This is a genomic window from Bradyrhizobium sp. Ken01, from assembly GCF_055807355.1.
Genome location: NZ_JBVVPC010000002.1, coordinates 1 through 56972 on the forward strand (window position 1 = coordinate 1; position 56972 = coordinate 56972).

Genomic DNA, 56972 nt, shown 5'->3' on the forward strand with positions numbered 1-56972 from the left:
AGCCGCCGGAGGCGGTGGCGCGCAAGCGCCAGCCTTGAGGCCGGCCGATCGCCGGGCTACTTCAACACAGTTGCTCCTCGGGGAGCGATGCACTATTGCCCCCGTCGCCCCGCCGATCGCTGATGCGCGCGCCCGGTTGGGCCGCCACATCACCGCGAGGCTTGACGCACAGACCCCGGGCGTCAGGACCACACGACTTCTCCGTCCGCGGACGGTCCCGCCAAAATCGTCGAGGGCTTGCGTGTGCTCACCCCCGATGATCGACGAGCCCGCTCTCCAGCGCCGTGTCGTACGCGTCGCGTGAGGACTCACGGTTGCCCGCCCTGTCATCACGCCGCCCGCGCCGTCGCTGCCGCGTCCATCGCCACCCGGCCCGCATGTCGTGACGGTCGCGAACGCCCCTTTGGCAGGGCCAGGATGGCGCGTGTATGCCACAAATCCGAAATTCGGAAAAGTGAAATGTTTTTCTGCGGCGGGCTTGACGAGGTGTTTTGCCCGACGCCTCGCGGGTGCAGGCCTCTTGCGGCGAGAGGACTTGGGGCAAGCCCGGGGCCTCCTCGTGATTGCGAGCGCAGCGAAGCAATCAGAATCTTTCTGCGGCGGCAGTCTGGATTGCTTCGCTGCGCTCGCAATGACTCCGTGGACACAGCGTGCGCTATCCTTCCATCTCGTGTCCCGGACGCAGGCTGCTCGTTGGAGCGCCGGCGCGTCCCCCGAGTTGCCCGCTCCGCTTACGTCAGATAATCCGGCGTGAAATCCGCGAGCGCGCGGAGCTCGTCGGGTTGCAATAGCTCGATCTCGCTTCCCTCCCAAGCAATCAATCGGCGCCCTCTCAGCTCCTGGATGGTGCGATTGACGTGGACGATCGACAGTCCGCACGCATCGGCGACATGCCGCTGCGTCATCGGCATCTGGAAACGACCGCTCTTGACGAGGCCCACGACCTCCAGCCTTGCGGCGAGCTCGCAGATCAGATGCGCCACCTTTGGCAGCGCCGCCTGTGCGCCGAGGCGCGCAATCCATTGTCGCGAGATCGCCGCATCGATCAGCGTCTCGCGCCAGAACGCACGGGTCAGGTGAATGGAGCCGTCGAGCAGCTGCTTGAGTTGGCTGTGTGCGACGTAGCCGACGATGGTGGGGCCAAGACCGACGAGGTCCGCATCCATCGGCGAGACCAGCAGCGTGTGCAGGCACGGCATGTCGCCGGGAACGTGGAAGGCGAGGATCTGGCTGCGATCGCCGACGATGCGGGCCTGGTAGAGGAAGCCGCTGACGACGAAAACGCAACGAGAGGCATCTTCACCCTGGCGCAGCAGGATCTCGCCGTCGGAGACCTGGCGCAACGTGGACGGCAGACCCGCGATCTGGCGGCGTTCGTCTTCGGAGAGGCCTTCAATCGCCTGGAGATGTGCGATGAACTTCGGGTGCGGCATGGAGAGGAGGAGGTGTTTCAGTCGTCACGCGGCATCGCCGGCTCGAGCAGGCGTTGGGAGAGTTTTGCGATGGTCCAATCGGACACGGGAACCGCCTGGAACTCGCGGATGGCGCGCGCAAGCTCCTGATCCGACATCGGCCGCGCCGGCTCCTTCAACCTTCCATGCAGGAAGGCAGCGCGGATACTGTCCAGGTGCTCGCCCGAATCCGATGCGAACAGGTGGCGAATGCGTTTCAGGATCGTCGTGGGGCTCATGCGAAGGGCGGGCGCAGTCAGCGATCGAGGGATGGTGGGCCCGCGACCCTGTACCGTCGCAAACCGGTAGCAACCTGTGCTTCCGTCTCGCGTTCTAGTCCGCTGTATGCGGGCCCGATGTATCATTTGATCGAACCGGCAGCATTTTTGGCGGGGCGCATGGAGCGTACACATGGAAAAAGCCCATGACGTGCTGATCCGGAACCTGGGCGAGCACACCGCGCTCGCCCAGGAGGATGTCGCCGAAATTCGCGGGCTGACCTTTGTGCAGCGCGAGTTCGCGCCGAATGAGGATTTCATCCGTCAGGGTGACGAACCCGAGCATTCGGCGCTGGTCGTCTCCGGCATGATCGCGCGCTATCATCTGCTCGACAGCGGAAGGCGGCAATATCTCGCGTTCCATCTGTCTGGAGATCTGCCGGACTCCCAGGGACTGTTCATCGACCAGATGGACCATGGCCTCTGCGCCCTCGGGCCCGCCTCGGTGGCGTTCATCCCGCATCGCGAATTGCTCAACGCGTTTCGTCGGCGGCCGACCTTCGCGCTCTCGGTCTGGCGCGAGACCCTGCTCGATGCCGCGATCTTTCGCGAGGCCATCACCAACAACAGCGCCCGGCCGATGCACACGCGCATGGCACACCTGTTCTGCGAGCTGTTCTACCGCGCCCGCGCCGCGCAACTCGTTCGCGGCAATCGCTGCCGCCTGCCGATCAGCCTGGCGCAGCTGGGCGAGACGCTGGGCATGGCGATCGCGACGGTGAACCGGACGCTCGCCGACCTCAGGCGGAGCGGGACCATGGACATGCGCGACGGCGAGCTGATCGTCCTGAAATGGCGCGAACTGCAGCGGCTCGGAGGCTTCAGTCCGACCTATCTGCACTTGAAGCGCCAATCGCCGCCGCATGCGTGAGACCTTAAAGCTAACCGTCCGCGGCCGTGCGTCCCATCACCTCGTCAAAATGCTTCTTCACCCAGTCGTTGCAGGAGCAGGCTCTCGATTCGAGCGCCGGCGCATCCAGGATCAGGATGGCGCCACGGCGTGTCGCGAGGATCCGTCTGGCCTTGAACATCTGGATGACGCGGCTGGCATAGCTGCGGGAGACGCCGAGCATGCCGGCGAGCTGCTCGTGGGTGAGGGGGACCTCGGGGCCGCCGACATGCTCCTGCGCGGAGATGATCCACTTGGCGGCGCGCTGCTCGATCGAATGTGCGGCGTTGCAGGCCGCGGTCTGGAGCAGCTGTGCGAGCCGGCAGTCGGCGTAGCGCGAGAAGACCTGCTGGAGCGTGACCGACCTCTGCTGGGCCTGCTCGAGCCCCCGTAGCGGCAGCCGCATCAGGGTGCCGCCCAGCTTCACGACGATGCGCGAATAGGCCAGCGAGGCGCTGCGGCCGGCGGCAATGCCCACCGCGCCCTCGCGCCCGACGAGCAGGCTTTCGACCTCGCGATCGTCCTCGACCGGCACGGCGAACGACACGAGCGTGGAGCGGCAGGGAAAATGCACCGCCGCGACCTCGTCGCCGGCGTGATACAGGATGTGGCCCGCCTCGAGTTCGAGCGGCTGGAGATGCGGCGCGAGCAGTTCGAAATCGGAGTGGCTGAGCTGCTGGAGAAGATCGTTCTGGGGCCGACCGGTCACATGTCTTGCTCTGGCCGGGAATCGGCACCGGCCAGAACCCTACGTTTCCGTGACGGAGCCGACGGTTCCAAAGTGCACACAAGGCGTTTCTCAGCCGTTGAAAAAGTGGCCTCCGGCTTGCGGAATTCCGGAAAGTTTTGCCGAGGCGCTTGGCCCGCGAGGCAAATGGCGCAGCCGAAACGAGCGGCCTTCAACCTTACGAGCTCTGTGCAGGAGTGCACACAGCAGGGGCGCGGACCGGCGTAGCATCCTCGTCGCGGAGCGCCGCAGCCCGTGCACTCTGCCCGACGGACCGCCGGCCCATATCTCAAATGCCGCCGGGCCGGCGAGCGCGGCCAGGATGTTCATCACCCGAAGTTCATTACCCGAAGCGTGCTTCGCAATCGTGCGCGGGCCGGCTTTTCTCCGCGTGGGCGCGATAGGCATCGATCGCCCTGTTGGCGAGCATCAGTTGCCGGCGTTCACCGGTCCTGAGCTGGGCCTCAATGGCGTCGAGCAGGACGTTCGCCGTCTCGTCCGGAGAGCCGAGCTCTCCGCTCTGCTCCAGGAAGCTCCAGGCGATGAAGAATGCGTTCTCGACGGTGCAGCGAATGGACATGGCTGCCAACGCGGCGCGGCCGTTGCCGTTCCGCGCGACAGACGAATGCCGTGAATTAGCGCGCGTGCCCGCGTTACTTCAGCGAGCTGCTGATCGATGTGAACTTCTTGTTCAGCGTCGCGCCGAGATTGTTGACGACGGCGATGATCGCGAGCGCGATGCCTGCGGCGATCAGGCCGTACTCGATCGCTGTGGCGCCGGACTCGTCGGCGAGGAAGCGGCGAATGGTCTGCATGGTCTTGTCGGGATTCCAAAAAGAGAACCGGCGAGGACCATAATCCGCACAGAGTGGGTTCCCCAATTTGGAACACCGGCTTGCGTCAATTTCGCGTTAATCGCAGCCGGCGGCGATACCGAGCCCGCCGCCTCGTTCTGCTCGCGCATTCTAGTTCTTGAGCACGATGCGGCCGACGACCTTGCCGGCGCGAAGCTCGTCGATCCATGTCTGGACGTCGCCCATCGGCTCCTCGCGCATCGGCGTCGGCTTGATCTTGCCGGCTCGGGCGAGCGCCATCAGCTCGTGAGCCTCGGTGAGCGTGCCGACCATGAAGCCCTCGATGGTCATGCGCTTGTAGACCCATTGCACCATCGGCAACGTGAACTGGCCGCCCATCAGGCCGGAGACCACGATCTTGCCGCCGCGCGCGGCGACAGCGACCGCGAAAGCCATGGACTTCTCGTTGCCCGCGAAATCGACGATCTCGTCGAAGCCGCCATCAGTTTCCTTGAGGATGCGCTTGATCACGTCGGGCTCGGCCGGATCGTAGGCCACCGCCGCGCCGTTCTTGAGCGCGGTCTCGCGCGCCGCACCGCTGAGATCGGCGACCGTGATCGGCTGCTTGAACATGGCCGCCGCGAAGGAGAGGCCCATCATGCCAACGCCGCCGAGACCGATCAGCAGGAGGTTGCGCTGGCGCGGCCGGTCGACCAGGCGCTTGAGCGCGCCATAGGCGGTGACGCCGGAGCACATCAGCGTCGCGGCCTGGTTGACGGGCAGGGGATCGTAGTCGAGCAGATATTTCGCGTCGGGCACCAGCACGTGGGTGGCGAAGCCGCCGTCGATGGAGACGCCGAGAAAGCGCTGCCTGGCGCAGAGGTTCTCATCGCCATTGGCGCAGTCGCGACACTGGCCGCAACCGATCCACGGAAACACCGCCTTCTTGCTGCCGACGAGACCGGCGAACACGTCGGGGCCGACTTCGTCGACCACGCCTGCGATCTCGTGGCCGAGCGTGAAGGGCAGCGTCATGCCGCGCGTAGTATCGAGCTTCTTGCCGCCGCCGAGATCGGCGTAGCCGTCCTGGATGTGCAGATCGGAGTGGCAGAGGCCGCAGCGCTCGATCCGCACCAGCACCTCGCGTCCTTGCGGCTTCGGCGTGTCGACGATGGTCTCGCACAGCGGCGCATCGAACTTGACGAGGGACTGCCGACGCATCAACGCCATATTTCTTCCTCCGAAATTATCTCTCTGTTTCGCTGCGTATATTGGCCAATTCACGGGCCATGGCAACAAAGCCGGAAATCGGAACGGTCTCGGCGCGCCGCGTCGCATCGACGCCCGCAGCTGCGGCGAGCCGCGCGGGATCGGCGCCCAGCGACTTCAGGCTTTGCCGCAGCATCTTGCGGCGCTGGCCGAAGGCGGCGGCGGCGACCTGTTCGAGCAGCTTGCGATCGCAGGCGAGAGGGTTTTCGCGCGGGATCAGTCGCACAACGGAAGACGTAACCTTCGGCGGCGGCACGAAGGCGGACGGCGCGATGTCGAACAGGACCTTGGTCTCGCAGCGCCAGTTGGCGAGCACGCCGAGCCGGCCGAAGGCCTCCTCGTCCTCGCGCGCCACGATGCGCTCGCCGACCTCGCGCTGGAACATCAGGACCATCATGTCGTACCAGGGCGGCCAGGGTTCGGTGGTGAGCCAGCCGACAAGGAGGTGGGTCGCGATATTGTAGGGCAGGTTGGCGACGATTTTTGCTCGTTCGCCCGACAGCAGCGGGCGCGGGTCGAAGGTCATGGCGTCGCCATGCACGATCTCGAGACGGCCGGGATAGCGCGCGGAAATATCCTGCAAGGCGGGGATGGCGCGCTCGTCATGCTCGATGGCGATGACGCGTCTGGCGCCGAGCGCGAGCAAGGCGCGCGTCAACCCGCCCGGACCGGGGCCGATCTCGATGATGGTGGAGTCCTCGAGCGGAGCCGCCGCACGCGCGATGCGCGCCGTGAGATTGAGGTCGAGGAGGAAGTTCTGGCCGAGCGATTTGCGGGCCGACAAAGCGTGCTGGCGAATGACCTCGCGAAGCGGCGGGAGGTCGTCGATCGCACTCATCGGGTTTTCGTAGCCGCCATCCGGCTCGCAAGCTTCAACGCGGCGATCAGGCTCGCCGGATTGGCCTTGCCGGTGCCGGCGATGTCGAAGGCGGTGCCGTGGTCGGGCGAGGTGCGGATGAAGGGCAGCCCGAGCGTGACGTTGACCGCGTCGTCGAAGGCCACCGTCTTGATCGGGATCAGCGCCTGGTCGTGGTACATGCAGACGGCGCAGTCATAGCTGTTTCGCGCGGCTTCGTGGAACATTGTGTCGGCGGGGAGCGGTCCCTTCGCCTCGATGCCGTCGTTGCGCAACGTCTTGATCGCCGGCGCGATCACGGTCTGCTCCTCGTGGCCGAGCGAGCCGTCCTCGCCCGCATGCGGATTGAGGCCGGAAATCGCGATGCGCGGATTGGCGATGCCGAGGCGGGATTTGAGTTCGGTCGCCACGATGCGCACGGTCGAGACGATCAGCTCGCTGGTGAGCTGGGCCAGCGCATCGCGCAAGGAGACATGGATGGTCACGGGCACCACGGCGAGCCGCGGCGACCACAGCATCATCACCGGCTGCGGCACGCGGCCGTCCTCCGCGGCGAGCTCGGCGAGGAATTCGGTATGGCCGGGATGGCGGAAGCCGGCGCGATAGAGCACGCTCTTGGCGATCGGATTGGTGACGACGGCGCCGGCGCGGCCCTCGCGGACATCAGTGATCGCCTGGCGGATCGAGGCGAGGGCGGCCGGCGCGCTCGATGCGTCGGGCTTGCCGGGCTCGGCGCTCGCGGGCTCACCGGTCGCAACCACGGGCAGAGCCTCGGGGAAGGCGGCCTCGGCCTCGCCGGCGCTCACGGAGGCGATCGTGACGTCGGCGCCGAGCGCCTTGACGCGGCGGGCGATCAGCGCCTCATCGCCGAGCAGATAGAAGGCGGGCAGGTCCAGTTCGCGGCGCTTCAGCCAGGCTGCGATGGTGATGTCGGGGCCGATGCCGGCAGGCTCTCCCAGCGTCAGGGCGAGGGGCTTGGCAGGCTGCTGGGCCATCAGCGGTTGCGATACTCGATCATCGCCGCCTTGCGGAGCTCCTCGAGATAGGTCTTCTGGGTCTTCTCGTACTTCTCCTGATACATCTTCTCGCGGACCTCGCGCTTCTTCGGCGTGTCGATCATGGTCGGCTTGCGCGAACACAGCACCACCATCTCGATGCCGGCCTTGGTCATCTCGGGCGCGGTCAGGTGGCCGATCGGCGTGTCGTCGAGGACCTTGCGCAGCGCCTCGGGCAATTCCGCGGTGGTCTTGGTGACGGTGTCGCGTATGGTGGCGTTCGGCGTCGAGCGGAACAACGAATTGGCTTCTTCGCAGCTTCCGACACGCGCGCGATATTGCTCGGCTTCCTTATGCCGCGTCTCCAGGAACGCCTGCGACGAGCCGCGCGGCACGATCAGCACGATCGGCTGCATCTTGTATTCGGTGCCCTCGATCTGCAGCTTGTCGCCGGTCTGGGCCTGCACGGCCTGCGCGACGTCCTTCTCACCGACCAACAGCTTCTCCTTGAAGCGGCCGCGCACAAGGCTGGTCCAGACCATCTCGGCCTTCATGCGGCTCTTCAGGGTTTCGGGGCGGACGCCCTTGACCTCGAGCGACTTGGTGAGCTGGTCCGGCGAGATGCGCATGCGCTGCGCCATGCCCTCGTAGGACTGGTTGATGTCGGAGACGCCGGGGTCGACACCGTATTTCTTGCCTTCCTTCATCTTCACCCGGTCGTCGATCAGCTCGTTGATGACCTCCTGACGGGCCGGTGTCTTCTGCGTCGTCAGCTGGTCGAGCTTGGAGCGCTGCTCGATGTCGAAGTCGGTGATGGGATCGCCGTTGACCATCACGACGATGTTCTGCGCACGCGACGGCGTGCCGACCAGGAGCAGGGCGGTGAGGACGAGGAAGAGGCGGAAGACAGGCAATGGGATCGTCATATTTGTCGCTCGCATGTCAGCCGCGGTGAACCTGCGATCGGGAACACGCGGCCGGCACTTTCAAACCGTTCACTGGAGTCCGCCGCCGGAACTGCTGGTGGTCGCTGTGTTCGCCAGCGTGCGCAGGCCGATCTGGAACATGATCGCATGATTCAGCACGGGCGGCGCCGAGCCTGCGGAATAGCTATACCCAGTTACATAGTTCAAGCCGAGCACAAAACAATCGTCGACGTAGCCGGCACCGAGCACATACTGGTTGATCTTGTTGGCCTCCAGGTCCCAGCGCGCCGAGCCCGTGACCACCCAATTGGCCGCGACCTTGATCGAGCCCGACGTCAGGATGCCCTCGCGGCGGGTCAGATAGCCGAGTTCCGGCTGCGCCGCGTAATTGCCGTACAGCATGCTGACGGACCATCGGTTGAAGTTGGCGCGGCCTTCCGCCTCGAAGCGCTGGATATTCCAGGTCTGCTCGTCCATGCGCGAGCGAACGCTGAACGTATAGGTGCTGTTGGGCGAATAGGCGGCGCTCGCCACATAGTCGGAGCGCGGCCTTTGCAGGCCGGAATCCACGCCGGTGTTGATGGAGTCCTGGACCGCGAAGGAGTTCATGCCGAACAGCTGGTAGGACTGGCCGAACAGCACCTTGACGGCGCCACCCTTGTCGAACTGTGTGGTGGACTGCACGCCGACATTGGCGCGGCCGCCGCCCTCGACGCGGTCGTAGCCGGAGAACTTGTCGACGCTGAACAGGTTCGAGGCGTCGAACACCATGCTCTGGGCGTCCTCGTTCGGGAGCTTGCCGGCATAGGTCTCGTTCGGCCGAATGATGATCTGCGCGATCGGCTCGATGGTGGTCGAACCCCAGGGCTGAACGTTGATGAAGGGGTAGCGGTATTCGAGGCCCACGGTCGGCATCAGGCGGAACGCCTGGGTGTCGCCGACAGGAAGATAGTTCGACACGCCCGGCTGGTTGGAGACCGAGGAGTTGATCGCATCGGCGCGGAGAATGGCGAACGGGGTCCAGATTTCACCGAACGGATCGGTGAAGGACTTGCGCCACTGCGCTTCGGCCGTCAGGCGGGTGTAGGTGCCCGGGAAGCCGCGCAGCAGGCACTGCGACGGCGTGCGCGCGAGCGGATCGGCCGACGCCGTCGTGCACAGGCTATTGGTGTTGGCGAGCGTCGTGATCGGGTCGAACACCGCGGTGTCACGCGACAGGTTCACGAAATTGGTCTTGTAGCTGAACTCGCCGCCGAAGACCGGATAGTTCAGCACGTTCGAATAGTCGATCACGGGGTAGACAACCGGCACCTGGCTCTGGTTGCCCGAGTAACTCAGCCAGTACATCGTGCGCGCGTCGAAGAAGCTGCGATTGCCGACACCGGTCAGGTAAAGTTGCGAGAGTGCATCCGTCGGCAGATACAGGAACGAGCCCAGCGGATCGCGATATTGCGACAACCGATAGTCCGAGAAGAAATAGTAGTCGGACATCAGGACGCCGTCCCAACCCCAGACCCATTTGTCGTTCAGCGCGAACTGACCCTTGGTGTCGACGGCGCCGCGGAACTGCTTGTCGCCAGGCTGGCCGGCGAGCGCGCTCCGATCGAGCTGGTCGATGCCGTAGACGCGGATCTGATAGGCGCCGTCCATCAGGCGCTGGCGGAATTCGGCCTGGAACAGCACGCCCTGCTTGGACGTGATGCGCGGGTTGAAGGTCGCGTCCATGTCGGGCGCGATCGCCCAGTAGAACGGAACCTCGACGCCGTAGCCGAACGGCGTATTCGACGTGAAGCCCGGCATCAGGAAGCCGGTCTTGCGCTTCACCGTCGGGTCGGGCGTCGAGAAATAGGGCATATAGGCGATCGGCACGCCGAAGAACTCGAGCTGCGCCGTCTCGAAATACAGCATCTTCTCCTGCTGGTCGTGGATGATGCGCGCACCCTTGACCTGCCATAGCGGCGGCTTCTTCGGATCGTCCTTGCACGGCGCGCAGGCCGTGTAGACGCCGTTCTCGAACACCGTGTAGTTGCCGCTGGAGCGATCGGAGCGGCTCGCCGCCATGCGGGTCTGGTCGGCCGTGTCGACGCGCAACGAATCGACGAAACCGTCACGGTAGTCGTCGGAAAGGTCCAGGATCTCCGCATAGGTGATCTTGCCGTCGGCATCCGTCATGCGGATGTTGCCTTCGGCATGGAGCCGCTTGGTCTTCTGGTCGTAGATGACCTTGTCGGCTTCGACGCTGGTGCCGTTGTAGAACAGCTGGACGTTACCGACCGCGGAGACGCGCGAATTGTTGTAGTCGTAGTCGACCTCGGTCGCCTGAACCAGCATCTGGTTGTCGTTGACGGCCTTCGGTGGCTTCGCACGCGGCGGCAACGGATTGTAGGTGAAGCTCTGGGCGGAGGCCGGCGCCACGGCGGCGACGTCCATCAGGCCGCCGAGCGATGCCACGGCGGCGACAGCAAGCAGGAACCTGCGAACGGACAAGCCACACCCGTTCGCGCGCACCAATGTGCGCCGCGTCAAACGAGACACGGGCCCTCGGTGGACGGCCGTCACTATCCGTCCTCCTGATACAGCAAGGCCAAAAAGCCGGTGAGGCCGCCCACCACCACGGGCAACCACGCCGCAGCGATCGGATGCATCAACTCAGCCTTGCTCAAATCTTCAGTCACTTTCGACAGAACGTAGAGCAGAAAGCCTGCGCCCACGCCACTCAAAACCATCTTCTGCACGCCGCCCATCCGGAAGAAGCGCAACGACACGGAGGCCGCGAGCATCACCATGGCCGCAAGCAAAAACGGCTGTGCCAGAAGCTTCTGATACTGGAGTCGGTATCCGGCTGTCGCGAAGCCCGAGCTTTCGGACGAGCGGATGTAGCTCGGTAGTTGCCAAAAGGACACAGTCTCGGGTGTGGAAAAACTGTTGCGGACCTGCGCCTCGGTCAGCGTCGTCGGAATCTCCAGGCTGGCCTGATCGACCGGCGGCGAATCCAGCGAGAAGCGGCGAACGCCCTTGAACAGCCAACGGCCGGCCTCGAGCGTCGCCTCGCGCGCCTCGACTCGTTCCTTGAAGTGCTGCTCTGTGTCAAACCGGAACAGCGTGAGCCCCGTGAGCCGGACGCCCTGCTGTTCGCTCCGCGCCGCGTTGATGATGGTCTGGCCGTCATTGGTGACCTGATTGAGCCAGAAGCCGGAGGCGTCCTGAATTCCGCCGCCGGGCGCCGAGCCGAACAGCTCGGCTTCCATGCGCTTGGAGAGCTCGCGCAGATTGGCCGACATCGGATTGTAGGCGACGGTGGCGATCACGCCGATCAGCAGCGCGCTGCCCAGCGCCGGCGAGATGAATTGCCATGCGGAGACGCCGGCGGCGCGCGCGACCACGAGTTCGAGCCGGCGGGAGAGGGCGAGATAGCAGGTCATGGCGCCGATCAGCATGCAGAACGGCGTCAGCTTCTCCAGGAGCTGCGGCACCCGGAACAGCGAGGTCTCGGCCACCATGACCGCGGAGGCGGATGCGAGCCCTGAGGTCTTGCGCACCATCTCGATGTAATCGACCAGCACCAGCAGCAGGAAAATGCTGGCGAACACGCCGAGCGCCGCGACCACGAAACGGCCGGCGAAATAGCGCCCGAGTGTGTTGGTGAGCATGCTCATGCGGTGGCCGGCCGTCCGAACAGCCGCGCGATGCGTGCGTTCGACCTGTTGATGGCCTCCATGAGGCGCGGCGGCGGTTCGACCACGAGGCCGCCAATGATGATCGCCAGCCCGATGCCGATGGCACCAATGACCATCGCATATTGGACCAGCACCGCGCCCGGCGATTTCACCGCCATCACCGAGCAGGCAAAGCCGGCCATGCGCAGGCCGAACACGGCGAGAATCGATGAGCCGATCGAGAAGTTGCGGCTCTGGCGCGTGGTGCGAGGCGCCCCCAGAAACGCGAAGGTCAGCACGGCAAAGGCGAAGGGATAGATCGGCGCCAGCAGGCTGTCATGCAGGGCCGAGCGGAACTGGCCGGGAATCTGCTTGTAGACGGGATCGTCCTCGGACGGCGAGAGCAGCTCCCAGAGATAACGCTCGCGGATTCCGAGGGTGACGTCGCGGCCCTGGCCCGAGAACTTCGACATGTCGAAGCCGTAGCGGCCGAACGCCACCAGCGCGGGATCGCGCTTGCCGGCCTCGAAGCGCTGGAGATTGCCGGTCTCCAGCACCAGGAACGATCCGTTGTCGTTCTTCACGACTTCGCCATGCTCGGCGACGATCGAGACCCGCTCGTTCGGATCGCGGCGGTCGTCGATGAAGATGCCGGCGAGGATGCCGCCGGGCTGGCGTTCGCGAATCCGGATCGTCAGGTTCTTGTCGAGCTGGGCGAAGCGGCCGGGCTGCAGGATGTTGGTGAGCACGTCGGCGGTGATTTCGGCGTCCCACTGCTTGATCCGCCGCATGCCGTCGGGAGCGAGATAGGCCGCGATGAAGGCGACCAGCAGCGCCACCACGCAGGTGGCGTAGAAGAACGGATAGAACAGCCGGAACGGCGAGAAGCCGGCGGCATTCATCACGATGATCTCGGAATCGGTCGCGAGCTTGTTCAGGGTGTGCGAGATCGCGATCATCAGCGCGATCGGCGAGATGATCAGGACCAGCGCGGGCACGACGAGGCTGGTGATGCCGAGGAAGGTTAGGATGGTCTGACCCTGGCTCGTCATCAGGTCGATGCCGCGCAACGCCTGCGTAATCCAGATCACGCCCGTGAGGCTGACCAGGACCAGCGCAAACGACGCGAGCGTCGTGCGGAAGATATACCTATCGATTGACCCCATGCGCTACCGCACGAATCCCACCAAGTCCCCAATTCCGGCCGGAATTCCGGCTGTCCAACCAATCCCCGCAAGGGGATCCCCAAGGTCGGCCAGCCATCTCATCCGCCGGCTTACTCTCTCAGTACCATCCCTTTGATCCGTCAACAAAATGGCTGCCCCGTGGCACCCTCAATATATGGTTAATATTTCCCTCGTTGTGGCCCCTCGGCCACGGGGGTGCTTGGCATCTGCCGGGCCGGTGGCCCATAGTGCGGCACGCTCAGTGAATCGCCGTTCAGCTCCGGCCCGTGGCCGGGACCGCCGATCGGTAAAAAGCGCAATGTTTTTGAGGAGTTATTCATGTCCGATGCCATCAAGGTCGGCTTCGTTTCCTTGTCTGCCGCCGTCCGTGGCATCATGGTCGTGTTCTGCGACGACACTCTGAAGCTCGGCCCGGCGACTGCCAAGGCGCTCGGCGGGGCCACCGAACTCGTGAAGCGGGCGGCGGCCGCCGCCGCCTTCAAGGGCAAAAGCGGCGTGGCGCTCGACATCCTTGCGCCGGAGGGCGTGAAGGCCACCCGCCTGATCGTGATCGGCGCCGGCAAGGCGACCGGCCTGAAGGCTAACGACTTCCTCAAATTCGGCGGCGTGGCGGCAAGCAAGCTTCCGGCCGGGGCGGCGGCCATGACCATCATGGCGGAACTGCCCAATGGCGCCATGACGAGCGAGCAGGCGGTCGCGATCGCCTCGGGCCTGCGGCTGCGCACCTACAAGTTCGACCGCTACAAGACCAAGAAGAAGGATGGAGAGGAGGGCGGCTCGCGCGCCGACGTTTCGCTTGCGGTCGGCGATGTCGTCGCCGCGAAGAAGGCGTTTGCATCGGCCGCTGCGATCGTCGATGGCGTGATCATTGCGCGCGACCTCGTCAACGAGCCGCCGAACGTGCTTTTTCCCGAGGAGTTCGCGCGCCGCGCAGGCCTGCTCCGCAAACTCGGCGTCAAGATCGAGGTGCTCGACGTCAAGGCGATGGACAAGCTCGGCATGGGCGCGCTGCTAGGCGTCGGCCAGGGCTCGGCGCGGCCGAGCCGTACTGTGATCATGCGTTGGGACGGCGGCAAGAAAGGTGAGGCGCCGGTTGCCTTCGTCGGCAAGGGCGTCTGCTTCGACACCGGCGGCATTTCGATCAAGCCGGCCGGCAGCATGGAGGACATGAAGGGCGACATGGGAGGCGCGGCCTGCGTCGTCGGCCTGATGCATGCGCTCGCAGCACGCAAGGCCAAGGTCAACGCCGTCGGTGCCATCGGCCTCGTCGAGAACATGCCGGACGGCAACGCGCAGCGCCCCGGCGACATCGTCACCTCGATGTCGGGCCAGACCATCGAGATCATCAACACCGACGCGGAAGGCCGCCTGGTGCTTGCCGATGTGCTCTGGTACGTCGCCAAGAAGGCCAAGCCGAAATTCATGGTGGATCTGGCGACGTTGACCGGCGCCATCGTGGTCGCGCTCGGCACCGAGCATGCCGGCATGTTCTCAAACAATGACGAACTTGCCGAGCGGTTGCTGGCGGCCGGCATCGAAAGCGGCGAGAAGGTCTGGCGCCTGCCGCTTGGCCCTGAATACGACAAGCTGATCGATTCCCAGTTCGCCGACATGAAGAACACCGGCGGCCGCCATGGCGGCTCGATCACCGCGGCGCAGTTCCTCCAGCGCTTCGTGGACGGCACGCCCTGGGCGCATCTCGACATCGCCGGCACCGCCATGGGGGCGCCGAAGACCGACATCAACCAGAGCTGGGGAAGCGGCTATGGCGTTCGCTTGCTCGACCGTCTGGTCGCCGACCATTACGAACGCAAATGACCCGAGATGACTGAAGTCCTGTTCTACCATCTGCAAAACATGACGGTGGAGAACGTGTTGCCGCCGCTTCTCGAGAAATCGCTCGAGCGCGGCTGGCGCGTCGTGGTGCAGTCGACTTCGCCGGAGCGCGCCGATGCGCTCGACGCCCATTTGTGGACCTATCGCGACGATTCCTTCCTGCCCCACGCGACATGGCGGGTGAGCGACGCCGCCGATCAGCCGATCGTGCTTGCGGTCGAGGAGGACAATCCGAACGGTGCCAATGTCCGCTTCCTCGTCGACAACGCTGCGCTGCCGCAGGACGCCCAGGGCTATGAGCGCATGGTGCTGCTGTTCGACGGGGACGATCCGGACGCGCTTGCGTTTGCCCGGAGCGCCTGGACGGATTGCAAGGCGCGGGGATTTGATGTCACCTATTGGCAGGCCGACGAGCGGGGCCGATGGCAGAAGCGGAGTTAGCGGTCGCTCGCAATTAATGATAATTTGCACTTTTCGGGGGATGATGGCTTTTGTCACCTTCGTGCCGCAAAGTGGTGTTGGTACAATTGCTTAGGGCCGATCCTTCACTCGGGGAATTTAGTTTATCGTGCGACATCAAAAGCTTCCCAGCTCGCTCATAGTTGCGTTGGCGGCCGTAGCCCCGCTGGTCGCGGGCTGTTCGGGCGGGACCGATCTGTTGTCCAGGGATGCCCAGTGGTTCAACACGCCCAGCCGCCTGTTCATCAAAAGCATCTCGATCGAGTCGCCGCCGCTGACCCCCGACAAGCCGGTTGGGGCCGAGGATCTGGTCAGTGCCGACGGGGCTTGTGCTGGTATGGCGCCGCCGCCTGGGCCGGCTGATGCGAATGCGTCGACGACCGCGCCGGCTCCCATGGGCGGCACCGTCGCGCTCGGCCACACCGAATGCGATGTGGTGCGCGGCATCGGCGCGCCCTCGAGCGTCAACCTCTCCGGTGATGCCGCCGGCAGGCGCGTTGCGGTCGTGACCTGGACGACCGGTCCGCGCGCCGGCATCTACACCTTCACGGCCGGTCGCCTGTCCTCGATCGAGGGCACGCCGGAAGCTCCGGTCATGCCGAAGGCGACCAAGCCGAAGCCGAAGAAGAAGTCGGCGGCGTAACGGGTTGGCCTTTTGCCCTGATGCTGGTTGCAGCTGTCGCTGCAATCGGCCGCGTATGCTTGCCCCCAACCTCAAGCGATTTTGCATCCATTGATTGCGATGGGCGGGCGTGAACCGTGATCTCTCCGTTCGCGCTCGCCGGCGATCTTGTTCGCGAGTTTCGACATCGCGGATGCCGACCTTCGCCAAAGCGCCTTCATTGCCTCGAGCCGCGTTCTTCCGCGCGCGTTGAAAATCACGGGGGCGTTACGCGTGATCCGTGATCACGCGATTCGTGATGAGAGAGCCTTCGCATCCGCTTTCGAAAACTGCCCCGAAGCAAAACTGGAGGAAATCTCCAGAATAATCACGCGCGTCTCAAGCAACGGTTCAAGAATGTCATGTGCGCGAATGCTACGCACCGAGGGGAGGGGCTAGGTCGGAAGGATCATTTGGATGTCCATTACCTCTGTGTTTTCCCCGGTTACGGGGCAGCTCACCATTTTCGGCGACAGCGCGAATAACGGCCTCGTGATAAGTCGCGACAAGTCCGGCCGCATCCTGGTCAATAACGGGCACGTGAAAACGGTTGGTGGCGAACCCACCGTCGACAACACCACCGCGATCGACATTTTCGGTCAAGGCGGTGACGACACGATCAGCGTCGACGAATGCCACGGCCCGATGCCGGCGGTGCACATCTTCGGTGGCGACGGCAATGACAGGATCACGGGCGGCTCGGGAGCCGACCTCCTGTTTGGTCAGGCCGGCAACGATTTGATCAAGGGCGGCGGCGGCAATGATCTGCTGTTCGGCGGAGCGGGTAACGACATCCTCGACGGCGGCAGCGGCGACAACCAGCTGTTCGGCGAGGCCGGCGACGATGTCATGATTTGGAATCCCGGCGGCGGCACCAACCTGTTCGAGGGTGGTGAGGGCAACGATACGGCTCAGGTCAACGGAAGCAACGCCGCCGAGACGTTCACGATCACGGCGAACGGCACCCGTGTGCGGCTCGACGGGACGGGCGCGGCGCCGTTCTCGCTGGACATCGGCACGACGGAAAATCTGGTCGTGCACGGTGGCGGCGGCGACGATGTCATCACCGCGGGCAACGGGCTCGGCACCCTGATCTCGCTGACGCTCGATGGCGGCGCCGGCAACGACAGGATCATCGGCGGCGACGGCAACGACCTCATCATCGGCGGCAGCGGGGACGACATCGTCAATGGCGGACGCGGCAACGACGTCGCCCAGCTCGGGAGTGGCGACGACACTTTCATCTGGAATCCCGGTGACGGCAGCGACACGGTCGAAGGCGGATCGGGCAGCGACAAGCTGCTTTTCAATGGCGCCAACATCAACGAGACCATCGACATCTCGGCCAATGGCGGCCGGGTGCGCTTTACCCGCGATGTCGCCAACATCACGATGGATCTCAACAGCGTAGAGCAGATCGAATTCGATGCGCGGGGCGGGGCGGATAACATCAACGTCGGCGACCTCACCGGGACCGGCGTCAAGCAGGTGCTGGTCGATCTCGGAGCCGTTCCGGGAGGGACGCAGGGCGACGGCGCAGCTGATACGGTGACCGTCAACGGCAGCAACGGCAATCAGCACATCGATGTCACGGCCACGGGCACAACGGTCACGGTCACGGGGCTGCCGGAGCTCGTGACGATCGCAAATGCAGAGGCCGGCAACGACCGGCTGATCGTGCAGGCGCTCGGCGGCAACGACGTGATCGATGCATCTACGCTCGGCGCGGTGATCGGGCTGACCATCGACGGCGGTGCGGGCAACGACACCATCACCGGCAGCCAGGGAGCCGACACCCTGATCGGCGGCGACGGCAACGACAAGGTCATCGGCGGCCGCGGCAATGACGTCGCGCTTCTCGGCGCGGGCGACGACATCTTCACGTGGAATCCCGGTGACGGCAGCGACGTTGTCGAAGGCGGCACGGGAACCGATACGCTGGTGTTCAACGGCGCCAATGTGGCCGAGAACATGTCGATCTCGGCGAACGGAACCCGTGCGCTTCTCACCCGTGACGTCGGCGCTATCGTCATGGACCTCGACGGCATCGAGCACGTGCAGATCGCGGCAGCAGGCGGCGCCGACAACATCACCGTCAACGATCTGACCGGGACAGGAATCACGCAGGTTGCCATCGACCTCAGTGCCGGCCCCGGCAGCCAGAGCGGCGACGGAGCGGCGGACCGCGTGACCGTGAACGGCACGACCGGTGACGACAACATATCGGTGTTGACCTCCGGCGGATCGATCGTGGTCAACGGTCTCGCTGCGCAGGTGACGATTGCGCATGCGGACGCCGGTGATGTGCTCGGCATCAACGGCGGACAAGGCAATGACGTCATCGATGCGTCTTCCATAAAGGCGGGACAGTCGTTCATCCTCAACATCAACGGCGGCGACGGCAACGACACCATCACCGGCAGTGCCGGCAACGACATCGTGAACGGCGGACGTGGCAACGATTTCGCCAATCTCGGCGCGGGCGACGACACCTTCGTCTGGAATCCCGGCGACGGCAGCGACACCGTCGAAGGCGGCAAGGGCACCGACACGCTGGCATTCAACGGCGCCAATATCAGCGAGACCATCAACATCTCGGCCAATGGCGGCCGGGTGCTGTTCACGCGGGATGTTGCCGCCATTGCGATGGACCTGAACGGGGTCGAACATGTCGACTTCAATGCCCTCGGCGGTGCCGACAACATTACGGTCGGCGACCTCTCCGGCACCGGCGTGAGTCAGGTCGACCTCGATCTCGGCGCCAATGACGGCGCCGCGGATACCGTGACCATCAACGCAACCGGCGGCAACGACGTCATCACGGTGACCGAGCACGACGGCATCATCACGGTGTCGGGGCTTGGCCAGGACATCAACATCACCGATGCCGGCGCCGGCGACAGGATCGTCATCAACGGTCTCGATGGCGACGACGTCATCACGGCTTCCGGCTTGCACGGCGGCATCCAGCTCGTTGCCAATGGCGGCAACGGCGACGACGTGCTGATCGGTAGTCCCGGAAACGACACGCTGGCGGGCGGTGCCGGTGATGACGTGCTGATCGGCGGCGGCGGCCTCGACATCCTGGACGGCGGCACCGGCAACAACGTCGTCATCCAGGGCGGAGCGCTCGCGGCCGCGATGCTGCTCAACCAGGCCATGGCGGCGAGCTTCGTCCCGGCAGGTGAGGGCAACGGCGAGATGCCGCTGCCCGATCCGCACGCGGCGCAGAGTCAGGTGCTCGCACCGCCGCAGCACGCCTGACAATAAGGCCTGATGGGATGAGCCTCACTAGCGCCCCGACGGAGGTGCGTTCCCTCTCCCCTTGTGGGGGAGGGTTAGGGAGAGGGGTAGCCCAGGAAAAGGTGCCGATGGTTGAAGATGGGGTGATAGCGACCGAACGACGGAAACAATCCCCGTGGGGCACCCCCCTCCCTGTCCCTCCCCCGCAAGGGGGGAGGGAACGGATGGAGCGCTGTTGCTGGCCAAGCTCGATTCGACTTCACGCCATTGCGTTCTCGCTGCATCGGACCGGAGAACGCTCATGACGACGAACGCGGTCTCCACCGATACGGGGCTCGATGCGTTGCTGACGCTGCTGCATCTGCAGGGTGTTGCGGCCGATCGCGAGCAGCTCAGGCACCGGCTCGGCGCAGCAAGTTTCGGCGCAGCGGATATCGTCCGCTGCGCCAGGTCTCTCGGGCTTAAAGCGCGAACCTATCGAACGCAGTGGAGCCGTCTGTCAGACACCCCGCTGCCTGCGATCGCGATGCTGCGGGACGGCGGCTTCATGGTCATCGCAAAGGCCTCCGCCGACAAGGTGCTGGTGCAGTCTCCGGAGGCTAGCGCCCGGTGCTGATGGATCGCGACGAGCTGTGCGCGATCTGGGACGGCGGCTTGATCCTGATGGTCCGGCGCGCCGGCCTGTCCGACCTCGGTCGGCACTTCGATATCACCTGGTTCATCGGCGCGATCGGCAAATACCGGCGGCTGCTGAGCGAGGTGCTGGCGGCTTCGTTCTTCCTCCAGCTTTTTGCGCTGGTCTCGCCGCTGTTCTTCCAGGTCGTGATCGACAAGGTTCTGGTGCACCGCTCACTGTCCACGCTCGACGTCCTCGTCATCGGCCTCGTCGTCGTCTCCCTGTTCGACACCGTGCTCGGGATCCTGCGCAATTACCTGTTTGCGCACACGACCAACCGGATCGACGTCGAGCTCGGGGCACGCCTGTTCCACCATCTTCTGGCGCTGCCGATGGCGTGGTTTCAGGCCAGGCGCGTCGGCGATTCCGTGGCGCGGGTTCGTGAGCTCGAGAACATCCGCAATTTCATCACCAGCTCGTCGCTGACGCTTCTCATCGACCTGGTCTTCACCTCGGTGTTCCTCGCGGTGATGTTCGCCTATTCGGCGCAGATGAGCTTCATCGTGCTGGCGTCGTTCCCGTTCTACATCGCGATCTCGGCCGTGGCGACGCCGCTGTTTCGCCGCAGGCTGGACGAGAAATTCCGCCGCGGCGCGGAGAACCAGGCCTTCCTGGTCGAGAGCGTCAGCGGCATCGAAACGCTGAAGGCGATGGCGGTCGAGCCGCAGATGCAGCGTCGCTGGGAAGAGCAGCTCGCCGGCTATGTTTCCGCAAGCTTCGGTGTCACCAGCCTCGGCAACACGGCAAGCCAGCTGGTGCAGCTCGTCAGCAAGGTCGTCACCGCCGCCATTCTCTATGTCGGCGCCAGACTGGTGATCGGTGACGCCTTGACCGTCGGCGAGCTCGTGGCCTTCAACATCTTCGCGGGGCGGGTGTCGGCCCCGGTGCTGCGGCTCGCGCAGGTCTGGCAGGATTTTCATCAGGCGCGACTGTCGATCGCGCGGCTCGGCGACATCCTCAACAGCGCGGCGGAGCCGGCTTACTCCGCCGCCCGCGCGGGGCTGCCGCCGATCCGGGGCAACATCCGCTTCGAGCACGTCTCTTTCCGCTACCGGCTCGATGGGCCGGAGATCCTGCACGATGTCTCATTTGACATTCCAGCCGGACAAACCGTCGGCATCGTCGGATCGTCCGGCTCGGGCAAAAGCACCTTCGCCAAGCTGGTGCAGCGGCTCTACGTTCCGCAAGGCGGCCGCGTGCTGGTCGACGGAATGGATCTGATGACGACCGACCCGGCGGGGCTCCGTCGGCAGATCGGAATCGTGCTCCAGGACAACATGCTGTTCAACCGGTCGGTGCGCGACAACATCGCGCTGGCTGATCCGAGCCTGCCCATAGACCGCATCATAGACGCGGCGAAGCTGGCGGGCGCGAATGATTTCATTCTGGAGCTCCCCGAGGGCTACGATACGGTGGTCGGCGAGCGCGGCTCGACGCTCTCGGGCGGGCAGCGCCAGCGCATTGCGATCGCCCGCGCGCTGGTGGGCAATCCCCGGATCCTGATCTTCGACGAAGCCACCAGTGCGCTCGACTATGAGAGCGAGCGGATCATCCATGACAACATGAAGGAGATCGCGAAAGGCCGCACGGTCCTGATCATCGCGCACCGTCTGTCCACCGTCCGCGGCGCCGATCGCATCTTCACCCTGGAACGCGGCCGTCTGGTCGAGGACGGCACGCATGATGCGCTGATCAAGACCGGCGGCCGCTACGCCGCCCTGCATCGTCTCCAGGGAGGCATTTATGAGGTCGGCTAGCACTGTGCCGGCCCCGCGGCCGGAGCAGACCGTGATCCCGTTCCGGAATGGAAAGGGTCGGCGCGCCGAGGAAGTCGCCTTCCTGCCGGCGGCGCTGGAAATCACGGAAACCCCGCCGTCGCCGATCGGCCGCGCCATCGCAATGGCCCTGATGCTTCTCGTCTGCGCGGCGCTGGCCTGGTCGGCTTGGGGCACGATCGACATCGTGGCGTCCGCAACCGGCAAGGTCGTGTCGAGCGGGCGAAGCAAGGTGGTCCAGCCGTTCGAGACCGGCGTGGTGCGCGCCATTCACGTGCAGGACGGGCAATCGGTCAAATCGGGCGACCTGCTGATCGAGCTCGATCCGACCGTGAACGCCGCGGAGCGCGATCGTCTGCACGACGATCTCATGGCCGAGCGGCTCAACGTCGCGCGCCTCCGCGCCGCATTGACGGGCGGCGAAGGGGCGTCCGCCGATCTCGTCGTACCAGAGGACGCCGATCCCATGCTGGTCGCGACGCAACGGCAGCTCCTCGCCAATCAGGTCAGCGAGAACAGGGCCAAGCTCGCGGCGCTGGCGCGTCAGGAAGCGCAAAAGGAGGCCGAACATCAGACGATTGCGGCGACGATTCACAAGCTTGATGCGTTGCTGCCGGTCACCCAGCAGCGTGTCGAGATTCGCAAGACGCTGATGGAGAAGGAGATCGGCTCGAAGCTGACCTACTATGAGACCCTCCAGCTCCAGATCGAGCAACAAGAGGAGCTTCGCGTCCAGAGCAGCCGCTTGAAGGAGGCCGATTCGGCCGTCGCCGCGATCCGGGAGACCCGCATTCAGGCCTTGGCCGAGTACAGGAAAAGTCTCTCCGACGAGCTTGCCAAGAGCGAACAGAAAGCCAATGGCGTCGCACGCGATCTGATCAAGGCGCAGCAGAGGACGAGGCTTCAGCAACTGACGTCGCCGGTCGACGGCGTCGTGCAGCAGCTCGCGGTCCACACTGTGGGCGGCGTGGTCACGCCCGCACAGTCGCTGCTGGTGATCGTGCCGACCGATACGCGGCTCGAGATCGAGGCGATGATCTCCAACCGCGATATCGGATTTGTCGAGGTCGGGCAGGGCGCCGCCATCAAGATCGACACTTTCAATTTCACCCGCTACGGGCTTCTCGCAGGCCGGGTCCTGAGCGTCTCGCAGGACGCCATCATTCGCGACCGGCCTCAGGAGCGCGGGAGCGACCGTGCGCTTGGGACGCAACGCGACAGCAGCGAGCCCAGCGGGCAGGAGTTGAGCTACAGCGCCCGCATCTCGCTCGATCGCAGCCAGATGCAGGTGGACGACCGCCTCGTCAACCTGTCGCCGGGAATGGCGGTGACCGTCGAGATCAGGACCGGTTCGCGCACCATCCTGAGCTACCTGCTATCGCCGCTGCAGCGCTACCGGCACGAGATCATGCGGGAGCGCTAGTTCCCGCATAATGCCGACGAAGCTTCGCCATGCGGGCCGGCTCGGTCGGTGCGGCAAAGAACAGGTTATTCAACGACTAATTACCGGGTAGCAAAATACCGGTACTGTGCATGGGGTTGTTTTTCGGATTTTAATGTCGGCCCTTATAGGGGCGTCAACCCGCCGCCTCGTCGAACTGCGTGCTCGCCTCGAGCCACTGCTCCTCGGCGCGCGCCAGCGCGTCGGCCGCATTGGCGCGCGCTTTCGACAGTTGCGCGGCCTGCTTGGGGTCGCGGCTGAAGATGTCGGGCAGGGCCAGCGCCGTGTCGATTTTGCTGATGATCTCGCTGACGCGGGCGATCTCGGTTTCGGCTTCCGCGATGCGTTTTTTCAGCGAGCCGCGATTGTCCGATCTCGGACGCTGCGGCTTCTCGCTCGCCGCGTTGCGCTCGCGCGGGACGGGCTCGCCATTGCGCGCGGACAGCACCAGACGGCGATATTCGTCGAGGTCGCCGTCGTAATTGGTCACGGTGCGGTCGGCGACGATCCAGAGTTGATCGGCGCAGGACTCGATCAGATAGCGGTCGTGTGAGACCATGATGACCGCGCCGGGGAATTCGTTGATGGCTTCTGCGAGCGCGGCGCGGCTGTCGATGTCGAGATGGTTGGTCGGCTCGTCCAGGATGATCATGTTGGGGCCGAAGAAGGTCGCAAGTCCCAGCAGGAGCCGCGCCTTCTCGCCACCCGACAATTTTCCGACCTTGGTGTCGGCCGCCTTGCCGGAAAAACCGATGGCGCCGGCGCGGGCGCGTACTTTCGCTTCGGGCGCCTCGCCCATCAGCTTGCGGACGTGGTCGTAGGTCGAGGCATCCTCGTTCAATTCGTCGAGCTGGTGCTGGGCGAAATAGGCAATCGACAGCTTGTCGGCGCGGGTCACCTTGCCCGAGAACGGCGCGAGGCGGCCCGCGAGCAGTTTCACCAGCGTCGACTTGCCGTTGCCGTTGGAACCAAGCAGCGCGATGCGGTCGTCATTGTCGACGCGCAAGGTGACGCGGTTAAGTACGGGCGTGTTCGGATCGTAGCCGACCACGACGTTGTCGGCGGCGATGATCGGCGGCGACAGGATTTTCTCCGGCGCGGGAAAGCTGATCTCGCGTACGTCCTGGGTGACCAGCGCCGTGATCGGCTTCAGCCGCTCCAGCATTTTCACACGGGACTGCGCCTGGCGGGCTTTCGAGGCCTTGGCCTTGAAGCGGTCGACGAAGGCCTGCAAGCGGGCGCGTTCGGCTTCCTGGCGCTTGACCGCTTTGGCGTCGAGCATCTCGCGCATGGCGCGCTGCTCCTCGAAGGAGGAGTAAGTGCCTTTGTAAAGCGTGAGCTTGCCGCGCTCCAGATGCAGGATCTGGTCGACCGAGCTTTCCAGCAGGTCGCGGTCATGGCTGATCACGATCACGGTGCGCGGATAATGCGCGAGGTGATCCTCGAGCCACAGCGTGCCTTCGAGGTCGAGATAGTTGGTGGGCTCGTCGAGCAGCAACAGGTCGGGAGCCGCGAACAGCGTTGCGGCAAGCGCAACGCGCATGCGCCAGCCGCCGGAGAATTCGGCGCAGGGGCGGAGCTGATCGGTGGCGGAGAATCCGAGGCCGGAGAGGATGGCGGCGGCACGGCTCGGTGCCGAATGCGCGTCGATGTCGACCAGCCGGGTCTGGATTTCGGCGATCCGGTGCGGGTCGGTCGCGCGCTCGGCCTCGGTGAGCAGCGCGTCGCGTTCGAGGTCGGCTTTGAGCACGACCGAAATCAGGCTCTCGGGGCCGTTCGGCGCTTCCTGCGCGAGGCTGCCGACGCGCCAGCGGGGCGGCAGGGTCACCGTGCCGTGCTCGGCGGCGAGCTCGCCGCGGATCACCTTGAACAGGGTCGATTTGCCGGTGCCGTTGCGACCGACCATGCCAACGCGGGATCCGGGCGTGATCTGCACGGAACTCTGGTCAATCAGAAGGCGTCCGGCGAGGCGGATCGAGAGATCGGTGATGGAGAGCATGCGGCCTTGTCACCGCACCCGCGATCAAACGCAACCCGTTTTTCCGTGTCTGCAAGCCGGTGCTCGTCGACTCAGTGCGATTCGCGCTCGCGCTGCTTCAGCTCATTGAGGAGTTGCTCGAGGTGCGTCGGCAGCCTGGCTTCGGGCCGCAGGCTCTGCTGGAGCCGTTCGCCCACCGCATCGCGGATCGAGCGGCTGGTGCGCCGGTCGATTTGTTCGCTGTCATCGGCGAAAAGGGCAGGCATCGCAGGGTTCCGTGTTCTCAAAGAAGCGACACGGTACCAAGTCCTTGGCCCCCAAATGGTTTCGCCACTCGCGGCGATTGCGCGGCCTTCTAGCAAAAATTGTGTGAAGCCGTTTGATATCCCGCTCCGAATACAAAGCCCCGGCGCTGGGGGACGCCGGGGCTTCGCTTGGAAGGTACCTGGGGGCTCAGGTACCTTTGGAAAGGTGCTGTCGGGCTCAGTAGCAGCGGTTGATCATCCGCCAGCGGGGTCCCCAGGGGGTCGGGACCAGCCGGCGCACATAGCAGCCGCCATAGCCGTAGGAGACGACGGGGCCGCGGGCATAAAAGCGCGGTCCACCCCAGCCGTGGCCGTGGTGCCAGCCACCGCCGCCGTGCCAGCCGCCGCCGCCGCCATGCCAATGAGCGGACGCGGAGGTCGGCGCCAGCGCGGCACCAAGCGCGACCGCGGCGACGGCGGCGAGCGAAAGTTTCCTCAACATGGTGATCTCCTCAAAACTGCCGGCGCGGGGCTATCGCGTCGATGGAAAGGCCGCCGAAACGGTCCACCTCAGGAGGAGGCTTTGGTTTCGATGGACCTGAGATTATCCGGGCGAGGCTGAACCAAACCCTGACGCGGCCTTCAGATTGGGTTCATCTGGGTGAAATCGTCGTAATCCATGTTGGCATTCGAACCCCCGGGCCTGCGGCGAAGCGCCCGCGAGCCGGTTTTGGCGGTCGCTTGCCGTATGGCGAAGGCGCCGATATAAGCCCGGCAACTCCGAACCACCGTTTTCTCTTCAAGGACAACATCATGGCCATCGAACGCACCTTCTCGATCATTAAGCCCGACGCCACCGCGCGTAACCTTACCGGGGCGGTTAACGCCGTGATCGAGAAGGCGGGCCTGCGCATCGTCGCGCAGAAGCGCATCCGCATGACCAAGGAACAGGCCGAGACCTTCTATGCGGTCCACAAGGCGCGCCCCTTCTTCGGTGAGCTCGTGGACTTCATGACGTCTGGCCCCGTGGTGGTCCAGGTGCTGGAAGGCGAGGGTGCCGTCTCCAAGTATCGCGACGTGATGGGCGCGACCGATCCGTCCAAGGCGGCTGACGGCACCATCCGCAAGCTCTACGCAAAGTCGATCGGCGAGAACTCCGCGCACGGTTCGGATGCGCCGGAGACCGCCGCGATCGAGATCGCGCAGTTCTTCTCGGGCAACGAGATCGTCGGCTGATCCGTCAGCCGATCAGGTAACGAGACGCGGCGAAAGGACGTAGTGTGAACTGGCTCTGGCAGATCTTCGATCCCGCTACGATCGGGGCATTCTTCACCCAGTTCCGCGTTGAGATGGCCGAACCGACCTTCTGGGTCGCGGTCGGCAAGATCATCTGGATCAACATCCTCTTGTCCGGCGACAATGCGCTGGTGATTGCGCTCGCCTGCCGCGGCCTCAAGCCGCGGCATCGGCTGTGGGGCATGATCCTCGGTGCCGGCGCCGCGGTGCTGCTGCGGATCATCTTCACGGGCATCGTCGCGAGCCTGATGGAGCTGCCGTACCTCAAGCTGGTCGGTGGTCTTGCGCTGATCGTGATTGCGGCAAAGCTGCTGGTGCCGGAGCAGGAGGACGAGGACGGCGTCGAGTCGGCTTCGCATCTGTGGCAGGCCGTGCAGATCGTCGTCGTCGCCGACATCGTCATGAGCCTGGACAACGTCATTGCGGTGGCCGCGGCCGCCAATGGCAGCGCGCCCTTGCTGGTGCTCGGCCTTGCCATCAGCGTGCCCTTGATCGTCGCCGGCGCGGCGCTGATCATGGCGCTGCTCGCGAAGCTGCCGGTTCTGGTGTGGGCCGGCGCGGCACTGCTCGGCTGGATCGCGGGCGAGGTGATTGCGACCGATCCCGGCATCGCGCCGAGGCTGCACACGCTGTTTGACGGTCCGTTCGGCGCGTCGCTGGACAACATGCTCGGCGCCTTCCGCATCCCGCCGCAATTCGCCCATGGCGGCGGAGGCGGCGAATATCTCTGCGCAGCTCTCGGCGTCGTCGTCGTTCTGGTCGGCGGCTCCATCTGGCGCCGGCGCAGCATGAGCGCGGCCGCGCTGGAGTCCTCCGAGCGCCACGCCAAGGCCTCGGCGGAGTAGACTTACCTTTTGAGCATGATGTTTTCGGAAAAGCGCTTCACGCTTTCCGGAGCTTGCGCTAGCGCCGGACGATCGAGCCGGCGCGGTTGATCAGGCGGGCGAGCGCGCGGAAGCGGCTGCCGACGCGATCCGCGACGAGATCGCCGAGGCGGTGCTCGAACACCAGCAACAGCTTGCGGCCCATGCTGCGGAAATGCGTCGCGGGCAAGACGCCCGGACGTGCCGCCGAGATCAGATGCGCGACGCGGAAGGCCGCGCCCAGCAGGCGGGCGCGTTCGAGCTGCGCCGGCGTCAGCAGCTCCTGCATGGCGACCGGCGGCTGGTTCTCCTCGCTGAGGCCCGCATAGCGATAGAACACGGACAGGCCGACGAAGGCGCGCTCGGTGTGGGTGATTGCGCCGAAATTGCCGTTGACGACGAGGCTCAGCGTCTGCTCGCCGCGATGATCGGGATGCACGCGCCAGCCGATGTCGGACAGCAGGCACGCGGCATGGCGCAGACGGCGGTCCTCCTCGGTCTCGCGCAACTTCACCACGCGCGCGAGGCGGTCGGTCCAGGCGATCAGCTCGCGCGCGTGCTTGGCCGAACGCGACAGCAGCTGGTTCAGCTCCTCGGCCGCGCAGATCAGTCCGTCCTTGTTGCGTTCGGACTCCGGCAGCTTCTCGTGCAGCAGGCCCTCGCGTACGCCGAAGGTCGAGAACACGATGGTCTTCGGCTTCGCCACCCGAATGATGTGCTCGAGCACCAGTGCGGCATAGGTGAGGAGCGGGCGCCGGGCATCGGCGACGATCTCGATGTCGGCGAGCATGCCGGCGGCCGCAAGCCGGCGCAGGCGGCGGGAAAAATCGAGCGCCTCGGCCGCCGAAATCGAATAGCCGTGCATCACCTGGAGCGGATAGCCGCTCTGGATGATGTGGATGCGCGCAAGCGCGCGCCAGGTGCCGCCGACGGCGTAGAAGCTGCGGCCGCGGCCCGCGGTGAGCTGCGGCACCCCGTCGAGCGCTTCGCGCACGATGCGGTCGGCGCGTTTCAGGGATTTATGCGCGAGGTCCTGCAGCGCGAGGCCGCCGAGCGGCAGCGTCACGCCGCTGCGCACGGTGTTTTTGCGCACGTCGATCAGTTCGAGCGAGCCGCCGCCGAGATCGCCGACGATGCCGTCGGGATGGTGGATGCCGGAGATCACGCCGAGCGCCGACAGCCGCGCCTCGCGCGGGCCCGACAGGATCTCGATCTTCACCGCGCAGATGCGCTCGGCTTTGGCGATGAAGTCGGGGCCGTTGGAGGCGTCGCGGCAGGCGGCGGTCGCAATCGCAAACACCCGTCCGACCTGCATCACTCGGCACAGCGCACGGAAGCGCTTGAGCGAGGTCAGCGCCTTGTCGACGGCGTCGGGCGCAAGCAGTCCCGTGCTCTGCACCTCGCGCCCGAGACCGCACAGCGTCTTCTCGTTGAAGATGGGAATGAGGCTCCGCGTCAGCCCCTCGTAGACGACGAGCCGGACCGAGTTGGAGCCGATGTCGATGACCGCGACGCTCGAGCCGCGCTTGCGCGGCCGCTTCACGTCGACGATCCCGGATCAGGATTGATGACGTTCATTACGGCGCGTGAGGCGGCGCGGCGAGGATTCCTTGAGCGACTTACCACGGCCAGACAGACTCGGATTTGTCATGAAGTAGTTGTGGACGTTGAAAGGCTCCTCGCCCTTCGCGGTCTTCATACGCGTTGAGGACCCGTCCGGCAACAATTGCCAGCTCTGTTCATTGTCCTTGAGATTCGCGACCATGATCTGTTCGAGAACCTGCTGATGCACCGTGGGATTTTGCAGCGGACACAGCACCTCGACGCGGCGGTCGAGGTTGCGCGGCATCATGTCAGCCGAGGAGATATACACAGCCGCTTTCGCGCTCGGCAGGCCCTGGCCCATGCCGAAGCAGTAAATTCGGCCGTGTTCGAGGAATCGTCCGATGATCGACTTGACGCGGATGTTCTCCGACAGGCCGGGAATGCCGGGCCGTAGGCAGCAGATACCGCGCACCACGAGCTCGACCTGCACGCCGGCCTGTGAAGCCTCGTAGAGCGCATCGATGATGTCGGGGTCGACCAGCGCGTTCATTTTCATCCAGACCGCACCGGGCCGCCCGTGCCGTGCATGCGCGGTCTCGCCCTGGATGTGCTCGATGATGCGCTTGCGCAAGGTCAGCGGCGACACCGCCATCTTTTCCAGGTCGCTCGGCGCGGCATAGCCGGTGATGAAGTTGAACACGCGGGCAGCGTCGCGGCCGATGGTTGGATCCGAGGTGAAGTAGGAGAGGTCGGTGTAGATGCGCGCGGTCACCGGGTGGTAATTGCCGGTGCCGGTATGGACGTAGGTTGTGAGGCTGCCGCCCTCGCGCCGCACCACCATCGACAGCTTTGCGTGCGTCTTCAGTTCGAGGAAGCCGTAGACGACCTGCACGCCGGCGCGTTCGAGGTCGCGCGCCCAGCGGATGTTGGCCTCCTCGTCGAAGCGCGCCTTCAGCTCGATCAGCGCGGTCACGGATTTGCCGGCTTCGGCGGCTTCCACGAGCGCGCGCACGATCGGCGAGTTGCTGGAGGTGCGGTAGAGCGTCTGCTTGATGGCGACGACGTCGGGGTCGCGCGTCGCCTGCTGGAGGAACTGCACCACCACGTCGAAGGATTCATAGGGGTGATGGACGACGAGATCCTTCTGCCGGATCGCAGCGAAGATGTCGCCGCCTTGCTCGCGCACGCGCTCGGGATGGCGCGGCACGTAAGGGGTGAATTCGAGGTCAGGCCGGTCGAGACGGGTGAGTTGCGAGAGCTCGTTCATGGCGAGCACGCCGTCGACCAGGAACACCTCGTCGTCGGCGGTCGACAGCGCATGCTGCACGAAGCTGCGCAGCTGCTCCGGCATCTTGGCGTCGATCTCGAGCCGGATCACCGAGCCGCGGCGGCGGCGCTTCAGCGCAGTCTCGAACAGGCGGACGAGATCCTCGGCCTCTTCCTCGATTTCGAGTTCGGAGTCGCGGATGACACGGAAGGCGCCCTGGCCGTGCAGATTGTAGCCGGGGAACAGGCGGTTGATGAACAGCGCGGTGGCCTGCTCCAGCGAGATCAGCCGAACCACCTTGCCCTCGGCCGGCAGGCGGATGAAGCGGTCGATCTTGCCGGGCATGCGGATCAGCGCGTTCATCTGCTTGCCATCGGCGGCGCGCGTGAGCTGGAGCGCGATGGTGAAGCCGAGGCTCGGAATGAACGGGAAGGGGTGGGCCGGGTCGATCGCAAGCGGTGTCAGCAGCGGGAACACGTTGCTGAGGAAGTAGTCCTCGACCCAGGTTCGTTCCGCCTTGGTGACTTCCTTGCCCTCGACCAGCACGATGCCCTCGTCGGCGAGCGTGCCGCGCAGGTCGCGCCAGATTGCCTGCTGGTCGGAGGCGAGCTGCGAGACGGTTCGGTTGATCAGCGCGAGCTGCTCGGACGGCGTCAGACCGTCGGGGCTGCGCTCGGCAATGCCCTCGCGCACCTGGGCCTTGATGCCGGCGACGCGGACCATGAAGAACTCGTCGAGGTTGTTCGCTGAAATCGACAGGAATCGCACCCGCTCCAGCATGGGATGGCTGGGATTGACCGATTCCTCCAGGACGCGGCGGTTGAAGTGCAGCCAGGAGAGCTCGCGATTGATGAACCGCTCAGGGTTCGATGCGATCGCAGGCGGGCCCTCGGCTTCCTGGGCTTTCTCTTTAACTTCAATAGCTTGCGCAGAATCCATCAGAAGTCGATCCATCCAGTTCGCCCCAATTTGCGACTTACGCGCAAAACCCGCGGGAGCATGTGTTAGAGCGATGACGTTTCGATGACATTGATGTTCCGCCGCCCGGCCGCGTCAAGCCGCCTTGGTCAGACATCCCGGAGCAGCTCGGCCGCCAGCGCCCTTGTGACGGGGCGGCCGAGGCGCAGGGCCTCGCTGTCCAGCAGGTCCACAGCCCGTCGGGCGGCGGCCGAGGACCGCTCCAGGCGAGTGGCGAGGTAGCTGACCACGCTCTCGTCCACCGCGAGCTGGCGGTCGGTGCAGAATTTGACGATCAGGCCGCGGAAGAGCTGGTCGTCAGGCGGCAGCAGCGAGACAACGGGGACGGCGCGGAGCCGCGAGCGCAGGTCGGCGAGTTCGATCTCGAGAGAAGCGGGCGCCTCGCGTCCGGTGAAGAGGACGTAGGCGCCGTCCTCGCGGGCCAGATTCATCAGATGGAACAGGGCGCGCTCGTCGAATTGCCCGGCCTTGGGATCCTCGACCACCAGCGCGCCAGTGGCGAGCGCAGCCGGGACGGCCTCGGCGGTCAGCCCATTGGCCGTGGTCGAGCGGGCGCCTGAAGCCTCGGCCCAGATCGCGGCGAGATGGCTCTTGCCGCTTCCTTCCGGGCCGGCCAGCCACATGATCCGATTCGGCCATTCCGGCCAGGCGTCGATGAGGGCAAGGCCGGCGGCGTTGACGGGGCCCTCAAGGAAATTGTCCCGGCTCAGGCTCTCCGCATGCGGAAGCGAAAACGCCAATTGTCGGGGATGAACGCGGCCTGGCACGCTTGCTTTGCTCCGTGCCGGCGTGCCGGCTTCGTTTGAAGAGATGCGACTTGATCGAGCGGGAGTTGGCCTTTTGCGGGGCCGCTTCCCAACTCATTTGGCCTCGATCGTGCTCATGTGCCGCAACCACTCGACAAGATAGAGCGACACGGAGGAAAGCGTGAAGACCGTGACGAGGCCCATCAGGATGATATCATAAGGACCGGCTTTGAAGCCGAAGGCGAGGGCGGCCAGCACCAGCGCCGCGAACGCCACCTGGGCCACAGTGTTGAGCTTGGATACCTTCGAGGGCTTCATCTCCACAGGCCGGTCGAACAGCCACGATATGATCACGGCAGCGACGATCATGATGTCGCGCGAGACCACCAGGATGACGATCCAGCGCGGAATCGCGCCCCAGATGCCCAGCGCCATGTAGATCGAGACCAGCAGCGCCTTGTCGGCGAGCGGGTCGAGCAAAGCGCCGAGCTCGCTCGTCATGTTGAAGCGCTTGGCAAGGAAGCCGTCGACCGCGTCGCTGATACCGGCGATCAGGAAGACGGCGAACGCCACCTCCATTTGGCTCGACACGATGGCCCAGACGATGATCGGGACCAGCATGATGCGGCCCAAAGTAATGATGTTCGGTATACTCACACGGCGCTTCCCGGCACCCGGCCTGACCTCGAATTCGGCCCTTTGGAGGCTGAACCGGTTGATATCTCTACATAGTATACGGAGGCGCGCCATGCGAGCCATTGCGCGTCCCCGGAATTCGACGTAACCAGCCGCAAACCCACTGGAAATCGGGCATGACCGACCGCAAAAACGGCCTCACTTACGCCGATTCAGGCGTCGATATCGACGCGGGCAACCGCTTGGTCGACCTGATCAAGCCGATGGTGCGCGCAACCGCACGTCCCGGCGCCGACGCCGAAATCGGCGGATTCGGCGGCCTGTTCGATCTCAAGGCGGCCGGTTTCAAGGATCCCATCCTGGTGGCCGCGACCGATGGCGTCGGCACCAAAGTCAAGATCGCGATCGAGACCGGCCTGCATGGCGGGATCGGCATCGACCTCGTCGCCATGAGTGTCAACGACCTCGTGGTGCAGGGCGCCGAGCCGCTGTTCTTTCTGGACTATTTTGCCTGCGGCAAGCTCGATCCGGAGGCGACCGCGTCGATCGTCGCCGGTGTCGCCGAAGGCTGCCGCGAATCCGGCTGCGCCCTGATCGGCGGCGAGACGGCCGAGATGCCCGGCCTCTACAAGGACGGCGACTACGACCTCGGTGGCTTTGCCGTCGGCGCCGCGGAGCGGGGCACGCTCTTGCCGCGCAAGGACATCGCCGCCGGCGATGCCGTGATCGGGCTCGCCTCGTCGGGCGTGCACTCCAACGGTTTCTCGCTGGTGCGCAAGATCGTGGAACAATCCGGCCTCGGCTTCGGAGCGCAGGCGCCGTTTGCGCCCGTCATGACGCTCGGCGGCGCGCTGCTGACGCCGACACGTCTCTACGTCAAATCCTGCCTGCGCGCGATCCGCGAGACCGGCGCGGTGAAGGGGCTCGCCCACATCACCGGCGGCGGCTTCACCGACAACATTCCGCGCGTGCTGCCGAAGCATCTCGGAGTCGGTATCGATCTGGCGCGCCTGCCGGTGCTGCCGGTGTTCAAATGGCTGGCCGCGCAGGCCGGCATCGCCGAGCTCGAAATGCTGCGGACCTTCAATTGCGGGATCGGCATGATCGCGATCGTCGAGCCGGACAAGGTCGAAGAGGTCGTCGAGGTCTTCGCCGATGCCGGCGAGACCGTGGCACAGCTCGGCACTGTGATCCCGGCCGAGGGCGAGCACCGCGTCGTCTATAACGGCCATCTCGATATGGCGCTGTAGTGACCGGCGCTGTGATGAAACGCCGCGTCGCCATCCTGATTTCCGGCCGTGGCTCCAACATGGCTGCGCTGATCAAGGGCGCGGCCGCGCCGGATTTTCCGGCGGAGATTTCGCTCGTCATCTCGAACAAGGCCGATGCGCAGGGGCTGGAAAGGGCCAAAGCGAGCAGCGTGAAGACGCTGGTGATCGAAAGCAAGCCGTTCGGCAAGGACCGCGCCGGATTCGAGAAGGTGCTGCAAGCAGCGCTCGATCAGCACGGCATCGAGCTGATTTGCCTCGGCGGCTTCATGCGCCTGTTCACGGCCGAATTCACCAAGGCGTGGTACGGGCGGATGCTCAACATCCATCCCTCGCTCCTGCCGTCCTTCCCCGGTCTCGACCCGCACGGCCAGGCGTTGCGCGCCGGCGTCAAGCTGTCCGGCGCGACAGTGCACTTCGTGATCCCCGAGACCGACGCCGGCCCGATCGTGATGCAGGGCGCGGTGCCTGTGAGCGATCACGATACCGCGGCCACGCTGTCGGAGCGTATCCTCGAAGTCGAGCACCGCATCTATCCCGCAGCACTGAGCCTGCTCGCGACCGGCAAGGTCCGGATCGAGGGCGATGTGTGCAAGACCGCCGGCAGCGGGCCGTCGGAGAATTTTCTGGTTGCGCCGTTGGTGCGGTGAAGCGCCGTCGCACTCGGAAACTTCCCATCCCAAACAAAAACCCCCGGCAGAGCCGGGGGCAACGTCATGATCTCTTGCGCAGACCGCGAGAGAAATCAGGAAACCTTGAGGTTCTCCGCGGATGCCTTGCCGCGGTTCTCCACGAGGTCGTATTCAACCACCTGATTTTCATTGAGGGTCGAGAGTCCGGCGCGCTCGACGGCGGAGATGTGGACGAAGACGTCCTTGTCACTGCCGTTCGGCTTGATGAACCCATAGCCCTTGGTCGGGTTGAACCATTTGACGGTGCCCTTTTGCGGCATCCTCAGTCTCCTCCGCTAGATACAAAAACGACGCGGCCGCTTTTCGCGTGCCACGCCACAAACGGGCTTCCGGTAGTCTGTTCGAGTCTTGAGTCTCAATGTCGCGAAACGCACAGTCGAGCGGCCAATTCCGATTGTGTCCGATATTGCAACATGAAAATCGCCCGTTAGCAAGCCGCGCGCGAATTTCAAGAGCCCGACCGGAGTACCCGACCGCAATTTGCGACCTGTGGCCGCGGAACCACAATCGGAAGCAATGCCTTTGCCTGGACGCGCCAGCCGGTTGACCCTCAGTAACAGTTCGGCACAAATCGCGGCACGCGTGCGCAGCTCCTGTTGCATTTTTGCGCGCCGCCCTTTGCTTCGGGATTTGTCGCCATGTGCTGCATTTCGCAGCCCTCAGAGACACGGCAGGCGATCAGGCTGAACCGCGTCCGCTGGATCGCGGCTGCCGTGGCGTTTGCTCTCATCATGGTGCTGTCGACAACATCAGGCTTTGCGCAAAGTTCGACGCCCACGCCGACCCCGACACCCACGCCGTCACCGACGCCGATTCCGATGCCGACAGCGACCAATCACGACCAGTCGGCCGGCAACAGCGCGCTCAATCTCGGCTCGAATTTCCTGGAGCGGCTCGGCAACCAGGCGTCTGGCGGCGTCAACCGGGCGTTTCGGACCAATCCCGGCGGCGGCGGCGCATCGGCGAGCACGGAAGATCCGCGCTACCGCACCTGGTTCGAGGGCTACGGCATCTCGGTCCGGACAGATGCGCAAGGAGACTTTGTCGGCGACAAACGCAAGACGTTTGGCGGTGTCGCAGGCTTTGGCGCGCGGCTCGCGCCGGGTGTCAATCTCGGCTTCTCCGTCGACCAGAGCCACACCGACATCGACGTGCCGCTCGCACTTCAATCCGCGACGCTGGACCTGACGCAACTCGGCTTCAGCGGCTCGGTCGACAAGGGTCCCTGGACCTGGGCGTTCGCTTTGGTGCACGGCTTCGGCAAGGTCCGCTCCAGCCGGGATACCGGCCTGGGACTTGCGACCGCAGGTTATCGTGCCGCAGTCGACGGTGCGCTGACCGAGATCAGCTATTACTGGACCAAGGACCAGATGCGCATCGTGCCCAAAGGCGCACTGGAATATGTCCGCGCCACCAGCGTCGCGTTCCAGGAGGTTGGCGGCCTCGATCCACTCAATGTCGGCTCGACGGCGCTCTCGCGCGGGCGCGTCATGATCGGAGCCGAGGTCGGGCGCTACTTTATCTTCGACCAGAAGATCCTGGACCTGTCCGCCTATGGCAAGTTCGTCGACAATTTCCATCAGAACCTGGGATCAGTGCAGGTCAGCCTCGGGACCCAGAGCATCGTCGTGCCCGGTATCGGCGAGAGCCGCTACGGCATGGATGCCGGCGCCTCGGCCTCGCTCAGCCTGACCAACACGGCGCGGCTCTACGTCAATTACGACGGCAAGTTCCGCAACGAGCTGACGTCGCATCAGGGCACGGTCGGCTTCGAACATCGGTGGTGAGGCGAAGCCTGCCCACGTCCGCCCAAAGCAGGATCCGGAAAACTGTGAAGCGGTTTTCCGAAAAGATCATGCTCAGGCTTTAGGTCGGCATTGCCGCGACATATCCCGTCAATCCAAAACCCTCGCGCGCGGCCGTCATCATCGGGGCCAGCGCGTTCGGGTGGATGAACTCGTCGCGGAAGCAGGGATGGATCTTGGGGTCGAAGATTTTCTTCAGCCAATCGACCACGATCTTGTGGCGCTCGGAGGCGCGGAACTCCTTGTGGTAGGTGAGCCAGAGATCGGCGTGGTGGCTGACGCCGAGATCGACGGCAACGAGCGGGGCACCGAGCGCGATCGAGACTGTCGGCAGGAACCCGATGCCGGCGCCGCGCTCCACCGCATAGAGCACGCCGACCGAGGAATTGGTCTTGATCCCGACAATGCCCTCCAGGGACTTAAGTCCGAGCACGCGGGCGTAAGCGCCGTCGTCGACCTGCGGGGCGCTCTGCTTGATGATGCGGTGGTTCTTCAGCTCGGCCAGGCTCGCGGGCACGCCGTAGAGGTTTTCGTACTCCTTGGAGACGAAGGGATAGATGTGCAGCCGGCCGAGCTTGGCGACGATCAGATCGGGATTGGTCGGCGGCTCGAGCTGGATCGCAATATCGGATTCGAGCCTCGCGACGTCGGCCTGTTCCATCGCGCAGCGCAGGTCGACGGTGATCTTGCGATAAGTCTTCTGGAAGTCGATCAGTCGCGGCAGGATCCAGAAATTGCCGGGGCCTTCCGTCACCGCGACGCGCACTGTGCCTGACATGTCATTCGACGATCGCGAGGCACGCCGGAACACGTTGAAGGCATGACGCTCCATATGCGCGACGTCGGCGATCATCGCGCTGCCTTCGTCACTGAGTGTGAGCCCGCTCTGGTCGCGCAGGAATAGCTTGCAGTCGATGCTCTCTTCGAGCCGGTCGATCCTGCGCATCAGGGTGGTGGAGGTGAGCCCGAGCTCCTCGGCGGCGTTGCGGAAACTTTTATATTTTGCGCAAGCTAAAAATAGTTTCAAATCGTCCCAGGACATATCCAGGGCTTCTTCACGGTGCTGCATCATCGCAGCACCCCGGTGCAATAACTGCTGCATACGCCTGATCCCCAGCCGCTAAGCTCTTGGTCATAGCGGGGCACGAAAGCCGCGAACGATAGAGGGGTGATATGGGTATGGAAAGGGGCTCGTTTGCCGCAAGGCATGATTTCGACGCGCTGCCGCTCAGTCCGGATGTCGACGTCCGTCGCGCCCAACTTTCCGAAATCGCCGCGCTGTCGCAGTTGGCGCACCGGCTGGTGCCGGGCGTTCGGATCGGGGCGGCCGAGCTTGCAAAATATTTCGCCTTCGACCCCGAGAGCATCCTGACTTTCAGCCGGAAGGGCAACCTTGTCGGCGGCATGGCCTTCCTGTTTCTCAACGATCGCGGGCATGATGCGCTGCTGCTCGACGAGATCTGCCTCACCGCGCCGGAGACGCGCCATCTCGCGTCCGCGAAGGAAGACGTTTCCGCTATCTACATCTGGGCGATCGCGGCGACGGGGCGCGGCGTCGCTGGTCTCGGCAAGGCCGCGGCTCATCTTAGACAGCTAAGGTTTCGCAACGCGGATTGCTATGCGCAGCCGTCAACCGTGGCCGGCCGCGATATCATGAAGGCGACAGGATTCGAGCCTGTTCCAAGCTTCCAGCCCGACCTCTGGTGCTACGAGCGGCCATGGCATCGGCAGCCGATGCGCATGCCGGGCGCGATCATCCAAGCAAGGAGTTTTGCAGATGCATGGTACTAGGATTCCTCTCGCGAAGCCCGATTCCCGCGCCATCACCATTCGCCTCGCGCGCGATCTCAGCGATCTCATGCTGGTCACCTCGATCCGCTCAGCCGTCTATCTCGCCGAGCAGGATTGCCCGTTCGATGAGGAGTTCGACGGCAACGACATGGTCGCCGCGCATTTCATCGGCTATGTCGGCAACGAGCCTGCGGGCTGTCTGCGGGTGCGGTTCTTCGGCGACTTCGCCAAGGTGGAACGGCTTGCGGTGCGGCACCAATATCGGCGGTCGCGGGTCTCGTTCAAGCTGGTACAGGCGAGCGTCGATTATGTGAAGCGCAAGGGCTTTCGCAAGATCTACGGCCAGGCGCAGGACCGGCTGGTCGATTTCTGGGCCCATTTCGGCGCCAAGCCGCTTGGCCACAATCGCAAGATCACTTTCTCCGACTTCTCCTACACGGAAATGCTGCTGGAGATCGAGCCGGGCCCGGATGCCATTACGCTGGACAGCGATCCGTACGTGATCATCCGCCCCGAGGGCGATTGGGACCGGCCGGGCGTGCTCGACGCCTCGGCAGGACGGGCCGTGACGTCGCCGCTGCGGGACGTCGCGCTCGCTGGCCGTTGAAACTGGTGCAGCTGCGCGCAAAACCATGCTGGTTTCCATCACCGACGATCCGCCGATCCTGGTCTGCGCGGATCTCCAGGTCGAATATCTGACCCCCGGACGTCGTCACGTCATCCTCGACGGCGATGCCGCCACGGCGCGCTGCGTGGAACTGCTGACGCTGTGGCGCGACAATCTCTGGCCGGTGATGCATCTGAAGCGCATCGCGCAGGCGGCCTGGTTCAATCCGGCATCCAGGCTGACCGATTGGATCGCGGAGGCGAAGCCGCGGCCGGGAGAAATGACTTTCGAGCACCCGCTGCCGTCGGCCTACAGTTCGGCGCGTTTTGTGGACTACATGTCCAATATCCGCAATGTCCGTTGCGTGCTCGCGGGCTTTTCCCTGGACGAAACTGTCCTGGCCACCGCTGTCGACGGGTTTCATCGCAGCCATCGCTTCCAGGTGGTGGCCGACGCGGTCGCTTGCCGGCAGCCGGGGACTGCCGATGCTGCCGCCTACAAGCATGCGGTAGTGAATGTGATCGGAAATTTTGCTACAATCCAGTCCAGCGCCGAACTGATCAGAACCAGCGGCGCCGTTGCGGTGTAGGCGGCCGCGATCGACGGACGGAGTGGGACATTGTCACGGGGAGATCAGCTCGAGGAGCTGGCAAGCGACCTGTCGCGTGCCGCCGAGGCGGCGCGCCGTCTTGGTCTTCCCACGACGGTGTATCTGCTCTCGATGGCGCTGGTGGAGGTGCGGGAAGCCGCTGCTGCCGATAACGATGGGAATGACGAGGGCGCGGCGTGACAGCGGCCCGATGTGCGGCTTTGTGCAACGCTGCTGAGCGCTTGCTGCCGACGAATTGACGTTGCAAGTTCTGCGCTGTGGCAATAGCCAAGGAACTGGATCATCGAGTGATGACGCTGGCCGCGCCGGCGACGTGACGCTTTCAAGGATGCCCGCAAATGTCCATGTTGCCCAATTCGCAAGAGGCCCGGGATGTGGCCTACCAGCTCCATCCCTACACCAACGCGCGCGCCCATCAGGAGGCCGGTCCCCTGGTGATCGAACGCGGCGAGGGCCCTTACGTGTTCGACGCGTCGGGGAAGCGCTATTTCGAGGCGATGGCAGGCCTATGGAGCGTCGGGCTCGGCTTCAACGAGAAGCGGCTGGTCGACGCCGCGCACAAGCAGATGCAGGCGCTGCCATTCTATCACACGTTCTCCGCCAAATCGCACGGGCCTTCGATCGATCTTGCCGAGAAGCTGGTCGCGCTCGCGCCTGTTACGATGAGCAAGGTGTTCTTCACCAACTCCGGCTCGGAGGCCAACGACACCGTTCTGAAGTTGATTGCCTATCGCTCCAATGCGCTCGGCCAGCCACAGCGCAAGAAGGTGATCAGCCGGATGCGCGCCTATCACGGCGTCACCATTGCGTCCGCCAGCCTCACCGGGCTGCCGAACAACCACCGCTCTTTCGACCTGCCGCTCCCCAACATCCTGCACACGGGCTCGCCGCATTTCTACAAGGACGGCGCGCCGGGCGAGAGTGAGGAGGCGTTCGCGACCCGGCGGGCCGAGGAACTCGACGCGCTGATCCAGAAGGAGGGGCCGGACACGATCGCAGCCTTCTTCGGTGAGCCGGTGATGGGCGCGGGCGGTGTCATCGTGCCGCCGGCGACCTATTGGGACAAGATCCAGAAGGTGCTGAACAAGTACGACATCTTGTTGGTCGCCGACGAGGTCATCTGCGGCTTCGGCCGCACCGGCAAGATGTTCGGCTGCGAAACCTACGGCATCAAGCCCGACGCGATCGTGGTCTCCAAGCAGATCACCTCGAGCTATTTCCCCCTATCGGCCATCATGATGAACGATCGCATGTTCGAGCCGATCGCCGATGAGAGCAACAAGATCGGCGTGCTCGGCCACGGCTTCACCGCGGGCGGCCATCCGGTCGGCTCGGCGATTGCGCTGGAGAACTTGAAAATCATCGAGGAGCGGGGTCTGGTGGCGCATGCCGCCGAGCTCGGTGGCTACATGCAAGGCAAGCTGCGTGAACTCACCGGCCATCCGCTGGTCGGCGAGGTCCGCGGTGTCGGCATGATCGCTGCGATCGAACTGGTGCTGGACAAGGCGCGCAAGACCGCAGCGGCAACACCGGGCGCCGTCGGCGGCATGGCAAGCCGCATGCTGCAGGAGCGCGGCGTGATCTCGCGCAACATGCTCGACGCCATCGCCATCTGCCCGCCGCTGATCGTCACCAAGGCCCAGATCGACGAGCTGGTCGCGGCGATTTCAGGTGTGCTGGACGACATGAAGGGCGAAGTGGCGAAGCTGACACCGGCGTAGGGGGCGTCGCTTTACGCGTGAGCGGAGCGCTCTATCACACCCCCGGTGTCGTCCTGGCGAAGGCCAGGACCCATACCGCGTGATCTATCGAGAAGGGTGGTAGCAGTCCCGAACGACGAGTCTTCGCCAAACTGCTCCCTGGGGTAATGGATCCCGGCCTTCGCCGGGACGACAAGGAGGCATCGGGCCTATTCCGCCCGCTGAACCCCGATCACGCGGCCTTTCTCGACCGCCAGCGCCAGCTCGCCGCGCTTCAGTTTCAGGGCGGCCTCGCCGAACAGCTCGCGGCGCCAGCCGCGTAGCGCCGGCACGTCGGCCTCGTCGTCGGCCGCGATCTCCTCGAGGTCGTCGACGGTCGCAATCACCTTGCTGGCGACCGCATGGCGCTCCGCGGTCATGCGCAGCAGCACCTTCAACAGCTCGACGATCGCGGCGCCATTGTTATTGTTGCGCGGCTTTTCCAGCTTCGGCAGCGTCGCGTGATCCCGCGCCAGCCCGCGCTCGACGGCGGCGACGATGTCGGCGCCCCATTTGGATTTCTCAAAACCCTTCGGCACCGAGCGCAGGTTCGCGAGCTTCTCGATCGTATTCGGCGCGTGGGTCGCGATGTCGCTGACGGCCTCGTCGCGCAGCACGCGGCCGCGCGGCACGTCGCGGCTCTGCGCCTCCTGCTCGCGCCAGGCGGCGACCTCCATCAGGACCGCGAGGTCCTTGGGCTTGCGCACCCGCGTCTTGAGCCGTTCCCAGGCACGCTCGGGGTGGAAGTCGTAGGTCTTCGGCGAAGTCAGGACTTCCATCTCGATCGAGACCCATTCGCTGCGCCGGCGCTTCTTGAGGTCGGCATCGAGGGCTGCGAACACGTCGCGCAAATGCGTGACGTCGGACACGGCGTAGTGCATCTGCTCCTTGGTCAGCGGCCGGCGCGACCAGTCGGTGAAGCGGTGGGTTTTGTCAGGGCGGTGTCCAGTGACCTTCTCGACCAGTGCGTCGTAGGCGATGCTGTCGCCGTAGCCGAGCACCATCGCCGCGACCTGGGTGTCGAACACCGGGTGCGGAATGATATTGGCCTGATGCCAGATGATCTCGATGTCCTGGCGGGCGGCGTGGAACACCTTCAACACGCCCTCGTTGCCCATCAGCTCGAAGAACGGCTTGAGGTCGATGCCCTCGGCCAGGGTGTCGATGACGATCGCTTCCTCGGCGCTGGCCATCTGCACCACGCACAGCAGCGGGTAATAGGTGGTCTCGCGCAGGAACTCGGTATCGACGGTAATGACGGGGTGCTTGGCCAGCCGGCTGCAGGCAGCCGCAAGGTCAGCGGTGGTGGTAATCAAATCCATGAACGGCCCATGACAAGTCCATCAGCCGTTCTGCCGAAAGCGCTGTGATGTCAAGGGGCTCGAAGCGAATTCGAGCCTTGCATTTGGGCCGGAATCGCATTTTCCGACGAAAATCCTATTCGTAGCGGACCCGCCGGGAGGGTTTGCGCGCACAAGGCAGTGCCACCACGACCACGCACATGGCGACCAGCGCCAGCCCCAGGAACTCGAAAACCAACAGATCCACGGCAAACCCCCTCGGAAACATTGCTAAACTTGTCTAGGGCGAATTGAGGGTCTGTTAATTCTCGTGGTTACCGGCGGCGGGTCGGGCCGGATGGTGGACGTGGGGTTAACGGGGGCGGCCGTCCAAAACGAATTCGGCGCCCCGCATGACGGAGCGCCGACGTTCGTTTGACGTTGCATCCGGCCTTACGGCAGCTTCAGCGAGGTCTCCGCGTTATACGGCTTCAGCGTCTCGTCGGCGGCCTTCTGGGCGGCGGCGAGGGCCTCCTTCGGTTGCTTCTTGCCGTTGAGGACCAGCATGACCTCGTCCTCCAGCGTCTTGCGCACCGGCACGGTCTTGTAGGTCGCAAACCACGGTTTTGCGACGTCGAGCTGCTCGACGGCGGTCTTGGCGTCCGGGTTCTTGTTCAGGAATTCGACCATGTCCGGCGTCTTGTAGGCGGCCATGTTGGGGGCGAAATACCCGGTGGCGCGGCTCCACCAGCCGCTCTTCTCGGGCGAGGTCATCCACTTGATCAGCGTCCAGGCGGCCTTCTGCTTGTCGGCTCCCTGGCCCGCCGGAACGATCAGCGAGGCGCCGCCGATCGGCACGGCGTTGCGGACGTTGCGCGGGATGAAGGCCACCTTGTAGGCGAACTTGGCGTTGTCGCGCACGTAAGTGAGCGAGCCCGTCGAGAGCATCATCATCGCGGCGTTGCCGGAGATGAAGGAGGTGCTGACGGCCGGACCGGGCGTGGCGCCGGGCGCGTGAACCTTGTGCTTGGTGACGAGGTCGTTCCACCAGGTCAGCGCGCCGAGCATCGAGGGCGTGTCGTAATAGACCTCGCCGCCGAACTCTTCGTTGTAGTAGCGCCCGCCATTGCTCATGGTGAGCGTTTCCATCATCCAGCCGCAATAATCGTAGGCGCAGGGGATCGCGATGCCCCATTGGGTCACCTTGTCACCCTCGCGCTTGGTGAGTTTCTTGGCCCAGTCGGTCAATTCGGCCCAAGTCTGCGGCGGCTTGTTCGGATCGAGGCCCGCTTCCTTCGCCTTGTCGGCGTTGACGTAGAGCAGCGGCGTCGAATTATGGAATGGCACGCCGTAGACCGAGCCGTTGATCACCGCGTTGCCCTGCAGCGCCGGAAAGAACTGGCCGAGAAACTGCTCCTTGGTGGTGCCGTCGGCGGCGATCAAGGGATCGAGGTTTGCGAGCTCGTTCTCGATCTGCATATCGAGCAGAAAGTTCGCCGACATGATCACCGCAGCCGGCGGCTTGCCGGCCTTGATAGAGGCGCGCGTCTTGATCAGCGTGTCGTCATAAGAGCCGGTGTAGACCGCGGTTGCCTTGATCGCGGGATGGGTCTCGTTGAATTCCTTTATCAGGGTGCTCATGTCGCGGGCGAGCTTGCCGTCGACGGGCACGGGGAAGAACAGGTCGATCTCGGTCGGGCCTTCGGCCAGCGCCGGGAAGGTGAGGGCGCCTGCCAAAGTGCCTGCGATGGCAAGGCCAAGCATGAGCCTGCGGGAAAACAGCATCGAGAAATCTCCTATTTGATGCCTGAGGTGACGAAAGAGCTGATGAAGCGTTTCTGGAAGATCAGGAAGGTGATGAGCAGCGGTGCGATCACCATCAGCGTGCCGGCGGCGATGGTGCCCCAGGCCTGCGTTCCTTCCGCGGTCGCCGTGAAGACCGAGAGCCCGACCGTGAGCGGCCGCTTGTCCGGCGAGTTGATCACCATCAGCGGCCACAGGAAGTCGTTCCAATGGCTGGTCACGGAGATGATGGCAAAGGCTGAGAAGCTCGGCATCGACAGCGGCACATAGATGTGGCGGATGCGCTGGAGCAGGCTGGCGCCGTCGATCAGGGCAGCGTCTTCCAGCTCGGTCGGTATAGCCTCAAACGCTTGCCGCATCAGGAAGGTGCCGAAGGCGGAAGCGAAGAACGGCATCATCACGCCGGTGAGCGTGTCGTAGAGGCCGAGCTGCGCCACCAGGCTCAAATTGGGCACGATCAGCAGCACCGGCACCAGCATCAGCTGCATCAGGAACAGATAGAAGATCAGCGTCTTGCCCGCGAAGTCGAGCCGGGCAAAGGCAAAGCCCGCCAGCGTGATCGTGACGACCTGCACCAGGAGGATGCCGGTGCAGATGATGATGGTGTTGAGGGTGTAGCCTGGGAAATCGCCGATTTCCCAGGCGTCCCTGACGTTGTCGAGCGTCGGCTTCAGGCTCGGTATCAGCTCGGCTATGAGATTGATGCCGTCGGATGCCGGGCGCAGCGTCGCCACACCCATCCACAGGAACGGGATCAGCCAGACCACCGCGAGCAGCACGGTCAGCGCAAAGCCGAGCTTTGGCGTGATTTCCCGGCGGGTGGCGAGTGGGGCGTCCCTGAACAGACGGTCGAACAGCCTCATGACCCGCCCTCGCGGTTTGCCATCGTCCGGAATGAGAGCGCGGTGAGGCCCATCAGCGCCGCAAGCGTCAGCAGTGTAGCTGCCGAGGCCTTGCCGATGTCGTAGTGCTCAACCGCCTGCTGATAGATGTAGAACAGCACGAGATTGGTCGCGTTGGACGGCCCGCCCTTGGTCATGACGAAGACGTGGTCGACCTGCGTGACCGCGTTGAGCGTGGCGATGACCGTGACGAACAGGAAGGTGGGCTTGAGCTCGGGCAGGATGATGTGGCGCAGCCGCTGGTACGGCCCGGCGCCGTCGAGATAGGCGGCTTCCATGACATCTTCCGGCACCGCCTGGAGGCCGGCCAGGAAGAACAGCATGTAGTAGCCGGCGTTCTTCCAGATCGTGATGACCATGATCGCGTAAAGCGCGATGTCGGAATCGCCGAGCCAGTTCGGCAGCACCGGCAGGAAGCGGCCGATGTAATAGTCGAGCAGCCCGACATTGGGCAGGAAGATGAACAGGAACAGCGCGGAGGCCGCGACCATGGGGATCAGCACCGGCAAAAACAGCGCGGCGCGCAGCGCGCTGGTCACGGCATTGGTGCGCGCCAGCGCCAGCGCGAACAGCAGCGCGAGGCCAATGCTCGGGACCGCGGTGCCGACGGCATAGACGAGATTGTTGACGACCGCGCCAGTGAAGGCGGGGTCCGCAAGCACCGCTGCGATGTTGTCGAGGCCGACGAAACGGACCGGCGCCCTGGGCGTGGCGCGCTGGTACAGCGCGTCGACGAGGACGCGGCCCATCGCACCATAGGTGAACAGTGCGAGGAAGATGAGCGAGGGCAGCAGCAGGAGATAGGCCGGCAGCGAGGTCTTGAAGCGGTGAGAGAACCGCTTCACGACATGCAGGCGCGGCGCCGCCGAGGCCGCGACCGAGAGAGCCGCGGGTTCTGCGAAGCTCATCTCACCGCGCCGGGAAATTGAGCGCATAGTCGCGGTCGTCCACTCCCGCCGGTGGCTCGAAGGGAAAGCGCAGACTGGTGTCGAGGAAGTCGTGGCTGTGCACGACCAGGTTCTCGCCGTCGATCAGCACCACGCCGTAAGCCGGCGGCTCATGGCTGGCGAGATGCTCGGCCGCGGCAGCGTCGAGCTCGAACCAGACCTGGTGATTCGTGCCGCGGAGCGTCGAGAACGGGATCTTGCCGTAGCTGCCGAAGATCGGCCGGTGCACATGGCCGAAGAAGAGGTGGCGGATGCGCGACCGGTAGGGCGCAATCACCTCAGCGAACTCGGCGCTCTGTGCCAGCGAAATCTCGTCCATGGCATGGACGCCGACCGGGAACGGCGGATGATGCATGAAGACCACGAATGGCATGTCCATCGGCGCGGCCGCGAGCGTGCTCGCGAGCCAGCCGAGACGCCTGGAGCACATCTCGCCGGCATGGCTGGTCTCGTCCAGCGTGTCTAGAAACACGAACAGGCCGTGCTCGGTGGTGCGCGTGCCCTGCACGAAACCGTTCGGATCGCGCGGGGCCGCCTTCAGACTATCGAGGCAGGTGACGCGGCGGTCATGATTGCCGACCATGGCGATGTAGGGAATTTTCAACGCCGCCATTGCGTCGGCGAAATTGGCGTAGGATTCAGCCTCGCCCCAATGGGTGAGATCGCCGGTCACGACCGCGAAGGCGGCGTCGACGTGATGCTTGTTGAGGTCGGCAATCGCAGCGTCCAGTCGGGCGCGCGGATCGAGGCCATACAGCAGCAGCCCGGGGTTCGCGAGATGCGTGTCGGTGATGTGGATGAACTTGAAGGGCATGGCGCTTGTCAGGATCGTTGGAGGGTGGGCGCCTCCGGCAAGACGACCCTGACAGGCCGTTAGAGTGCGAGTGTTTCAGTTTGATGACAGCGGTTCCGGTGGCGCGAGGCGTCCACAAGCTCGGCTCGCTACGCCTTCGCCTAATCCACCCTACGCACCGAGTTTGTCATCACGTCCCGCAGAACGTCTGCAGCACCCGCTGCTCCGGCAGCGGGGGATCGGCGTAGGCGGCGTAGTCCGGCTGGTCCTCGAACGGTTTGGCCAAGACCTTCACCAGCTCCTCGAATGGCGCGTAGTTGTCATCGTTGACCGCGGCCTGGATCACGGCCTCGACGCGGTGGTTGCGCGGGATGAACATCGGGTTGACGGCGTGCATGACAGCCTGCCGTTCGGCTGCGGTCTGCGGCTCAAGCGCCGTGCGCTCGCGCCAGCGGCTGGCCCACTCGTCGAACGCCCCGGGGTCCATGAACTGGGCGCGTGCATCGTCGGCAGCCGGATCGCCGGCGGCGTCACCAAGCTTGCGGAAGGTGAGGGTGAAGTCGGCCTGGTTCTTGGCCATGGCATCCAGCAGGTCCTGGATCAGCGCGTCGTCGCCGTCGCGCTCCGTGAACAGGCCGACCTTCTTGCGCAGGCCTGCCTGATAGGCGTCGCTGAACGTGTCGGAGAAGGCGGCGAGAATGTCCTGGGCCTCGGCCACCGCCTTTTCCTGATCGTCGGAGAACAGCGGCAACAGGCATTCCGCCAGCCGGGTCAGATTCCACAGCGCGATGCGCGGCTGGTTGGCATAAGCGTAGCGGCCCATCTCGTCGATCGAGGAAAACACCTGCGCCGGATTGTAAGTGTCCATGAAGGCGCAGGGGCCGTAATCGATGGTCTCGCCGGAGATGGAGCTGTTGTCGGTGTTCATCACGCCGTGGATGAAGCCGACCAGCAGCCAGCGTGCGACCAGATTGGCCTGGCGCGCAACGACGCCACCGAGCAGGGCGTGATAGGGCCGCTCGGCGCCAAGCAGCTCCGGATAGTGCCTGGCGATGACATGGTCGGCGAGCCGGCGGATCGCGTCGGTGTCGCGGCGGACGGCGAAGAACTGGAAGGTACCTACGCGGATATGGCTCGAGGCAACGCGGGTCAGCACCGCGCCGGGCAGCGCGGTTTCGCGGATGACGTGCTCGCCGGTGACGACGGCGGCGAGTGAGCGCGTGGTCGGGATGCCCAGTGCGAACATCGCCTCGCTCACGATATATTCGCGCAGCACCGGCCCGAGCGCGGCACGGCCGTCGCCGCGGCGGGAGAACGGGGTGGGTCCCGAGCCCTTGAGCTGGATGTCGCGGCGGATGCCGTCCTTGTCGATGACTTCGCCGAGCAGCACCGCCCGTCCGTCGCCGAGCTGGGGTACGAACTGTCCGAACTGGTGGCCGGCATAGGCCATGGCGATCGGATCGGCGCCGGCGGGAACCGTCTTGCCCGCCAGGATTTCGGCGCCCTCAGGGGTCTCCAGCACGTCAGGATCGAGCCCGAGCTGGACCGCCAGCGGCCGGTTCAGCTTGATCAACCGGGGCGCCGCCACCGGCGTCGGTGCGACCCGGGCGAAAAAGCTGTCGGGCAGCGCCGAATAGGAATTCTGGAACGGGAAATGGACTGTCATGGTCTCAAGATAGGCGTGGAACGCCTGATGGCAAAGGCTTGAGCCCAGATTGGGCAAAAATGGCCACTTCCAGCCGAAAACGGGCCGTCCCCTTGGTTGCCGCCCCCGTCCTCCCGGGGTAAACCCTGCCGCAACTTTGGACCTGCCGTTTCGGCGGTTCGATTCGATCCTCCGACATTGAATTTGGGACGACCATGCATCGCTACCGGTCACATACATGCGGCGCGCTCCGCGAGAGCAACATCGGCGAGACGGTCCGCCTTTCGGGCTGGGTCCATCGCGTTCGCGACCATGGCGGCGTGCTGTTCATCGACCTGCGCGACCATTACGGCCTGACCCAGTGCGTGGTCGATCCGGACTCGCCGGCGTTCTCGCAGGCCGAGAAGCTGCGTTCGGAATTCGTGGTCAAGATGGACGGCAAGGTCCGCCGCCGCCCCGAAGGCACCGACAATGACGATCTGCCGACCGGCAAGATCGAGATCTATGTCAGCGAGATCGAGGTGCTGGGCCCGGCCGGCGACCTGCCGCTGCCGGTGTTCGGCGACCAGGAATATCCTGAAGACATCCGCCTGAAGTACCGCTTCCTCGACCTGCGCCGCGAGAAGCTGCACCAGAACATCATGACGCGCGTCGACATCATCAAGTCGATGCGTCGGCGCATGGAGGGGCAGGGCTTCTTCGAGTTCAACACGCCGATCCTGACCGCGTCCTCGCCGGAGGGCGCGCGCGACTTCCTGGTGCCGTCGCGCATTCATCCCGGCAAGTTCTATGCGCTGCCGCAGGCGCCGCAGCAGTACAAGCAGCTCCTGATGATGTCGGGCTTCGATCGATACTTCCAGATCGCGCCCTGCTTCCGCGACGAGGACCCGCGCGCAGATCGTCTGCCGGGCGAATTCTACCAGCTCGACGTCGAGATGAGCTTTGTCACGCAGGAAGACGTCTTCGCCGCGATGGAGCCTGTCATCACCGGCGTGTTCGAGGAGTTTGCCAAGGGCAAGCCGGTGACCAAGGGCTGGCGCCGCATTCCGTTCGCGGAAGCCTTGCGCAAATACGGCTCCGACAAGCCGGACCTGCGCAACCCGATCGAGATGCAGGACGTCTCCGAACACTTCCGCGGCTCCGGCTTCAAGGTGTTCGCGCGGATGTTGGAGGACCCCAAGAACCAGGTGTGGGCGATCCCGGCGCCGGGCGGCGGCTCGCGCGCCTTCTGCGACCGCATGAATTCATGGGCGCAGGGCGAGGGACAGCCGGGCCTTGGCTACATCATGTGGCGGGAGGGCGGCGAAGGTGCCGGTCCGCTCGCCAACAACATCGGTGCTGAGCGCACGGCCGCGATCCGCGCGCAGATCGGCGTGAAGGAAGGCGATGCCGCGTTCTTCGTTGCCGGCGATCCCGACAAGTTCTGGAAGTTTTCAGGCTTGGCCCGCAACAAGGTCGGCGAGGAGCTGAACCTCACCGACAAGGAGCGGTTCGAACTCGCCTGGATCGTCGACTTCCCGATGTATGAGTACAATGAGGAAGACAAGAAGGTCGACTTCTCGCACAACCCGTTTTCGATGCCGCAGGGCGGTCTCGATGCCTTGAAGGGCCAGGACCCGCTGACCATCAAGGCGTTCCAGTACGACATCACCTGCAACGGCTTCGAGATCGCCTCGGGCGGAATCCGCAACCACGTGCCGGAAGCGATGGTGAAGGCGTTCGAGATCGCCGGCTATGGCGAGCAGGAAGTCGTCGATCGCTTCGGCGGCATGTACCGCGCCTTCCAGTACGGCGCCCCGCCGCATGGCGGCATGGCCGCCGGTGTCGACCGCATCGTCATGCTCTTGTGCGGCACCAACAATCTGCGCGAGATCTCGCTGTTCCCGATGAACCAGCAGGCCATGGACCTCCTGATGGGCGCACCGTCGGAGCCCAGCCCCAAGCAGCTCCGCGAGTTGCACGTGAAGGTGAATCTGCCGCAGAAGTGAAGTTCGCGCGGGAAGATGTCCGTGCCCCGGACGCAGCGCAGCACGCAGTGGTGCGCTGCTGAGCCGGGGCCCACGTCTGAGCGAGCAGCAGGCTTCTGGATCCCGGCTCTGCGCAGCAGCGTTACACGCTGCAGCGCGTCCGGGACACGAATCCAACTACAGCCCCGTCGACGCCTCGATATTGAACTGCGCCAGCGTGCCCTCCGGGTCGGCATTGAAGAGCTGCATCAATTGCATCAGCGGCACTTTCGCGCGCGGCGTTACCTTGATGACGAGCGTCTGGCCCGGCGTTTCGATGAAGCTTGCGACCGCATCCACCGCCGTGCCTGCCTCCGGATTGGCGGCGGCGATATCTGCTCGGTAGGCTTTGACGCTATCGACGAGTGTCTGGCGTGCGACGTCGCGGCTGACATTTCGCCCTCGAGCATTCTGCGTCACCGTGGAATCGACGAAACCATTGTCGCGCACTGAGAACTCGAGCGCGACAGCCTCAATCCGGGCCGCCTGACCCATCGGCTGGGCGGGATCCGTCGAAAACACCTCGCGTGGTACGTTGCTGAGCGCGACACGCAATTGCACTTTTGCGATCCCGATGTCGAGCGTCGCGGGCGTCAGAGCGAAGCTGCTGGACGACTCTGTCCACGCCGCGCCGAGATCCAGGTCGATCGCGAGCTTGTCGATTCCGCTGAGGATCAATGTAAGCTGCTTCGGATCGGATGGATCGGTGGGCATGACCATCTTGGCAACCACATGCGCCTTGCTCGGGATTGGGCCGATCATCTGCCCCCAGTCCACGCTCAGCGTGTCGATCGTGACCAGCTTCTTGGTGTTTTTGTAAGGCGCCGACACGCCCTTGATCTCCGCGCCCGAGAGCACGCCGAACAGGCCTAGCATCTGAGCCGGCGAGGGGGGCTGTCCGGGATGGGTGAGGCTCGCCGCCCACCGCATCAGTTTCGCGATGCTGAGCGATTTGAGCGCAAAGCGCTCCATCTTGATTTGCCCTTGTGGCGTCGGCGCATCCAGGCCTTCGAGCGCGAACTCGCCCTCTTGGTATCTGATGGCCCTGAGCCGGGGCGTCCCCTGCGGGGTCGTCATCGACATGGTGCCGATCTCGATCTTGCCGACGCGAAGGCCCTCATAGAACCCGGCGAGCTTTTCCATCATCTCGCGCGATTGCGCCGGCGTCGGCGGGACCGAGCTGTCCGCCGGCAGCAGTGCCAGGATCTCGGCCGGCCGGAATTTCGATGGTTGCACCGCGATGTCGGTGATGGCGATCCCGTCGACCTGCATCCGGATGCCGAGCGTCGAGGTAACGACATAGGTGCCGCTGGAGATCTGCCCGTAGACACGATGATAGCTTTCGTCGTTGGCCTTCTGGGGATCGAGCACGGCGGCGATCGCGGTCGAATCGAAATCATTGATGATGATGTCGGACACCTCGCCGGTCAGCTTGTCCGTCTTGCCCGGCTGCGGCACGTTGATGGTGAAACTGGCGCGCTCCGCCTTGATCGCGGCGATCTTGCCTTGGCCGAGCTTCTGGATCGCGAGACCCGAATAGGCGACTTCGCCACTGCCCCCGGCGCTTTTGCCCGCATCGAAGGCGACCGCGAGGGTCGGCGCTATGACGGAAGAAGCCGTCACGTTTGCGTACTGGTCGAGCACGAAACGGTACATGTCGATCAGGGAGCCTGACGTTGGCGCGTTCTGAGCATGAAGGGGACCGACGTAATCCCGCATGGTCAGCTGCGGGACCTTGTAGGAGACTTTCAGCTTCCCGGGGCCGACCTCGTCGAGCGCGACCTCGAAGCCCGAGACATCGATGCTGTCGGCCGCGAAGCGTGTCTCCTCGACCTGGCGGATGCCCACGCCCTTGATGACGGCGATCTTGACACGCGCTTGTGGCTGGTTGGTAGGCTCAACCGCGATATCCTCGATCGTCAACGTCCGACTCGTCAGATCGAACGCCACCTTGCCGTGGCTTGCCTTGCCGCCGCCGGAGCGGATCTGCTCGAAGACGGCGTCGATCTCGGCGGTGACGCGATGCTTTGCGTAGAAGCTGAAGCCGAACCATCCGCCCGCGGCCAGCGCGGCCACGACGATCAGGCCGATCAGGATTCGCTTCATTCCCAGCTCCAGTTGCTCGCGTTGCAGGACGCAACCTGCCATATTCGCAAAGCAACGCGCGGTCCAGGGAAAGCGAGCGCGATCAGATATTTGACCGCGCGGCCTGTTGATGGGGCCGCAATCGGATGTTGCCACCGGGGCGCCCGGCGTGCTTCATCCCGTTTCCATGACCCGGAAATACCACCCGAAGGCGGGCCGGTCAGGACAACGTAGTTTGAGGCCGGTAACGCGAGGCGAGACACCGCATGTCGTCTTATTCCGATGATCTCCACCAGGCGGCGCTCGCCTATCACCGTCTGCCGCGCCCCGGAAAGCTCGAGATCCAGGCGAGCAAGCCGCTTGCCAACCAGCGTGACCTGGCGCTGGCCTATTCGCCCGGCGTCGCCGCCGCCTGCATGGAGATCGCCAAGAATCCGGCGGAAGCGGCGACGCTGACGATCCGCTCCAATCTGGTCGCCGTGGTTTCGAACGGTACCGCCGTGCTCGGCCTCGGCAATATCGGCCCGCTGGCCTCGAAGCCGGTGATGGAGGGCAAGGCGGTCCTGTTCAAGAAATTCGCCGGCATCGACGTGTTCGACATCGAGATCGCTGCCGACACCATCGAACGCGTGGTCGAGACGGTGGCCGCGCTCGAGCCGACCTTCGGCGGCATCAATCTCGAGGACATCCGCGGACCGGAATGTTTCGAGATCGAGGCGCAGCTCAAGGAGCGCATGAAGATCCCGGTCTTCCATGACGACCAGCACGGCACTGCGATCATCGTCGCCGCCGCGATCACCAACGGTCTGCGCCTGAACGGCAAGAACCTGTCGGACGTCAAGATCGTGGCATCGGGGGCAGGGGCCGCTGCGCTCGCGACACTGAACCTGCTGGTGTCGATGGGCGCGCAGCGCAAGAATATCTGGGTCTGCGACATCGACGGCCTTGTTCACGAAGGCCGCAACACCACGATGGACCGTTGGAAGGCGGTCTATGCGCAGAAGACCGACAAGCGCACGCTCGCCGACGTGATCGGCGGCGCCGACATCTTCATCGGCCTCTCCGCACCGGGCGTGCTCAAGCCCGAGATGGCCAAGGCGATGGGCGACAAGCCGCTCATCATGGCGCTTGCGAATCCGACGCCGGAGATCATGCCGGAGGAGGCGCGCAAGGTGCGTCCCGACGCCATGATCTGCACCGGCCGCTCCGATTTTCCGAACCAGGTCAACAACGTCCTGTGCTTTCCCTTCATCTTCCGCGGCGCGCTCGATGTCGGTGCCAGCGCCATCAACGAGGAGATGAAGCACGCCGCCGTCGAGGCTATCGCGCAGCTCGCGCGCGAGGCGCCGTCCGATGCGGTCGCGCAAGGCTTCGACACCGGCGAGACGCAAGGGTTTGGTCCGGGCTCGCTGATCCCGAGTCCCTTTGATCCGAGATTGATCCTGCGCATCGCGCCGGCGGTGGCGAAGGCGGCGATGGAATCGGGCGTTGCGACCCGGCCCATCACCAATTTCGACGAGTACACCGCGCTACTCGAGCGCTTCGCGTTCCGCTCCGGCCTCGTCATGAAGCCGATGTTCGCCAAGGCCAAGACCCAGCCGGTGCGGGTGATCTACGCCGAAGGCGAGGACGAGCGCGTGCTGCGCGCGACCCAGGTGGTGCTGGAAGAAAAGCTGGCGACGCCGATCCTGGTCGGACGTCCGTCGGTGGTCGAGGCGCGCATCAAGCGCTTCGGCCTGTCGATCAAGGCCGGCAAGGACTTCGACCTCGTCAATCCCGAGGACGATCCGCGCTACCGCTCCTACGTGCAATCCTATGTCGAGGTCGCCGGTCGCCGCGGCGTGACCCCGGATGCGGCGCGCACGGTGGTGCGCACCAACAACACCGTCATCGCGGCGCTCGCGGTGGTGCGCGGAGAGGCGGACGCCATGCTCTGCGGCGTCGAGGGCCGCTACATGAGCCATCTGCGCCATGTCCGCGAGATCGTCGGGTTCACGCCGGGGATCAGCGACTATGCGGCGCTTGCGCTGCTGATCACGAGCAAGGGCGCCTTCTTCATCGCCGACACCCAGGTGCGGCCCAATCCGAGCGCCGAAGAGCTCGCCGAGATCGCCTCGCTCGCGGCGGTCCACGTCCAACGCTTCAACATCAAGCCGAAGATCGCCTTCGTCTCGCATTCGGATTTCGGCAGCTACGACACCGAATCCTCGCGCAAGATGCGCCGCGCGACCCAGCTCCTGAAGGAGAAGCATCCGGAGCTCGAGGCCGACGGCGAGATGCAGGGCGACACCGCGCTCTCGGCCGCCGCGCGCAAAATGGTGCTGCCGCACTCGAACCTCGAGGGCGAGGCCAACATCATGATCATGCCAAGCCTCGACACCGCCAACGTCGCCTACCAGATGATCAAGTCTCTGGCGGACGCGCTTCCCGTCGGCCCAATCCTGATCGGCCCGGCGCGCCCGGCCCACATCCTCACCCCGTCCGTGACCGCGCGAGGCATCCTCAACATGACCGCAGTGGCTGTGGTGGAAGCGCAGGAGCGCGCGTCGCGGCAGCAGCCGACGTTGTTTACGTAGGGGCGGGCTCTTCACCTCGCCCCACAGTGGGGCGAGGGAGCGCACTTGCCGCGCGTCGGCGCTTCAATGCTTTCAAAACGACTTTCGCCATTTCCCCGTTTGTAAACCGGCGAATGACTCTCCATAATCCCTCAGTGCTTTCGCAAAAATCCGGTTTCAAAAGCCTGAGCAAAGAGGCCGATCATGCCAGCGTTCGTGACTTTCGGGCGGATCCTGTTCGCCGTGCTGTTCATCTACACGGGTGCGGCAAGACTGTTTGCCATGCAGGCGACCGTTGATTTCATCGCCGCCAAGGTCGTGGTGCCCGACATGATTGCGCCTTACGCCAAGCAGATCGAGACGGCGACGGCAATGACCACGCCGCAGCTGCTGGCGATTGCGATCGGCGCGCTCGAGATCATCGCGGGGGTGATGATCGCGCTGAATTTCGGCGCGCGCTTTTTCGCGATGCTGATGATCGTCTTTCTCGCGGTCGCGACCTTCCTGTTCGACGACTTCTGGAACCAGGTGCCGCCCGACAACGCCAAGATGCTGGTCGACGCGCTCAAGAACCTGTCGATCATCGGCGCGCTGTTCATGATCATGGGCTACGGCCGCGCTACGCGTCCGGCCGAGGCAGCCTACGGGGACGTATAAAGGTCAAACCACTACGTCCTGCGCCACGGCGTGACGGTCACGTCATGCGCGGCGTCGAGCAGATACGGCGCGCCCGGCTTCATCCCGTGTGAGGCCAGCACCTCCTGAGGCGTGCGCCCCGGGACTTCGACAAAACAGCCCTCGCCGCCGGGCAGCCGCAGATGCGGGGCTTCCGACAGCCAGAACGTGTCGTAGCGATCCATGAACATGTCGAACACGACGGGGCCGCCGATGATTGCGACGGTGCCGGAAGCGACATCGGCGAACGCGCAGGCGTCCTCGAAGCTGGCGTGATCCGGATTCCACAAGGTCGCGTTCGGCATCTCGGGATCGACGGTCAGCGCCTTGATCTTGCGGGTCAGGATCAGGCGTTTGCGCTTGGGTGAATTCGGCTGCTGCTCGTGCGAGTGACGGCCGTGCACGATCAGCGCAGCGCGATCGAGCGCCTGCTCGAAGAACAGCTTGTCGCCTTCGAACTTCAGGCTGTCGGGCATGACATGCGCCGCGTCGGCGAGCATGCCGTCCGCGGAGATGATGACGTAGCCTTCGATGCGAAAGGACAATGGCGCGGGCTATTCGGAAACCGTCGTCACGACGCTGTTGACCGGCCGGTTGCTCACCGTCGGCAGCTTGACGTCCTTGAGCAGCTCCTGGTCGTATTCCGGCAGCGTCGAAGCCGGGAACTTGGCGCGCATCGCCACCACCTTGTAACCGCCGGCCTTCAGGCGCTTCAGCAATTCGGGCAGCGCTTCCGCAGTGTGCTTCTGGAAGTCGTGCATCAGGATGATGCCCTTGCCCTTGCTGTCGAGCTTCTTCATGACGGTCTCGATCACCTTCTCGGGCTTCGAGGCCTTGAAGTCGAAGGAGTCGATGTCGCAGGAGAAGATCGCCGTGTTGCGGTTGCCGAGATAGGTGACCATCTCCGGCGGATGCTGGAGCGCCGGGAAGCGGAAGAACGGCGAGGGCGAAATGCCGCCGAGCGCCCATTTCACTGCGGAAAGGCCCTTCTCGATCTCCTCCTTGCGCTGCGTTTCCGTGAGCTTCTTGTTGTTGAGGTTGGCGTGCGACCAGGTGTGGGTGCCCACGGTGTGACCGGCCGCGTAGACCTGCTTGA

49 protein-coding genes and 1 pseudogene (1 of these 50 running past the window's edge) are annotated in these 56972 nt (G+C 64.6%); 20 read left to right on the forward strand and 30 right to left on the reverse strand.

The window, feature by feature from the left end; translation table 11 throughout:
- Window positions 1-731: 731 nt before the first annotated feature.
- Window positions 732-1433 (reverse strand): Crp/Fnr family transcriptional regulator, encoded by a 702-nt coding sequence (locus tag AC0L3S_RS01965; RefSeq protein ID WP_473257194.1) that lies wholly within the window; start codon window positions 1431-1433, stop codon window positions 732-734.
- 17 nt (window positions 1434-1450) lie between these two features.
- Window positions 1451-1690 carry a hypothetical protein gene (locus AC0L3S_RS01970; protein ID WP_473257192.1) on the reverse strand — a complete coding sequence of 80 codons (240 nt, stop codon included), beginning with the start codon at window positions 1688-1690 and terminating at the stop codon, window positions 1451-1453.
- 172 nt (window positions 1691-1862) lie between these two features.
- On the opposite strand from AC0L3S_RS01970, the gene AC0L3S_RS01975 reads away from it, so the two are divergent.
- Entirely contained in the window at window positions 1863-2600 is a 738-nt protein-coding gene (locus tag AC0L3S_RS01975; protein ID WP_473257189.1) for a Crp/Fnr family transcriptional regulator, read from the forward strand.
- A 10-nt stretch (window positions 2601-2610) separates the two neighbouring features.
- On the opposite strand, the gene AC0L3S_RS01980 is transcribed toward AC0L3S_RS01975, so the two are convergent.
- From AC0L3S_RS01980 to lptF, 10 genes are all read right to left on the reverse strand, one after another.
- Entirely contained in the window at window positions 2611-3327 is a 717-nt protein-coding gene (locus AC0L3S_RS01980; protein ID WP_473257187.1) for a Crp/Fnr family transcriptional regulator, read from the reverse strand.
- A gap of 361 nt (window positions 3328-3688) precedes the next feature.
- Complete coding sequence (locus AC0L3S_RS01985; protein WP_007609339.1) at window positions 3689-3925, reverse strand: hypothetical protein; 237 nt, start codon at window positions 3923-3925, stop codon at window positions 3689-3691.
- A 73-nt stretch (window positions 3926-3998) separates the two neighbouring features.
- Entirely contained in the window at window positions 3999-4160 is a 162-nt protein-coding gene (locus tag AC0L3S_RS01990) for a Flp family type IVb pilin (protein ID WP_007609340.1), read from the reverse strand.
- Between the two features lie 150 nt (window positions 4161-4310).
- Window positions 4311-5369, reverse strand: coding sequence for an alcohol dehydrogenase (locus AC0L3S_RS01995; protein WP_473257185.1), 1059 nt, complete (start codon window positions 5367-5369; stop codon window positions 4311-4313).
- Between the two features lie 16 nt (window positions 5370-5385).
- On the reverse strand, window positions 5386-6246 hold the full coding sequence (gene rsmA / locus AC0L3S_RS02000; protein ID WP_473277938.1) for a 16S rRNA (adenine(1518)-N(6)/adenine(1519)-N(6))-dimethyltransferase RsmA: 861 nt from the start codon (window positions 6244-6246) through the stop codon (window positions 5386-5388).
- Window positions 6243-7259 carry a 4-hydroxythreonine-4-phosphate dehydrogenase PdxA gene (pdxA, locus tag AC0L3S_RS02005; RefSeq protein WP_473277939.1) on the reverse strand — a complete coding sequence of 339 codons (1017 nt, stop codon included), beginning with the start codon at window positions 7257-7259 and terminating at the stop codon, window positions 6243-6245. The genes rsmA and pdxA overlap by 4 nt, the downstream gene beginning before the upstream one ends.
- Complete coding sequence (locus tag AC0L3S_RS02010; protein ID WP_473257179.1) at window positions 7259-8185, reverse strand: peptidylprolyl isomerase; 927 nt, start codon at window positions 8183-8185, stop codon at window positions 7259-7261. Before AC0L3S_RS02010 ends, pdxA begins: the two co-directional genes overlap by 1 nt.
- A gap of 69 nt (window positions 8186-8254) precedes the next feature.
- Entirely contained in the window at window positions 8255-10744 is a 2490-nt protein-coding gene (locus tag AC0L3S_RS02015; protein ID WP_473257176.1) for an LPS-assembly protein LptD, read from the reverse strand.
- Window positions 10744-11841 (reverse strand): LPS export ABC transporter permease LptG, encoded by a 1098-nt coding sequence (gene lptG, locus AC0L3S_RS02020; protein WP_027569681.1) that lies wholly within the window; start codon window positions 11839-11841, stop codon window positions 10744-10746. Before lptG ends, AC0L3S_RS02015 begins: the two co-directional genes overlap by 1 nt.
- The gene (lptF, locus tag AC0L3S_RS02025) at window positions 11838-13007 is read right to left on the reverse strand and encodes an LPS export ABC transporter permease LptF (RefSeq protein WP_007609351.1); all 1170 of its coding nucleotides are present in this window, start codon (window positions 13005-13007) and stop codon (window positions 11838-11840) included. The genes lptG and lptF overlap by 4 nt, the downstream gene beginning before the upstream one ends.
- Before the next feature lie 339 nt (window positions 13008-13346).
- Between lptF and AC0L3S_RS02030 the strand changes: the two genes are divergently transcribed.
- From AC0L3S_RS02030 to AC0L3S_RS02055, 6 genes and pseudogenes are all read left to right on the forward strand, one after another.
- A complete protein-coding gene (locus AC0L3S_RS02030) occupies window positions 13347-14846 on the forward strand; it encodes a leucyl aminopeptidase (RefSeq protein WP_473277940.1) in 1500 nt (499 codons plus the stop codon).
- Window positions 14847-14852: 6 nt separating this feature from the next.
- Window positions 14853-15305, forward strand: a complete 453-nt coding sequence (locus AC0L3S_RS02035) for a DNA polymerase III subunit chi (RefSeq protein ID WP_007609353.1) — start codon at window positions 14853-14855, stop codon at window positions 15303-15305.
- Between the two features lie 166 nt (window positions 15306-15471).
- Window positions 15472-15966 carry a hypothetical protein gene (locus tag AC0L3S_RS02040; RefSeq protein ID WP_473250758.1) on the forward strand — a complete coding sequence of 165 codons (495 nt, stop codon included), beginning with the start codon at window positions 15472-15474 and terminating at the stop codon, window positions 15964-15966.
- 435 nt (window positions 15967-16401) lie between these two features.
- Window positions 16402-19248, forward strand: coding sequence for a beta strand repeat-containing protein (locus tag AC0L3S_RS02045; RefSeq protein WP_473277941.1), 2847 nt, complete (start codon window positions 16402-16404; stop codon window positions 19246-19248).
- A gap of 280 nt (window positions 19249-19528) precedes the next feature.
- Window positions 19529-21660, forward strand: a pseudogene (locus tag AC0L3S_RS02050) (type I secretion system permease/ATPase).
- Window positions 21647-23101, forward strand: a complete 1455-nt coding sequence (locus tag AC0L3S_RS02055; RefSeq protein ID WP_473257166.1) for an HlyD family type I secretion periplasmic adaptor subunit — start codon at window positions 21647-21649, stop codon at window positions 23099-23101. Before AC0L3S_RS02050 ends, AC0L3S_RS02055 begins: the two are co-directional and overlap by 14 nt.
- Before the next feature lie 154 nt (window positions 23102-23255).
- Here AC0L3S_RS02055 and AC0L3S_RS02060 read toward each other — a convergent pair whose 3' ends face one another.
- The 3 genes from AC0L3S_RS02060 to AC0L3S_RS02070 form a co-directional block, all read right to left on the reverse strand.
- Window positions 23256-25118 (reverse strand): ABC-F family ATP-binding cassette domain-containing protein, encoded by a 1863-nt coding sequence (locus tag AC0L3S_RS02060; RefSeq protein ID WP_473277942.1) that lies wholly within the window; start codon window positions 25116-25118, stop codon window positions 23256-23258.
- A gap of 71 nt (window positions 25119-25189) precedes the next feature.
- Window positions 25190-25363: a hypothetical protein gene (locus AC0L3S_RS02065; protein WP_473257161.1), complete on the reverse strand. Its 174-nt coding sequence runs from the start codon at window positions 25361-25363 to the stop codon at window positions 25190-25192.
- Between the two features lie 217 nt (window positions 25364-25580).
- Entirely contained in the window at window positions 25581-25844 is a 264-nt protein-coding gene (locus AC0L3S_RS02070; RefSeq protein WP_473257158.1) for a sulfur globule protein precursor, read from the reverse strand.
- A gap of 311 nt (window positions 25845-26155) precedes the next feature.
- Here AC0L3S_RS02070 and ndk point away from each other — a divergent pair, with 311 nt between their 5' ends.
- Complete coding sequence (gene ndk / locus AC0L3S_RS02075) at window positions 26156-26578, forward strand: nucleoside-diphosphate kinase (protein WP_007591953.1); 423 nt, start codon at window positions 26156-26158, stop codon at window positions 26576-26578.
- A 44-nt stretch (window positions 26579-26622) separates the two neighbouring features.
- Entirely contained in the window at window positions 26623-27483 is an 861-nt protein-coding gene (locus AC0L3S_RS02080) for a TerC family protein (protein ID WP_473257156.1), read from the forward strand.
- A 58-nt stretch (window positions 27484-27541) separates the two neighbouring features.
- Here AC0L3S_RS02080 and ppx read toward each other — a convergent pair whose 3' ends face one another.
- The 4 genes from ppx to AC0L3S_RS02100 form a co-directional block, all read right to left on the reverse strand.
- Window positions 27542-29044, reverse strand: coding sequence for an exopolyphosphatase (gene ppx / locus AC0L3S_RS02085; protein ID WP_473277943.1), 1503 nt, complete (start codon window positions 29042-29044; stop codon window positions 27542-27544).
- 15 nt (window positions 29045-29059) lie between these two features.
- Entirely contained in the window at window positions 29060-31252 is a 2193-nt protein-coding gene (locus tag AC0L3S_RS02090; RefSeq protein ID WP_473277944.1) for an RNA degradosome polyphosphate kinase, read from the reverse strand.
- A 128-nt stretch (window positions 31253-31380) separates the two neighbouring features.
- Entirely contained in the window at window positions 31381-32058 is a 678-nt protein-coding gene (locus AC0L3S_RS02095; protein ID WP_473277945.1) for a P-loop NTPase family protein, read from the reverse strand.
- Between the two features lie 93 nt (window positions 32059-32151).
- On the reverse strand, window positions 32152-32694 hold the full coding sequence (locus AC0L3S_RS02100; RefSeq protein ID WP_027569696.1) for a CDP-alcohol phosphatidyltransferase family protein: 543 nt from the start codon (window positions 32692-32694) through the stop codon (window positions 32152-32154).
- A gap of 155 nt (window positions 32695-32849) precedes the next feature.
- On the opposite strand from AC0L3S_RS02100, the gene purM reads away from it, so the two are divergent.
- Both purM and purN read left to right on the forward strand, forming a co-directional pair.
- A complete protein-coding gene (purM, locus tag AC0L3S_RS02105) occupies window positions 32850-33923 on the forward strand; it encodes a phosphoribosylformylglycinamidine cyclo-ligase (RefSeq protein ID WP_473257148.1) in 1074 nt (357 codons plus the stop codon).
- 14 nt (window positions 33924-33937) lie between these two features.
- Complete coding sequence (gene purN / locus AC0L3S_RS02110; RefSeq protein WP_473277946.1) at window positions 33938-34591, forward strand: phosphoribosylglycinamide formyltransferase; 654 nt, start codon at window positions 33938-33940, stop codon at window positions 34589-34591.
- Between the two features lie 95 nt (window positions 34592-34686).
- Here the strand turns inward: purN and AC0L3S_RS02115 are convergent, their stop codons facing one another.
- The gene (locus tag AC0L3S_RS02115; protein WP_007591938.1) at window positions 34687-34893 is read right to left on the reverse strand and encodes a cold-shock protein; all 207 of its coding nucleotides are present in this window, start codon (window positions 34891-34893) and stop codon (window positions 34687-34689) included.
- A gap of 378 nt (window positions 34894-35271) precedes the next feature.
- Here AC0L3S_RS02115 and AC0L3S_RS02120 point away from each other — a divergent pair, with 378 nt between their 5' ends.
- Window positions 35272-36420, forward strand: coding sequence for an autotransporter outer membrane beta-barrel domain-containing protein (locus AC0L3S_RS02120; RefSeq protein WP_473277947.1), 1149 nt, complete (start codon window positions 35272-35274; stop codon window positions 36418-36420).
- Window positions 36421-36499: 79 nt separating this feature from the next.
- On the opposite strand, the gene AC0L3S_RS02125 is transcribed toward AC0L3S_RS02120, so the two are convergent.
- Window positions 36500-37540 (reverse strand): LysR family transcriptional regulator, encoded by a 1041-nt coding sequence (locus tag AC0L3S_RS02125; protein WP_473277948.1) that lies wholly within the window; start codon window positions 37538-37540, stop codon window positions 36500-36502.
- Window positions 37541-37611: 71 nt separating this feature from the next.
- Here AC0L3S_RS02125 and AC0L3S_RS02130 point away from each other — a divergent pair, with 71 nt between their 5' ends.
- The 5 genes from AC0L3S_RS02130 (at window position 37612) to AC0L3S_RS02150 (ending at window position 41167) form a co-directional block, all read left to right on the forward strand.
- Window positions 37612-38229, forward strand: a complete 618-nt coding sequence (locus tag AC0L3S_RS02130) for a hypothetical protein (RefSeq protein ID WP_473277949.1) — start codon at window positions 37612-37614, stop codon at window positions 38227-38229.
- Window positions 38216-38836 carry a GNAT family N-acetyltransferase gene (locus tag AC0L3S_RS02135; protein ID WP_007591919.1) on the forward strand — a complete coding sequence of 207 codons (621 nt, stop codon included), beginning with the start codon at window positions 38216-38218 and terminating at the stop codon, window positions 38834-38836. Before AC0L3S_RS02130 ends, AC0L3S_RS02135 begins: the two co-directional genes overlap by 14 nt.
- Before the next feature lie 25 nt (window positions 38837-38861).
- The gene (locus AC0L3S_RS02140; RefSeq protein ID WP_473257133.1) at window positions 38862-39425 is read left to right on the forward strand and encodes an isochorismatase family protein; all 564 of its coding nucleotides are present in this window, start codon (window positions 38862-38864) and stop codon (window positions 39423-39425) included.
- A 30-nt stretch (window positions 39426-39455) separates the two neighbouring features.
- A complete protein-coding gene (locus AC0L3S_RS02145) occupies window positions 39456-39626 on the forward strand; it encodes a hypothetical protein (protein ID WP_473257130.1) in 171 nt (56 codons plus the stop codon).
- 158 nt (window positions 39627-39784) lie between these two features.
- On the forward strand, window positions 39785-41167 hold the full coding sequence (locus tag AC0L3S_RS02150; RefSeq protein WP_473257128.1) for an aspartate aminotransferase family protein: 1383 nt from the start codon (window positions 39785-39787) through the stop codon (window positions 41165-41167).
- A gap of 188 nt (window positions 41168-41355) precedes the next feature.
- Here the strand turns inward: AC0L3S_RS02150 and rnd are convergent, their stop codons facing one another.
- The 6 genes from rnd to AC0L3S_RS02180 all read right to left on the reverse strand — a co-directional run bounded on the left by rnd (window position 41356) and on the right by AC0L3S_RS02180 (window position 48576).
- Window positions 41356-42507, reverse strand: coding sequence for a ribonuclease D (gene rnd, locus AC0L3S_RS02155; RefSeq protein ID WP_473257126.1), 1152 nt, complete (start codon window positions 42505-42507; stop codon window positions 41356-41358).
- Window positions 42508-42918: 411 nt separating this feature from the next.
- Complete coding sequence (locus tag AC0L3S_RS02160; protein ID WP_473277950.1) at window positions 42919-44250, reverse strand: ABC transporter substrate-binding protein; 1332 nt, start codon at window positions 44248-44250, stop codon at window positions 42919-42921.
- An 11-nt stretch (window positions 44251-44261) separates the two neighbouring features.
- A complete protein-coding gene (locus AC0L3S_RS02165; RefSeq protein WP_473277951.1) occupies window positions 44262-45131 on the reverse strand; it encodes a carbohydrate ABC transporter permease in 870 nt (289 codons plus the stop codon).
- On the reverse strand, window positions 45128-46078 hold the full coding sequence (locus AC0L3S_RS02170) for a carbohydrate ABC transporter permease (protein ID WP_473277952.1): 951 nt from the start codon (window positions 46076-46078) through the stop codon (window positions 45128-45130). Before AC0L3S_RS02170 ends, AC0L3S_RS02165 begins: the two co-directional genes overlap by 4 nt.
- A gap of 1 nt (window position 46079) precedes the next feature.
- Window positions 46080-46931: a phosphodiesterase gene (locus tag AC0L3S_RS02175; RefSeq protein WP_473277953.1), complete on the reverse strand. Its 852-nt coding sequence runs from the start codon at window positions 46929-46931 to the stop codon at window positions 46080-46082.
- 169 nt (window positions 46932-47100) lie between these two features.
- Window positions 47101-48576: a protein adenylyltransferase SelO gene (locus tag AC0L3S_RS02180; protein ID WP_473277954.1), complete on the reverse strand. Its 1476-nt coding sequence runs from the start codon at window positions 48574-48576 to the stop codon at window positions 47101-47103.
- Between the two features lie 194 nt (window positions 48577-48770).
- On the opposite strand from AC0L3S_RS02180, the gene aspS reads away from it, so the two are divergent.
- The gene (gene aspS, locus AC0L3S_RS02185) at window positions 48771-50543 is read left to right on the forward strand and encodes an aspartate--tRNA ligase (protein WP_473257114.1); all 1773 of its coding nucleotides are present in this window, start codon (window positions 48771-48773) and stop codon (window positions 50541-50543) included.
- Window positions 50544-50699: 156 nt separating this feature from the next.
- Here the strand turns inward: aspS and AC0L3S_RS02190 are convergent, their stop codons facing one another.
- Window positions 50700-52667: a hypothetical protein gene (locus AC0L3S_RS02190; protein WP_473277955.1), complete on the reverse strand. Its 1968-nt coding sequence runs from the start codon at window positions 52665-52667 to the stop codon at window positions 50700-50702.
- Window positions 52668-52912: 245 nt separating this feature from the next.
- Between AC0L3S_RS02190 and AC0L3S_RS02195 the strand changes: the two genes are divergently transcribed.
- Window positions 52913-55222: an NADP-dependent malic enzyme gene (locus tag AC0L3S_RS02195; protein WP_007609425.1), complete on the forward strand. Its 2310-nt coding sequence runs from the start codon at window positions 52913-52915 to the stop codon at window positions 55220-55222.
- A gap of 183 nt (window positions 55223-55405) precedes the next feature.
- Window positions 55406-55858 carry a DoxX family protein gene (locus AC0L3S_RS02200; RefSeq protein ID WP_473277956.1) on the forward strand — a complete coding sequence of 151 codons (453 nt, stop codon included), beginning with the start codon at window positions 55406-55408 and terminating at the stop codon, window positions 55856-55858.
- A gap of 11 nt (window positions 55859-55869) precedes the next feature.
- On the opposite strand, the gene AC0L3S_RS02205 is transcribed toward AC0L3S_RS02200, so the two are convergent.
- Both AC0L3S_RS02205 and AC0L3S_RS02210 read right to left on the reverse strand, forming a co-directional pair.
- A complete protein-coding gene (locus tag AC0L3S_RS02205; RefSeq protein WP_473277957.1) occupies window positions 55870-56421 on the reverse strand; it encodes a dihydrofolate reductase in 552 nt (183 codons plus the stop codon).
- A gap of 9 nt (window positions 56422-56430) precedes the next feature.
- Window positions 56431-56972: the 3' portion of a polysaccharide deacetylase family protein gene (locus AC0L3S_RS02210; protein WP_473257103.1), read on the reverse strand. It continues 484 nt past the right edge of the window; only the last 542 of its 1026 coding nucleotides appear in the window; its start codon lies off the right edge, out of view; its stop codon occupies window positions 56431-56433.

Excerpts from the sequence above, each read along its gene's own strand:
- AC0L3S_RS01965 (WP_473257194.1), bottom strand. The coding sequence starts at position 1,433 with ATGCCGCACCCGAAGTTCATCGCACATCTCCAGGCGATTGAAGGCCTC.
- AC0L3S_RS01970 (WP_473257192.1), bottom strand. The coding sequence starts at position 1,690 with ATGAGCCCCACGACGATCCTGAAACGCATTCGCCACCTGTTCGCATCG.
- AC0L3S_RS01975 (WP_473257189.1), top strand. The coding sequence starts at position 1,863 with ATGGAAAAAGCCCATGACGTGCTGATCCGGAACCTGGGCGAGCACACC.
- AC0L3S_RS01985 (WP_007609339.1), bottom strand. The coding sequence starts at position 3,925 with ATGTCCATTCGCTGCACCGTCGAGAACGCATTCTTCATCGCCTGGAGC.
- AC0L3S_RS01990 (WP_007609340.1), bottom strand. The coding sequence starts at position 4,160 with ATGCAGACCATTCGCCGCTTCCTCGCCGACGAGTCCGGCGCCACAGCG.
- AC0L3S_RS01995 (WP_473257185.1), bottom strand. The coding sequence starts at position 5,369 with ATGGCGTTGATGCGTCGGCAGTCCCTCGTCAAGTTCGATGCGCCGCTG.
- rsmA (WP_473277938.1), bottom strand. The coding sequence starts at position 6,246 with ATGAGTGCGATCGACGACCTCCCGCCGCTTCGCGAGGTCATTCGCCAG.
- pdxA (WP_473277939.1), bottom strand. The coding sequence starts at position 7,259 with ATGGCCCAGCAGCCTGCCAAGCCCCTCGCCCTGACGCTGGGAGAGCCT.
- AC0L3S_RS02010 (WP_473257179.1), bottom strand. The coding sequence starts at position 8,185 with ATGACGATCCCATTGCCTGTCTTCCGCCTCTTCCTCGTCCTCACCGCC.
- lptG (WP_027569681.1), bottom strand. The coding sequence starts at position 11,841 with ATGAGCATGCTCACCAACACACTCGGGCGCTATTTCGCCGGCCGTTTC.
- lptF (WP_007609351.1), bottom strand. The coding sequence starts at position 13,007 with ATGGGGTCAATCGATAGGTATATCTTCCGCACGACGCTCGCGTCGTTT.
- AC0L3S_RS02030 (WP_473277940.1), top strand. The coding sequence starts at position 13,347 with ATGTCCGATGCCATCAAGGTCGGCTTCGTTTCCTTGTCTGCCGCCGTC.
- AC0L3S_RS02035 (WP_007609353.1), top strand. The coding sequence starts at position 14,853 with ATGACTGAAGTCCTGTTCTACCATCTGCAAAACATGACGGTGGAGAAC.
- AC0L3S_RS02045 (WP_473277941.1), top strand. The coding sequence starts at position 16,402 with ATGTCCATTACCTCTGTGTTTTCCCCGGTTACGGGGCAGCTCACCATT.
- AC0L3S_RS02055 (WP_473257166.1), top strand. The coding sequence starts at position 21,647 with ATGAGGTCGGCTAGCACTGTGCCGGCCCCGCGGCCGGAGCAGACCGTG.
- AC0L3S_RS02060 (WP_473277942.1), bottom strand. The coding sequence starts at position 25,118 with ATGCTCTCCATCACCGATCTCTCGATCCGCCTCGCCGGACGCCTTCTG.
- AC0L3S_RS02065 (WP_473257161.1), bottom strand. The coding sequence starts at position 25,363 with ATGCCTGCCCTTTTCGCCGATGACAGCGAACAAATCGACCGGCGCACC.
- AC0L3S_RS02070 (WP_473257158.1), bottom strand. The coding sequence starts at position 25,844 with ATGTTGAGGAAACTTTCGCTCGCCGCCGTCGCCGCGGTCGCGCTTGGT.
- ndk (WP_007591953.1), top strand. The coding sequence starts at position 26,156 with ATGGCCATCGAACGCACCTTCTCGATCATTAAGCCCGACGCCACCGCG.
- AC0L3S_RS02090 (WP_473277944.1), bottom strand. The coding sequence starts at position 31,252 with ATGGATTCTGCGCAAGCTATTGAAGTTAAAGAGAAAGCCCAGGAAGCC.
- purM (WP_473257148.1), top strand. The coding sequence starts at position 32,850 with ATGACCGACCGCAAAAACGGCCTCACTTACGCCGATTCAGGCGTCGAT.
- purN (WP_473277946.1), top strand. The coding sequence starts at position 33,938 with ATGAAACGCCGCGTCGCCATCCTGATTTCCGGCCGTGGCTCCAACATG.
- AC0L3S_RS02115 (WP_007591938.1), bottom strand. The coding sequence starts at position 34,893 with ATGCCGCAAAAGGGCACCGTCAAATGGTTCAACCCGACCAAGGGCTAT.
- AC0L3S_RS02120 (WP_473277947.1), top strand. The coding sequence starts at position 35,272 with ATGTGCTGCATTTCGCAGCCCTCAGAGACACGGCAGGCGATCAGGCTG.
- AC0L3S_RS02125 (WP_473277948.1), bottom strand. The coding sequence starts at position 37,540 with ATGCAGCAGTTATTGCACCGGGGTGCTGCGATGATGCAGCACCGTGAA.
- AC0L3S_RS02130 (WP_473277949.1), top strand. The coding sequence starts at position 37,612 with ATGGGTATGGAAAGGGGCTCGTTTGCCGCAAGGCATGATTTCGACGCG.
- AC0L3S_RS02135 (WP_007591919.1), top strand. The coding sequence starts at position 38,216 with ATGCATGGTACTAGGATTCCTCTCGCGAAGCCCGATTCCCGCGCCATC.
- AC0L3S_RS02140 (WP_473257133.1), top strand. The coding sequence starts at position 38,862 with ATGCTGGTTTCCATCACCGACGATCCGCCGATCCTGGTCTGCGCGGAT.
- AC0L3S_RS02150 (WP_473257128.1), top strand. The coding sequence starts at position 39,785 with ATGTCCATGTTGCCCAATTCGCAAGAGGCCCGGGATGTGGCCTACCAG.
- rnd (WP_473257126.1), bottom strand. The coding sequence starts at position 42,507 with ATGGATTTGATTACCACCACCGCTGACCTTGCGGCTGCCTGCAGCCGG.
- AC0L3S_RS02160 (WP_473277950.1), bottom strand. The coding sequence starts at position 44,250 with ATGCTGTTTTCCCGCAGGCTCATGCTTGGCCTTGCCATCGCAGGCACT.
- AC0L3S_RS02165 (WP_473277951.1), bottom strand. The coding sequence starts at position 45,131 with ATGAGGCTGTTCGACCGTCTGTTCAGGGACGCCCCACTCGCCACCCGC.
- AC0L3S_RS02170 (WP_473277952.1), bottom strand. The coding sequence starts at position 46,078 with ATGAGCTTCGCAGAACCCGCGGCTCTCTCGGTCGCGGCCTCGGCGGCG.
- AC0L3S_RS02175 (WP_473277953.1), bottom strand. The coding sequence starts at position 46,931 with ATGCCCTTCAAGTTCATCCACATCACCGACACGCATCTCGCGAACCCC.
- AC0L3S_RS02180 (WP_473277954.1), bottom strand. The coding sequence starts at position 48,576 with ATGACAGTCCATTTCCCGTTCCAGAATTCCTATTCGGCGCTGCCCGAC.
- aspS (WP_473257114.1), top strand. The coding sequence starts at position 48,771 with ATGCATCGCTACCGGTCACATACATGCGGCGCGCTCCGCGAGAGCAAC.
- AC0L3S_RS02190 (WP_473277955.1), bottom strand. The coding sequence starts at position 52,667 with ATGAAGCGAATCCTGATCGGCCTGATCGTCGTGGCCGCGCTGGCCGCG.
- AC0L3S_RS02195 (WP_007609425.1), top strand. The coding sequence starts at position 52,913 with ATGTCGTCTTATTCCGATGATCTCCACCAGGCGGCGCTCGCCTATCAC.
- AC0L3S_RS02200 (WP_473277956.1), top strand. The coding sequence starts at position 55,406 with ATGCCAGCGTTCGTGACTTTCGGGCGGATCCTGTTCGCCGTGCTGTTC.